Source organism: uncultured Phyllobacterium sp., assembly GCF_902479695.1.
In the GTDB taxonomy this organism is placed as follows: domain Bacteria; phylum Pseudomonadota; class Alphaproteobacteria; order Rhizobiales; family Rhizobiaceae; genus Phyllobacterium; species Phyllobacterium calauticae.
In genome coordinates this window covers 56,697-112,333 of the sequence record NZ_CABSQF010000004.1, presented here as the reverse complement: position 1 = coordinate 112,333, position 55,637 = coordinate 56,697, and the positions used below count along the sequence as shown (strand labels likewise).

58 protein-coding genes (2 of these 58 cut by a window edge) are annotated in these 55,637 nt (G+C 59.1%); 34 read left to right on the top strand and 24 right to left on the bottom strand.

Annotation, left to right across the window (positions count from 1 at the left end; genetic code table 11):
* Positions 1-267 carry the end of a dephospho-CoA kinase gene (gene coaE / locus RDL77_RS04115; RefSeq protein WP_288191896.1) on the top strand. It extends 318 nt beyond the left edge of the window, so 267 of the gene's 585 nt are visible here — the last part of the coding sequence; its start codon lies off the left edge, out of view; the stop codon is at positions 265-267.
* 80 nt (positions 268-347) lie between these two features.
* On the top strand, positions 348-1,055 hold the full coding sequence (dnaQ, locus tag RDL77_RS04110; RefSeq protein ID WP_223613950.1) for a DNA polymerase III subunit epsilon: 708 nt from the start codon (positions 348-350) through the stop codon (positions 1,053-1,055).
* A gap of 63 nt (positions 1,056-1,118) precedes the next feature.
* On the opposite strand, the gene secB is transcribed toward dnaQ, so the two are convergent.
* Positions 1,119-1,625, bottom strand: a complete 507-nt coding sequence (secB, locus tag RDL77_RS04105; protein WP_223613951.1) for a protein-export chaperone SecB — start codon at positions 1,623-1,625, stop codon at positions 1,119-1,121.
* A gap of 116 nt (positions 1,626-1,741) precedes the next feature.
* A complete protein-coding gene (locus RDL77_RS04100; RefSeq protein ID WP_288191895.1) occupies positions 1,742-2,221 on the bottom strand; it encodes an FxsA family protein in 480 nt (159 codons plus the stop codon).
* A 188-nt stretch (positions 2,222-2,409) separates the two neighbouring features.
* Between RDL77_RS04100 and RDL77_RS04095 the strand changes: the two genes are divergently transcribed.
* The 4 genes from RDL77_RS04095 to RDL77_RS04080 are packed head-to-tail and all read left to right on the top strand — an operon-like array spanning position 2,410 to position 5,158.
* Complete coding sequence (locus RDL77_RS04095) at positions 2,410-3,111, top strand: Tim44/TimA family putative adaptor protein (protein ID WP_288191894.1); 702 nt, start codon at positions 2,410-2,412, stop codon at positions 3,109-3,111.
* A gap of 24 nt (positions 3,112-3,135) precedes the next feature.
* Positions 3,136-4,236 (top strand): murein transglycosylase A, encoded by a 1,101-nt coding sequence (locus tag RDL77_RS04090; protein WP_288191893.1) that lies wholly within the window; start codon positions 3,136-3,138, stop codon positions 4,234-4,236.
* Complete coding sequence (locus RDL77_RS04085; protein ID WP_288191892.1) at positions 4,233-4,790, top strand: Smr/MutS family protein; 558 nt, start codon at positions 4,233-4,235, stop codon at positions 4,788-4,790. Before RDL77_RS04090 ends, RDL77_RS04085 begins: the two co-directional genes overlap by 4 nt.
* Positions 4,787-5,158 carry a helix-turn-helix domain-containing protein gene (locus RDL77_RS04080; RefSeq protein WP_288191891.1) on the top strand — a complete coding sequence of 124 codons (372 nt, stop codon included), beginning with the start codon at positions 4,787-4,789 and terminating at the stop codon, positions 5,156-5,158. Before RDL77_RS04085 ends, RDL77_RS04080 begins: the two co-directional genes overlap by 4 nt.
* Before the next feature lie 3 nt (positions 5,159-5,161).
* Here the strand turns inward: RDL77_RS04080 and RDL77_RS04075 are convergent, their stop codons facing one another.
* The 4 genes from RDL77_RS04075 to hslV form a co-directional block, all read right to left on the bottom strand.
* Positions 5,162-6,130, bottom strand: coding sequence for a DUF1402 family protein (locus RDL77_RS04075; RefSeq protein WP_288191890.1), 969 nt, complete (start codon positions 6,128-6,130; stop codon positions 5,162-5,164).
* Between the two features lie 175 nt (positions 6,131-6,305).
* Positions 6,306-7,613 carry an ATP-dependent protease ATPase subunit HslU gene (hslU, locus tag RDL77_RS04070; protein WP_223613957.1) on the bottom strand — a complete coding sequence of 436 codons (1,308 nt, stop codon included), beginning with the start codon at positions 7,611-7,613 and terminating at the stop codon, positions 6,306-6,308.
* On the bottom strand, positions 7,613-8,128 hold the full coding sequence (locus RDL77_RS04065; protein WP_288191889.1) for a GNAT family N-acetyltransferase: 516 nt from the start codon (positions 8,126-8,128) through the stop codon (positions 7,613-7,615). Before RDL77_RS04065 ends, hslU begins: the two co-directional genes overlap by 1 nt.
* The gene (gene hslV, locus RDL77_RS04060) at positions 8,118-8,672 is read right to left on the bottom strand and encodes an ATP-dependent protease subunit HslV (RefSeq protein ID WP_105734132.1); all 555 of its coding nucleotides are present in this window, start codon (positions 8,670-8,672) and stop codon (positions 8,118-8,120) included. The genes RDL77_RS04065 and hslV overlap by 11 nt, the downstream gene beginning before the upstream one ends.
* A 204-nt stretch (positions 8,673-8,876) precedes the next feature.
* Here hslV and hisB point away from each other — a divergent pair, with 204 nt between their 5' ends.
* The 7 genes from hisB to coaA are packed head-to-tail and all read left to right on the top strand — an operon-like array spanning position 8,877 to position 13,522.
* Complete coding sequence (gene hisB, locus RDL77_RS04055) at positions 8,877-9,485, top strand: imidazoleglycerol-phosphate dehydratase HisB (RefSeq protein ID WP_288191888.1); 609 nt, start codon at positions 8,877-8,879, stop codon at positions 9,483-9,485.
* Between the two features lie 16 nt (positions 9,486-9,501).
* The gene (locus RDL77_RS04050; RefSeq protein WP_288191887.1) at positions 9,502-9,996 is read left to right on the top strand and encodes a DUF2628 domain-containing protein; all 495 of its coding nucleotides are present in this window, start codon (positions 9,502-9,504) and stop codon (positions 9,994-9,996) included.
* 2 nt (positions 9,997-9,998) lie between these two features.
* Positions 9,999-10,649, top strand: coding sequence for an imidazole glycerol phosphate synthase subunit HisH (hisH, locus tag RDL77_RS04045; RefSeq protein WP_223613961.1), 651 nt, complete (start codon positions 9,999-10,001; stop codon positions 10,647-10,649).
* Positions 10,646-11,389, top strand: a complete 744-nt coding sequence (hisA, locus tag RDL77_RS04040) for a 1-(5-phosphoribosyl)-5-[(5-phosphoribosylamino)methylideneamino]imidazole-4-carboxamide isomerase (protein ID WP_288191886.1) — start codon at positions 10,646-10,648, stop codon at positions 11,387-11,389. Before hisH ends, hisA begins: the two co-directional genes overlap by 4 nt.
* Positions 11,386-12,189, top strand: a complete 804-nt coding sequence (gene hisF, locus RDL77_RS04035) for an imidazole glycerol phosphate synthase subunit HisF (protein ID WP_288191885.1) — start codon at positions 11,386-11,388, stop codon at positions 12,187-12,189. Before hisA ends, hisF begins: the two co-directional genes overlap by 4 nt.
* The gene (locus RDL77_RS04030; protein ID WP_223613964.1) at positions 12,189-12,512 is read left to right on the top strand and encodes a phosphoribosyl-ATP diphosphatase; all 324 of its coding nucleotides are present in this window, start codon (positions 12,189-12,191) and stop codon (positions 12,510-12,512) included. The genes hisF and RDL77_RS04030 overlap by 1 nt, the downstream gene beginning before the upstream one ends.
* 53 nt (positions 12,513-12,565) lie before the next feature.
* The gene (gene coaA, locus RDL77_RS04025) at positions 12,566-13,522 is read left to right on the top strand and encodes a type I pantothenate kinase (RefSeq protein WP_105734125.1); all 957 of its coding nucleotides are present in this window, start codon (positions 12,566-12,568) and stop codon (positions 13,520-13,522) included.
* On the opposite strand, the gene RDL77_RS04020 is transcribed toward coaA, so the two are convergent.
* The 5 genes from RDL77_RS04020 to RDL77_RS04000 all read right to left on the bottom strand — a co-directional run bounded on the left by RDL77_RS04020 (position 13,509) and on the right by RDL77_RS04000 (position 17,544).
* Complete coding sequence (locus RDL77_RS04020) at positions 13,509-14,123, bottom strand: alpha-ketoglutarate-dependent dioxygenase AlkB (protein ID WP_288191884.1); 615 nt, start codon at positions 14,121-14,123, stop codon at positions 13,509-13,511. The genes coaA and RDL77_RS04020 overlap by 14 nt on opposite strands.
* Positions 14,124-14,197: 74 nt before the next feature.
* Positions 14,198-14,656 carry a peptidoglycan-binding protein LysM gene (gene lysM / locus RDL77_RS04015; protein ID WP_288191883.1) on the bottom strand — a complete coding sequence of 153 codons (459 nt, stop codon included), beginning with the start codon at positions 14,654-14,656 and terminating at the stop codon, positions 14,198-14,200.
* A 109-nt stretch (positions 14,657-14,765) separates the two neighbouring features.
* A complete protein-coding gene (arfB, locus tag RDL77_RS04010) occupies positions 14,766-15,203 on the bottom strand; it encodes an alternative ribosome rescue aminoacyl-tRNA hydrolase ArfB (RefSeq protein ID WP_288191882.1) in 438 nt (145 codons plus the stop codon).
* A 111-nt stretch (positions 15,204-15,314) separates the two neighbouring features.
* Positions 15,315-16,928, bottom strand: a complete 1,614-nt coding sequence (locus RDL77_RS04005; RefSeq protein WP_288191881.1) for a phosphoenolpyruvate carboxykinase — start codon at positions 16,926-16,928, stop codon at positions 15,315-15,317.
* Positions 16,929-17,151: 223 nt separating this feature from the next.
* Entirely contained in the window at positions 17,152-17,544 is a 393-nt protein-coding gene (locus RDL77_RS04000; RefSeq protein WP_288191880.1) for a GFA family protein, read from the bottom strand.
* Between the two features lie 330 nt (positions 17,545-17,874).
* On the opposite strand from RDL77_RS04000, the gene RDL77_RS03995 reads away from it, so the two are divergent.
* The 13 genes from RDL77_RS03995 (at position 17,875) to trxA (ending at position 36,268) form a co-directional block, all read left to right on the top strand.
* Positions 17,875-18,594 (top strand): response regulator transcription factor, encoded by a 720-nt coding sequence (locus RDL77_RS03995; RefSeq protein ID WP_288191879.1) that lies wholly within the window; start codon positions 17,875-17,877, stop codon positions 18,592-18,594.
* Positions 18,595-18,741: 147 nt separating this feature from the next.
* Positions 18,742-20,529 carry a sensor histidine kinase gene (locus RDL77_RS03990; protein ID WP_288191878.1) on the top strand — a complete coding sequence of 596 codons (1,788 nt, stop codon included), beginning with the start codon at positions 18,742-18,744 and terminating at the stop codon, positions 20,527-20,529.
* The gene (locus RDL77_RS03985) at positions 20,529-20,987 is read left to right on the top strand and encodes an HPr kinase/phosphorylase (RefSeq protein ID WP_223613971.1); all 459 of its coding nucleotides are present in this window, start codon (positions 20,529-20,531) and stop codon (positions 20,985-20,987) included. The genes RDL77_RS03990 and RDL77_RS03985 overlap by 1 nt, the downstream gene beginning before the upstream one ends.
* A 184-nt stretch (positions 20,988-21,171) precedes the next feature.
* The gene (locus RDL77_RS03980; protein ID WP_091879322.1) at positions 21,172-21,573 is read left to right on the top strand and encodes a PTS sugar transporter subunit IIA; all 402 of its coding nucleotides are present in this window, start codon (positions 21,172-21,174) and stop codon (positions 21,571-21,573) included.
* 13 nt (positions 21,574-21,586) lie between these two features.
* On the top strand, positions 21,587-21,901 hold the full coding sequence (locus RDL77_RS03975; protein WP_223613972.1) for an HPr family phosphocarrier protein: 315 nt from the start codon (positions 21,587-21,589) through the stop codon (positions 21,899-21,901).
* Positions 21,873-22,700, top strand: coding sequence for a glutamate racemase (locus tag RDL77_RS03970; RefSeq protein ID WP_288191876.1), 828 nt, complete (start codon positions 21,873-21,875; stop codon positions 22,698-22,700). Before RDL77_RS03975 ends, RDL77_RS03970 begins: the two co-directional genes overlap by 29 nt.
* 142 nt (positions 22,701-22,842) lie before the next feature.
* Positions 22,843-24,243 carry an adenosylhomocysteinase gene (gene ahcY, locus RDL77_RS03965; protein WP_223613974.1) on the top strand — a complete coding sequence of 467 codons (1,401 nt, stop codon included), beginning with the start codon at positions 22,843-22,845 and terminating at the stop codon, positions 24,241-24,243.
* A 207-nt stretch (positions 24,244-24,450) separates the two neighbouring features.
* The gene (locus RDL77_RS03960; protein ID WP_288191875.1) at positions 24,451-26,982 is read left to right on the top strand and encodes a PAS domain-containing sensor histidine kinase; all 2,532 of its coding nucleotides are present in this window, start codon (positions 24,451-24,453) and stop codon (positions 26,980-26,982) included.
* A gap of 7 nt (positions 26,983-26,989) precedes the next feature.
* Positions 26,990-28,501: a tRNA (adenosine(37)-N6)-threonylcarbamoyltransferase complex ATPase subunit type 1 TsaE gene (gene tsaE, locus RDL77_RS03955; RefSeq protein WP_288191874.1), complete on the top strand. Its 1,512-nt coding sequence runs from the start codon at positions 26,990-26,992 to the stop codon at positions 28,499-28,501.
* Entirely contained in the window at positions 28,502-29,233 is a 732-nt protein-coding gene (locus RDL77_RS03950; protein WP_288191873.1) for a nucleotidyltransferase family protein, read from the top strand.
* Positions 29,226-32,369: a double-strand break repair protein AddB gene (gene addB, locus RDL77_RS03945; RefSeq protein WP_288191872.1), complete on the top strand. Its 3,144-nt coding sequence runs from the start codon at positions 29,226-29,228 to the stop codon at positions 32,367-32,369. The genes RDL77_RS03950 and addB overlap by 8 nt, the downstream gene beginning before the upstream one ends.
* On the top strand, positions 32,366-35,869 hold the full coding sequence (gene addA, locus RDL77_RS03940; protein ID WP_288191871.1) for a double-strand break repair helicase AddA: 3,504 nt from the start codon (positions 32,366-32,368) through the stop codon (positions 35,867-35,869). The genes addB and addA overlap by 4 nt, the downstream gene beginning before the upstream one ends.
* 75 nt (positions 35,870-35,944) lie before the next feature.
* Complete coding sequence (gene trxA / locus RDL77_RS03935; RefSeq protein WP_105734109.1) at positions 35,945-36,268, top strand: thioredoxin; 324 nt, start codon at positions 35,945-35,947, stop codon at positions 36,266-36,268.
* Between the two features lie 47 nt (positions 36,269-36,315).
* Here trxA and RDL77_RS03930 read toward each other — a convergent pair whose 3' ends face one another.
* From RDL77_RS03930 to RDL77_RS03885, 10 genes are all read right to left on the bottom strand, one after another.
* Complete coding sequence (locus RDL77_RS03930; protein WP_288191949.1) at positions 36,316-37,644, bottom strand: folylpolyglutamate synthase/dihydrofolate synthase family protein; 1,329 nt, start codon at positions 37,642-37,644, stop codon at positions 36,316-36,318.
* Between the two features lie 42 nt (positions 37,645-37,686).
* A complete protein-coding gene (gene accD, locus RDL77_RS03925; protein WP_223613979.1) occupies positions 37,687-38,604 on the bottom strand; it encodes an acetyl-CoA carboxylase, carboxyltransferase subunit beta in 918 nt (305 codons plus the stop codon).
* 41 nt (positions 38,605-38,645) lie between these two features.
* Entirely contained in the window at positions 38,646-39,485 is an 840-nt protein-coding gene (gene trpA / locus RDL77_RS03920; protein ID WP_223613980.1) for a tryptophan synthase subunit alpha, read from the bottom strand.
* Between the two features lie 2 nt (positions 39,486-39,487).
* A complete protein-coding gene (gene trpB, locus RDL77_RS03915; protein ID WP_226904695.1) occupies positions 39,488-40,684 on the bottom strand; it encodes a tryptophan synthase subunit beta in 1,197 nt (398 codons plus the stop codon).
* Positions 40,685-40,755: 71 nt separating this feature from the next.
* On the bottom strand, positions 40,756-41,415 hold the full coding sequence (locus RDL77_RS03910; protein WP_223613982.1) for a phosphoribosylanthranilate isomerase: 660 nt from the start codon (positions 41,413-41,415) through the stop codon (positions 40,756-40,758).
* 64 nt (positions 41,416-41,479) lie between these two features.
* The gene (locus tag RDL77_RS03905) at positions 41,480-42,121 is read right to left on the bottom strand and encodes a YdcF family protein (protein WP_288191870.1); all 642 of its coding nucleotides are present in this window, start codon (positions 42,119-42,121) and stop codon (positions 41,480-41,482) included.
* Positions 42,121-42,879 carry a M48 family metallopeptidase gene (locus RDL77_RS03900; RefSeq protein WP_288191869.1) on the bottom strand — a complete coding sequence of 253 codons (759 nt, stop codon included), beginning with the start codon at positions 42,877-42,879 and terminating at the stop codon, positions 42,121-42,123. The genes RDL77_RS03905 and RDL77_RS03900 overlap by 1 nt, the downstream gene beginning before the upstream one ends.
* Positions 42,880-43,004: 125 nt before the next feature.
* Positions 43,005-43,445: a DUF2852 domain-containing protein gene (locus RDL77_RS03895; protein ID WP_223613985.1), complete on the bottom strand. Its 441-nt coding sequence runs from the start codon at positions 43,443-43,445 to the stop codon at positions 43,005-43,007.
* 216 nt (positions 43,446-43,661) lie between these two features.
* Positions 43,662-44,807 (bottom strand): benzoate/H(+) symporter BenE family transporter, encoded by a 1,146-nt coding sequence (locus tag RDL77_RS03890; protein WP_223613986.1) that lies wholly within the window; start codon positions 44,805-44,807, stop codon positions 43,662-43,664.
* Between the two features lie 23 nt (positions 44,808-44,830).
* Positions 44,831-45,622: a carboxylesterase gene (locus RDL77_RS03885; RefSeq protein WP_288191868.1), complete on the bottom strand. Its 792-nt coding sequence runs from the start codon at positions 45,620-45,622 to the stop codon at positions 44,831-44,833.
* 225 nt (positions 45,623-45,847) lie between these two features.
* Here RDL77_RS03885 and infC point away from each other — a divergent pair, with 225 nt between their 5' ends.
* The 6 genes from infC (at position 45,848) to pheT (ending at position 51,638) form a co-directional block, all read left to right on the top strand.
* Positions 45,848-46,384, top strand: a complete 537-nt coding sequence (infC, locus tag RDL77_RS03880) for a translation initiation factor IF-3 (protein ID WP_105734100.1) — start codon at positions 45,848-45,850, stop codon at positions 46,382-46,384.
* A gap of 75 nt (positions 46,385-46,459) precedes the next feature.
* Positions 46,460-47,083, top strand: a complete 624-nt coding sequence (locus RDL77_RS03875; protein WP_223613988.1) for an isoprenylcysteine carboxylmethyltransferase family protein — start codon at positions 46,460-46,462, stop codon at positions 47,081-47,083.
* 193 nt (positions 47,084-47,276) lie between these two features.
* The gene (gene rpmI, locus RDL77_RS03870; protein ID WP_008127399.1) at positions 47,277-47,477 is read left to right on the top strand and encodes a 50S ribosomal protein L35; all 201 of its coding nucleotides are present in this window, start codon (positions 47,277-47,279) and stop codon (positions 47,475-47,477) included.
* Positions 47,478-47,508: 31 nt separating this feature from the next.
* A complete protein-coding gene (rplT, locus tag RDL77_RS03865) occupies positions 47,509-47,910 on the top strand; it encodes a 50S ribosomal protein L20 (RefSeq protein ID WP_091879294.1) in 402 nt (133 codons plus the stop codon).
* A gap of 135 nt (positions 47,911-48,045) precedes the next feature.
* Positions 48,046-49,128: a phenylalanine--tRNA ligase subunit alpha gene (gene pheS / locus RDL77_RS03860; protein WP_288191865.1), complete on the top strand. Its 1,083-nt coding sequence runs from the start codon at positions 48,046-48,048 to the stop codon at positions 49,126-49,128.
* 95 nt (positions 49,129-49,223) lie between these two features.
* A complete protein-coding gene (pheT, locus tag RDL77_RS03855; RefSeq protein ID WP_288191864.1) occupies positions 49,224-51,638 on the top strand; it encodes a phenylalanine--tRNA ligase subunit beta in 2,415 nt (804 codons plus the stop codon).
* Between the two features lie 93 nt (positions 51,639-51,731).
* Here pheT and RDL77_RS03850 read toward each other — a convergent pair whose 3' ends face one another.
* Positions 51,732-52,544: an aspartyl/asparaginyl beta-hydroxylase domain-containing protein gene (locus tag RDL77_RS03850; protein ID WP_223613991.1), complete on the bottom strand. Its 813-nt coding sequence runs from the start codon at positions 52,542-52,544 to the stop codon at positions 51,732-51,734.
* Between the two features lie 203 nt (positions 52,545-52,747).
* Positions 52,748-53,146, bottom strand: a complete 399-nt coding sequence (locus tag RDL77_RS03845; RefSeq protein ID WP_288191863.1) for a hypothetical protein — start codon at positions 53,144-53,146, stop codon at positions 52,748-52,750.
* A 123-nt stretch (positions 53,147-53,269) separates the two neighbouring features.
* Between RDL77_RS03845 and RDL77_RS03840 the strand changes: the two genes are divergently transcribed.
* Positions 53,270-54,055 carry a helix-turn-helix domain-containing protein gene (locus RDL77_RS03840; protein ID WP_288191862.1) on the top strand — a complete coding sequence of 262 codons (786 nt, stop codon included), beginning with the start codon at positions 53,270-53,272 and terminating at the stop codon, positions 54,053-54,055.
* A gap of 24 nt (positions 54,056-54,079) precedes the next feature.
* Here the strand turns inward: RDL77_RS03840 and RDL77_RS03835 are convergent, their stop codons facing one another.
* Positions 54,080-55,072 (bottom strand): aldo/keto reductase, encoded by a 993-nt coding sequence (locus tag RDL77_RS03835; RefSeq protein ID WP_288191861.1) that lies wholly within the window; start codon positions 55,070-55,072, stop codon positions 54,080-54,082.
* Positions 55,073-55,170: 98 nt separating this feature from the next.
* Here RDL77_RS03835 and RDL77_RS03830 point away from each other — a divergent pair, with 98 nt between their 5' ends.
* On the top strand, positions 55,171-55,637 hold the 5' portion of the coding sequence (locus RDL77_RS03830) for a LysR family transcriptional regulator (protein ID WP_288191860.1). Its footprint extends 418 nt past the window's final position; only the first 467 of its 885 coding nucleotides appear in the window; its start codon is at positions 55,171-55,173; the stop codon falls past the right edge of the window.

Genomic DNA, 55,637 nt, shown 5'->3' with positions numbered 1-55,637 from the left:
GTGATCGATATTCCGCTGCTGTTCGAGACTGGTGGGGATAAGCGGGTGGACAAGATCCTTGTTGTCAGCGCACCGGCAGAGGTGCAGAAAAGGCGGGTATTGGCCAGGCTCGACATGACCCCCAAAAAACTCGAAGCAATTCTCGAGCGCCAGACTCCCGACGCCGAGAAACGTGCCCGTGCCGATTTTGTCGTCAACACGGACCAGACATTTGATGCGACGCGGGCCGAGATCAACGAGATAATCCGGATACTCACGGATTCCTGACAGGCGGAAAGCGGGGAAACCGCTGCTCCGGCCTTGCGCTGGCCGGTCAATTCATGAAATTTGGGTCAAAGGAAGATTCCATGCGCGAGATCATATTCGATACGGAAACAACAGGGCTCGACCGGCTGGATGATCGCATCATCGAAATTGGCGGTGTGGAACTGGTCAATCGTTTCCCGACCGGCAACACATTTCATGTTTTCATCAATCCGGATGGCAAACAGGTCCACCCGGATGCTCTGGCCGTTCATGGCATCAGCAATGACCGCCTGAAGGATGAGCCGGTCTTTGCCGGCGTCGTCGACCGCTTTCTCGAATTCATCGACGGGGCAAAGTTGATCGCCCACAACGCTACATTCGATATGGGCTTCATCAATGCCGAGCTGAACCGCCTGGGGCACCCCCCCATCAGCAATGACCGGGTTATCGATACGCTGGCACTCGCGCGCCGCAAACATCCCATGGGCCCAAATTCCCTGGATGCCCTGTGCCGTCGTTACGGCATCGACAACAGTCACCGCACGATGCACGGCGCGTTGCTCGATTCGCAGTTGCTGGCGGAAGTCTATATCGAACTGATCGGTGGAAAACAGGCGGCCCTCGGCCTGACCGTTGCCGAACAGTCCGACAACAAGCAATCCGCCAATACGGAAACGGTTGTTGTCATTGCGCGCCGCGCGGTACCGCTGCCATCCCGCCTCACCGATTCGGAAAAGCAGGCGCACGACAAGCTGGTCGAGAAGATTGGCGAGAAAGCGATCTGGAACGAACGGATAGCAGCACGGTAAAAATCGCGGCAACAAAAAACCCGGGTCGAACCCGGGTTTTTGCTATCCAGTAGAACCGTTGGCTTAGCTGACCATCGACTTGGCTTGTTCTTCAGCCATGCGCTGCTGGAACATCTGCGCAAAGTCGATCGGGTCTATCATCAGCGGCGGAAAGCCGCCATTGCGGGTTGCTTCCGCAATGATCTGACGTGCGAACGGGAAGAGCAGGCGCGGGCATTCGATGAAAAGCAGCGGCAGGAGATGTTCCTGCGGGAAGCCTTCCAGACGGAAAACGCCGCCATAGACGAGTTCCGCGTTGAACAGGACTTCCTTGCCTTCACCGGCACGGGCTGTGAGGGTCAGAACGACATCGAAATCGTTCTCGGCAATCGGATTGGCGTTGACATTCACGTTGATGCTGATGCCAGGAGCCTTGTCCCGCGGGCGCAGCGACAGAGGCGCGCCTGGGCTTTCGAAGGAAAGATCCTTCACGTACTGAGCAAGAATGTTCAGTGTCTGCTGCTGGACGCTCCCATTGCCATTGGTCGCTTCATTGCCGTTTTCGGCATTTTCATCAGGCTTTTGAGCCATTGTCTGGAAACCTTCTCTCGTTGCGTCCGCTTCGGCGGTTATCGAATGAATGATGGCTGGCTAGCATGAGAGCCCCAGCGAGGCAAGCCGGGAGGAACCATCCTGATGCACGCACGCTATTCTTTCGGGCTCCATGGCGAGTTGGGGTCGGATTTTCTGGAATAATCCTCCGGGTCAAGTTCAATGACGCGATCAGCGGAGCGACCCGGCCGGGAATGGCCCGTTGCTGCAGGATTGACCACGACCACGCGGCTCCGGACAAAACGCCAGCCAATATCGCGAATGGCGGGTATGAACAAAAGCAGGCCGATTATGTCCGTGATGAAGCCAGGAACGATCAACAGGAACGCCGCAAAGAACAGCATGACGCCGTGCACGAGTTCGCGGCTCGGCGTCCGGCCGGCGGCGGTTTCCGAGCGGATTTTCTGCAGGATGCCAAATCCCTGCAGGCGCAACAGAAAAACACCGAGGAACATCGACAGGATGATCAAGCCGAGCGTTGCCAGAACACCGATCTTGCTGCCAACCACAATGAAGCCGGCAATTTCAAGAAATGGCAGTGCAAGCAGGAACAGAGGCACAAGAGAGGATCGCAACTAATTTACCTTTCGAAGGACATATCCGGTTATAATCCATACCCGGCGTCAATTTCATGCCTATATAGGTATGAACATGAGCATTTGTATGATTGCCTTCAGCAATCTATATGTTTTGGTAATTCGACAAAAGCGCAATGGTCGTACAAAGAACGGCCGACTGAATTTAGGGATGAATGGCAGGCGACATGGAATATCTGGACTTCGGAACGATTTTCTTCTTCGTGGCAGCAGTGGTGATCTTTTTGCAGCTGCGCAAGGTCCTTGGTCGCCGCACCGGCAACGAGCGTCCGCCATTCAATCCGTATGCATCCTCGCGTACAGCCGAGGTCGAAGATAAGGCCAAACCCGGCGATAATGTCGTGTCGCTGCCGCGGCGCGGCGAGCCGAAGGAAAACCAGTTTGAAAAGGTGGATGCGCTGGCAAAACCCGGCACGCCGCTGAACGAAGGCCTTCGCACCATCCAGAACGCCGATCCGGCATTCGATCCGGCGAAGTTTCTTGAAGGCTCCAAGATGGCATATGAGATGATCGTCATGTCCTTTGCCGATGGTGATCGCAAGACGCTCAAATCGCTCCTGTCCCGCGAAGTATTTGATGGTTTCGTTTCAGCCATCGCCGATCGTGAATCGCGCGGCGAAAAGGTGCAATCCTCGTTCGTCGGCATCAACAAGGCCGACATTACCGGCGCTGAAATGAAGGGCACGGAAGCGCACGTAACAGTGCGCGTCGTCAGCGAGCTGATTTCGGCAACCCTGGACAAGGACGGCAACGTGATCGACGGCGACAAGGAAGCGGTGGCTGAAGTCAAGGATGTCTGGACCTATGCGCGGGATACCCGCTCGAAGGATCCGAACTGGAAACTCGTCGCGACCGAAGCCGAAGATTGATTCTCCTGTCGCGAGCGCCAGACCATGCTTTCCCCTCTCTTCAAACCGGTGGCATTCACCGATTGCCCCGGTTGGGAGAATGACAACCAGGTTGAAGCGTTTCAAGCTTTTGTGCGTTCTGCCAGCAGGGTTCTGGAAAAGCCCTATAAAAGCGGATCACTGGGCATCTCCTTTGCGGCTTTAGCACCCATTTTCGCTGATTCACGTGAAACATTGGTCGAAAGTAACGAACAGGCACGGCGGTTTTTTGAAAAATGGTTCCGTCCGGCACGCCTGGAAAATCCCGAGACGGGACACGGTTTTGTCACGGGTTTCTATGAACCCGAGGTGGTTGCTTCTCCGGTTCGAACGGAACGCTATACGGTTCCTTTTCTCAGCCGCCCGAATGATCTGGTGGATGTGGATGACAGCAATCGGCCTGTGGGTTTTGATCCCTATTTCGCTTTTGCCCGGCAAACCCCGACAGGGATTGCCGAGTATTTTGACCGCGCTGCCATTGAGAGCGGTGCACTCGACGGGCAAAATCTGGAAATAGCCTTTGTCGAAAGTCCGGTCGATGCCTTCTTCATTCACGTTCAGGGCGCCGCCAGGTTGAAGATGACCGACGGTCGCCTGCGCCGCATCACCTACGCGGCGAAGACCGGCCACCGATTTACCGGCATCGGAAAAATCCTCTTGGATCGCGGTGAAATCCCGCTGGATAAAATGTCGATGCAGGCTATCCGCGCATGGCTTGCTGACAATTCTGATCAGGTTCAAAGCCTGTTGTGGAACAACCAATCCTATATTTTCTTTCGCGAAGCCGCGGTCGACGATGCCGCGCTGGGGCCGATTGCGGCTGCCAAGGTGCCGCTGACGGGCGGACGTTCCCTTGCTGTCGACCGGCTGCTGCATACCTTCGGTACGCCCTTCTATATCTCGGCACCTGCCTTGCAGGCTTTCGGCGGAGAAGGGTTTGCGCGGTTGATGATTGCGCAGGATACCGGGTCCGCCATCGTAGGGCCGGCACGCGGCGACCTTTTTGCCGGCTCCGGCGACGCGGCAGGTGACATCGCCGGCGGCATTCGTCATGACGCCGTTTTTTATGCGCTTGTACCCCGGTCATTGTTGGCGGATCGGGCATGAAGCGGTCCAGGGACGAGTTCACCAACATTGAAGACCGGATTCTCTGGGAGAAAGTCGCAAAATCCACCCGGCCCCTGAAGGGGAAGGACAAGATGGAATTTCTGCTCGACGCGGTGCAGGATCAGCCGGCAGTCACGCCATCGGCACCCGAAAAGATCAAGTCGAAGGCAACGCCGGTGCCGGCTCCGGCAAAACCGGCGATACCTGCGCATCGGCTGCATCCGATCGACCGTCCGACCCACAAGAAGATATCGCGCGGACGGGTGGTCATCGAAGGCCGGATCGATTTGCACGGACTGACGCAAAGCGAGGCCTATGGCCTGCTTCTCGGCTTCCTTCGCCGCGCGCACCAGCGCGAGCTGCGCCACGTGCTTGTCATCACCGGCAAGGGATCGTCCATGGGAAGCGATGGGGTCCTGCGTCAGGCGGTTCCGCTCTGGTTCACCACGCCGCCGTTCCGCGTGCTGGTCAATGGCTATGAAGATGCCGCCCGCAATCATGGCGGGACGGGCGCCATCTATGTCCGCATTCGCCGGCTGCCGGAGGTGCCATGACGCCGTTTGGTGAAAAGCTGCGCCAGCTCAGGGACGAGCGCGGCATCTCCCAGAAAGAAATGGCGAAGGCCATCGGGGTTTCGGCCGCCTATCTCTCGGCGCTGGAGCACGGAAGGCGCGGGCAGCCGACATGGGACAAGCTGCAGCGCATCATCCAGTATTTCAACATCATCTGGGACGAGGCCGAGGAATTGCAGCGGCTGGCCATGATCTCGCATCCGCGCATCACGATTGACACCGCCGGCCTGCCGCCAGCATCGACGGAATTGGCCAACCTGGTTGCGGCGCATATTCGCGACCTCAAGGCGGATGTCGTTCAATCCCTGATTGGCGAGATAAAGCGATCCGCCGGCAAGCGGCGGCGTTGAGCCTTAAAACAGGGCTTTCAACTGATCGAGCTTGTTGTTGACGAGCCAGCCATAGTAGTTTTCTTCGGGAAGTTGCGGCGGCTGTCCGGTCGCGGCACGGCCAGCGTTGGTCTTGGCCAGAGCCCGTGCGCGTGCATCAGCGCCGCCCGTATTGTAGAGCGTCGCGGTGATTCCCGGATTTTTTGAAATATCGAAATCCGCCACCCGCCGGTAGACATCGATGGATTCCCTGATGGTTGCGGCCATGTAGGGAAGGGTGAAGTCCGGGTCCATGATTGTCTTGTAGACATCCGTGGCGTGGTCCGCATCCAGTTTCGGCAAACCCGAATAGCGATTGACCATGTCCGTCATCTGCAGTGCCGTCAGTGGGCTGAGCTGGCCAAGCCCAAAGGTCTGGCCGGCATAGAAGGGCTGGAAGAACACCGCAGCGAACCGGTTGTCGGGAAAGCGCTTGCCGCCGGCTGTCTTGCCGCGGAAGTCCGCTTCCCACACACCTTCGCGGCAGGTCCACAGACGCAGGCTGTCCTTGTACTGCGCGCAGGAGGAAAATTGCGGGCGCTTGATGAAGTCGCCAATGCTTTCACCCTGATAATCAAAGCTAAGCCCTTGCTTCACATAGGATATAGCCTTGACGTAGTAGGTCTGGAGACGGTCGTAAGCATCGACATTATAGGTGTGTTCGCCAACGAGCGCGCCAACGATATGAACCGGATCGATGCCATAGGTCCTGGCAACGCTCGATATCTTCGAACGCAGTTTCGGGTCCGATTTCAGCAGGTTGTAGATTTTCTGATACTTCGCTTCATGCGTTGTGTTCAGTTCGCCCGTCCGCTTGATCGAAGCGACGGGAATATTGGGCTGGGTCGCATTGCGATTGCCTTCCGGCACAACGGTCACGGCCGAGGCTGGGTGAAGGGCGGCGGACAGTGAAAGAAGGCAGGTGGTCGCGAAAAGGATCAGATGTCGTTTCATTGTCAGCCCAGAATTTCGATCAAGTCAGATGAACGGTGGCCCGCCCGGGGAGATGCTTAAGCACAACCTCCCTTAACAGGTTCCAGCCGGAGGTGCGCGAAAATAAAAAATGCCCCCTCGGAAGTCGAGGGGGCATCGGTAAATAAGCCCGGAGCGATGCTTATCTGTCACACGGTTAGAGGATGAACCGCGACAGGTCGCTGTTCTTGGCGAGATCGCCGACCGTTTCACGCACATACTTGGCGTCGATGGTATATTCGGCGCCGGCCTTGTCAGGGGCGTTGAACGAGATGTCGTCGAGCACACGCTCCATGACCGTCTGCAGGCGGCGTGCGCCGATATTCTCGACCGTTGAATTGAGATCAACGGCAATATCGGCCAGAGCATCGATCGCATCGTCGGTGATTTCAAGCTTCACCTCTTCCGTTGCCAGAAGAGCGATGTACTGCTTGAGCAGACTGGCTTCCGGCTCGGTGAGGATCCGGCGCATGTCATCGCGTGTCAGGGCGCTCAGTTCCACGCGGATCGGCAGACGGCCCTGCAATTCCGGCAGAAGGTCGGATGGCTTGGACACGTGGAAGGCACCGGATGCGATGAACAGGATATGATCCGTTTTGATCGGGCCGTATTTTGTTGCAACGGTTGTACCTTCAACAAGCGGCAGCAGATCACGCTGCACGCCTTCACGCGACACGCCGGCACCCATGCCGCCATCGCGGGCGGCAATCTTGTCGATCTCGTCGAGGAAGACGATGCCGTCATTTTCCGCAGAGCGCAGTGCTTCCTGCGTGATCTGGTCCTGATCGAGCAGCTTGTCGGACTCGTCATTGATCAGAACGCCGTAGGATTCCTTGACCGTTGTCTTGATGGTCTTGGTGCGTCCGCCCATGGCCTTGCCCAGCATGTCGCTCAAATTGAGCACGCCGATATTGGCGCCCGGCATGCCCGGCAGTTCGAAATTGGGCATGCCCGAACCGGTGTCAGCCACTTCGACTTCGATTTCCTTGTCATCGATCAGACCATCGCGCAGTTTCTTGCGGAACGAATCCCGGGTTGCCGGGCTGGCGGTCTTGCCGACGAGGGCATCGAGAACGCGTTCTTCCGCATTGAGGTGGGCTTTCGCCTTGACATCTTCGCGCTTCTTTTCGCGAACGAGGCCAATGGCAACCTCAACCAGATCGCGGATGATCTGTTCAACGTCGCGGCCGACATAACCGACCTCGGTGAATTTGGTGGCTTCCACCTTGATGAACGGCGCGCCGGCCAGACGGGCGAGGCGGCGGGAGATTTCCGTCTTGCCGACGCCGGTGGGTCCGATCATCAGAATGTTCTTGGGCATGACTTCTTCGCGCATCTGCCCTTCAAGCTGCTGGCGGCGCCAGCGGTTGCGCAGGGCAATGGCGACGGCACGTTTTGCGTCCTTCTGGCCGATAATGAACCGGTCGAGTTCAGAGACGATTTCGCGGGGAGAAAAGGTTGTCATCATGGTCTCATTTCATCTGGATTGTCCCGTGCCATCATCAGGGCAGGGCCGTAAATGGATGTGCGGGTATCGAAAGGGATAAAACCCGCCTTGGTATAGGCTTTGATCGCGCGCGCATTGGCCGGGTCCGGATCGAGGATCACGCGCGGCACACCTTCTTCGAAGAGCAGGGAAACAAACTCGTCGATCAGGCGCGACCCATGTCCTGCATTGAGCAGATCCGGTTCGCCAATGAACTGATCAAGGCCCAGCGTGCCTGTTGGCTGATCCTGATAGGGATGCTCATCTTCCAAATGCGGATCATAGGTTTGCAGGTAGCCGATGGGCCGTTCATCCAGCATGATGATGAATGGCTCGACGGATATGCTGTCCATATGCGCCGCAATGGCGTTGAACTCTTCCTTGGGATCATTGCCCCACCATTGCGCCACGTGCGGCTCAGCCAGCCAACCTGAAATCAGATCCAGATCGGCCGGCTCCAACGGCCTGAAGCGGTAGGATGGCTCACTCGGCATCGATCGTCTCGAGCGTTACACTCGTATTGGTGAAGATGCAGATATCCGCAGCTATCTCCATGGCCTTGCGGGCAATCTCTTCGGCGGTCTTGTCGGTGTCGACAAGCGCACGCGCGGCTGCCAGGGCATAGTTGCCGCCCGAGCCGATGGCCATGATACCGTGTTCCGGTTCAAGCACGTCGCCATTGCCGGTCAACGCAAGCGTGATGGATTTGTCGGCCACCAGCATCATCGCTTCGAGGCGGCGCAGATAACGATCGGTGCGCCAGTCCTTGGCAAGCTCGACACAGGCGCGCATCAACTGGTCGGGATACTGTTCGAGCTTGCTTTCAAGCCGTTCGAGCAGGGTGAAGGCATCGGCGGTCGCACCGGCAAATCCGGCAATGACATTGCCTTTGCCGATACGGCGCACTTTGCGCGCATTGCCTTTCATGACCGTATTGCCGAGGCTGACCTGGCCGTCGCCTGCGATGACCACTTTGCCGCCCTTGCGGACCGTGACGATCGTGGTGCCATACATGGTGGAAGGGTTGTGTTCTTGCATTCGATTCTCCTTCAAGCAGGTCCGACTATGCCCCAAATGGCAGCAGATCGAACCCCTTCTGTGCAACTTATGTATGATGCCGCTCTGGAATTGCAAATCTGGAGTTGAACCTGCGCCATCAAAGCATTTGGAGATTCGTCAATCCTGATCTAGAAGGCCAGCATTAATGCCGTTTTTGCGAAACCCAGACGACGGGAAACAGGGATGACCAGTGCCAGCATGCGGATTGCGAAAGTAGAGCGGACCACCAAGGAAACCAGTATTGCCGTTTCGGTCGATCTGGATGGAACGGGCTCGTTTGACATTTCCACCGGAGTGGGTTTTTTCGACCATATGCTGGAACAGCTGTCCCGCCATTCGCTGATCGATATGGACATCAAGGCCAAGGGGGATCTGCATATCGATGATCACCACACGGTCGAAGATACCGGCATTGCCATCGGCCAGGCGATTGCCAGGGCGCTTGGCGAGCGGCGCGGTATCAACCGCTATGCTTCGCTCGACCTTGCCATGGACGAAACACTGACGCGCGCGGCATTGGACGTCTCCGGCCGCCCTTTCCTGGTCTGGCAGGTGCAGTTTTCCGCTCCGAAGATCGGCACATTCGATACGGAGCTGGTGCGCGAGTTTTTCCAGGCGCTGGCGCAGAATGCGGGTATCACATTGCATGTGTCCAATCTCTATGGTGCCAACAACCACCATATCGCCGAAACCTGTTTCAAGGCGGTCGCACGCACCCTGCGCACGGCTATCGAGGCGGACCCGCGCCAGAAGGGCGTCATCCCTTCAACCAAGGGTTCGTTGAACGGCTGAGAAGAAGGGCTGGGATATGACCAGTTATATTGTTTTGGTACCGCCGTTGCAGGACAACCAGCGGCAAGATGACAAGACCGTCGTTATCCGCGACGGTTTTGCACTCATCGCGTTTTTCCTGCCGGTCCCCTGGCTGTTGTTCAATCGCCTGTGGTTCGAAGCGGCTCTGGTGTTTGCGGCTGTTGCAGCCATCTCCATTGTCGGTTCCTATACGGGGCACGGCAGCCTGGCGGAAATCGTCGCAGCGCTGCTTGCCCTGCTGGTGGCAAGCGAAGCCAACAATTGGCGGATAAGGGCCCTTGAACGGCGCGGTTTTGATCAGGCTGCGATCATCGATGCGCGCTCTGCTGCCGACGCCGAGACGGCCTATTTCCATGGTGAGGCGTTCGCGGCAGACCCTGAGCCGGTGCTGCCGGCAATCGATCTGGCTGTGCCTTCACCCGTCCCCGCGCGGGGAAAGCCGGTCGCCGGCGGCATGCTTGGGCTTGTCGGTTACCGGGGAGAGCGTTGACCATGCGTGTTGCCATCATAGATTACGGGTCGGGCAATCTCCGCTCTGCCACGAAAGCGTTTGAACGGGCGGCGCGGGAAAGCGGCATCGCCGCCACTATCGATTTGACCGCCGACGCTGAACGGGTCCGTACCGCCGATCGCATTGTTTTACCGGGGGTTGGCGCCTATGCGGATTGCCGCCGCGGGCTGCATGCGGTGCCGGGCATGCCTGAAGCGATCCATGAGGTTGCGGTGGAGAAGGCACGACCGTTTCTCGGCATCTGCGTCGGCATGCAGCTCATGTCGTCGCGCGGGCTGGAAAAGACCGTCTCTGCCGGTTTCGACTGGATCAAGGGCGATGTCCGCGAAATGGTCCCGTCCGATCCCACGCTGAAAATTCCGCAGATCGGCTGGAACACCCTTCGGCTCACCAGGCCGCACCCGCTGTTTGATGGAATCAGGACGGGCCCGGATGGGCTGCATGCCTATTTCGTGCATTCCTATTTTCTCGACGCTGAAATCGAGAATGATGTACTGGCAGTGACCGATTACGGCGGGCCGGTAACGGCCGCCGTTGCCAATGACAATATGGCCGGCACGCAGTTTCATCCGGAAAAGAGCCAGGCTCTTGGGCTTGCTCTGATCGCCAATTTTCTGAGGTGGCAGCCATGATTTTGTTTCCCGCGATTGATCTGAAAGATGGCCAGTGCGTGCGGCTGAAGCTCGGTGATATGGAGCAGGCGACCGTTTACAACGAAGATCCGGCCGCACAGGCAAAATCCTTTGAAGATCAAGGGTTTGAATGGCTGCATGTGGTCGATCTGAATGGCGCTTTCGCCGGCCAGTCCGTCAACGGAGCGGCAGTTGAATCCATTCTCAAGGCAACGAAAAATCCCGTTCAGCTCGGCGGCGGCATCCGCACCCTGGACCACATCGAAAACTGGCTGGCCAAGGGGCTTTCCCGCGTCATTCTCGGGACGGTCGCGGTGCGCGACCCGGCGCTCGTGATCGAAGCGTGCAAGAGGTTCCCCGGAAAGGTGGCCGTTGGTATCGATGCCAAGGGCGGCAAGGTGGCTGTTGAGGGCTGGGCCGAAGCCTCCACCCTGGGTGTTGTCGAGTTGGCACGGAAATTCGAAGGGGCAGGGGTCGCGGCAATCATCTACACCGATATTGACCGCGATGGTGTCCTGGCTGGAATAAACTGGGAATCGACGCTGCAGCTGGCCGAAGCGGTGTCGATACCGGTGATTGCGTCAGGCGGTCTTGCTTCCATTGCCGATATCGTCCGGATGACCATGCCGGATGCCCGCAAGCTGGAGGGGGCCATTTCCGGGCGGGCGCTTTATGATGGGCGCATCGATCCGCATGAGGCCCTGTCGGTGTTGCGGGAAGCCAGGGAGCGCGCTGCATGACCCTCAAAGCCCGTATTATTCCCTGTCTCGACGTGAAGGACGGACGTGTCGTCAAAGGCGTGAACTTTGTCGATCTCATCGATGCCGGCGATCCCGTCGAAGCGGCCAGAGCCTATGACGCCGCCGGTGCCGACGAACTTTGCTTCCTCGACATCACGGCCTCGTCCGACAACCGCGAAACCATCTTTGACGTTGTCGCGCGCACGGCCGAACAGTGCTTCATGCCGCTGACCGTCGGCGGCGGTGTGCGCACCGTTGCCGACATCCGCAAGCTGCTGCTTGCCGGCGCGGACAAGGTCTCGATCAATACCGCAGCGGTGAAGAATCCTGAATTCATCGCCGAGGCTGCGGACAAGTTCGGCAACCAGTGCATTGTCGTGGCAATTGACGCCAAAAAAGTATCGAAGCCCGGTGAGACCGATCGCTGGGAGATTTTCACCCATGGCGGCCGGCAGGCAACCGGCATCGACGCGATTGAGTTTGCCCGCAAGGTGGTCGATCTCGGTGCCGGCGAAATCCTTCTGACATCGATGGATCGCGATGGTTCCAAGATCGGCTATGACATTCCGGTGACCCGGGCCGTCGCCGATGCGGTGCGTGTGCCCGTGATCGCGTCTGGGGGTGTCGGCAATCTCGACCACATGGTCCAAGGCATTCTCGAAGGTCATGCCACCGCCGTGCTCGCCGCATCCATCTTCCATTTTGGCACCTATACGATTGGCGAGGCGAAAGCCCATATGGCCGCGGCCGGCATTCCGATGCGGCTTGACCCCATTCGCCCATTCACTGGAGTTGCGTGATGACAAGCTTCACTCTTGCGGATCTGGAACGGATCGTCGCGCAACGCGCGGCGTCATCGGATACCAAATCCTATACCGCCAGCCTCTATGCCAAGGGCATCGGGAAGGCGAGTCAGAAGCTGGGCGAAGAGGCGGTTGAAACCGTTATCGCCGCCGTATCCGGCGACACGCAAGGTGTTGTTTCGGAAAGCGCCGATTTGCTCTATCATCTTCTTGTTGTTCTTGGACTTTCCGGCGTCAGGCTTGATGACGTCCTGGCGGAGCTCGAACGGCGTACGGCACAGACCGGACTTGAAGAAAAAGCCGCCCGTGGACATGGTTGAGCGCATCCATGTTTAAATCACAGGCGTTTGAACGGCAAAGGGATGGGGACGTCATGGATCAGTTGGCACCCAGCGAATTTTCACCCTACCGGTTTTTCAGCGCGGAGCGCTGGGCGGAGTTTCGTGCCGATACGCCGATGACGCTGACCTATGACGAGGTCAAGCGCCTGCGGTCGCTCGGCGACCCCATCGATCTTGATGAGGTGAACCGGATTTACCTCTCGCTGTCGCGGCTTTTGTCGGCCCATGTGGAGGCAAGCCAGCTGCTGTTCTATCAGCGGCGGCAGTTCCTCAACACCGGCGACGCTTTCAAGACGCCGTTCATCATCGGCATTGCCGGCTCCGTGGCCGTGGGAAAATCGACGACGGCCCGCATTCTGAAGGAACTGCTTGCCCGCTGGCCTTCGAGCCCCAAGGTCGATCTGGTGACAACGGACGGGTTTCTCTACCCGAACGAGGTTTTGCGCTCAAAGGGCCTGATGGAGCGCAAGGGTTTTCCCGAGAGCTATGATGTCGGCATGCTTTTGCGCTTCCTGTCGCAGATCAAGGCCGGGCAGCGCAATGTCAATGCGCCGCTCTACTCGCATCTGACCTATGATGTGCTGCAAGGCAAGTACCAGACCGTTGATGCACCCGACATCCTGATTTTCGAGGGTATCAATGTGCTGCAGGTCCGCGACCTGCCGGAAGACGGCAAGATGGTGCCGTTCGTTTCGGATTTCTTCGACTTCTCGATCTATATCGACGCGGACGAAAACCAGATCCACAAATGGTACATCAACCGTTTCATGCGGTTGCGCGAAACCGCGTTCAAGGATCCCAGCTCCTTCTTCCATCGCTATTCCACGATCTCTGATGATTCGGCCCTGGCGATTGCCGAAAACCTTTGGACCAGCATCAATCTGAAGAACCTGAAGGAAAACATCCTGCCGACCCGGCCGCGCGCTGACCTGATCTTGCGCAAGGGCGGCAATCACCTCATCGAGGAAGTGGCGCTCAGGAAGCTGTGACCCGCCTCAACGTCAGGTTGATCCGGCCCGGGGCTTTCAGCAGCGTCGACGTGCCGGGATAGATCCGGTCAACACCGTGGAAGGCCAGCCGGCCTTCGTCTCCCAGCACGATGACATCGCCGCTTTTCAAGCGGATGGATTGGGTCTTCTCGCTGCGTTGCACGCCGCCGAAGCGGAAGAGGCAGCTGTCTCCAAGGGATATGGAGACAACGGGGGCGGAGAAATTCTGCTCATCGCGGTCCTGATGCAATCCCATCTTCGCCGTTTCGGCGTAAAAATTCACGAGGCAGGCTTCCGGAGCCAGCGGGTAGTTTCCGACCCTCTCCCAGAGGGTCAGCAGGCGTGACGGAATGGCGGGCCAGGGTTTTTGCGTGACAGGGTGAACGGCCTGATAGCGGTAACCCCGTTCCTTGTCCGTTACCCAGCCGAGCGCGCCGCAATTGGTCATCCGCACGCTCATTTCCTTGCCGGTTCTCGGCATGGCGGGAATATAAAGCGGGGCCTCGGCAACGATGGACCTGATTTCGTCCACAAGGGCCGCCTGTTCGGTCAGGTCAAGATAGTCCGGGAAGTAGCGAATGCCGGGCGCAAGCTGGAGCATGACATAACCTGACGGGAGGGAGGCAAAGACCCGGACTTATGGACAAGCCGGGTCTTTGCATGAAACCGGCGCTATCAGTCGATGGACGGAATACGCAGAACCTGGCCGGGATAAATCTTGTCCGGGCTGGTCAGCATGGGTTTGTTGGCTTCGAAGATCGTAGTGTTCTTCACGCCCTTGCCTTTGCCATAGACCGCTTCCGCGATCTTCCACAAATTGTCGCCGCTCTTGACCGTGTAGAAGACGGGATCCTTGGCCACAGAACCGGTGGTTGTGTTGTCAACCGTCAATGCACCCGTGTCGACTTTGGAAATGCCCAGCGAATTGCCAACGGCAATGATGGCCTTCTCCAGAATTTCCTGGTTGGTAACGCTGCCCTTGAGGATAGCCTTGTCACCTTCGATGACGACGTCAACTTTGTCCGTTCCGAGATTGTGCGAATCGAGCTCTTTCTTCAAATCGCCCGCCTGTGGCTCGTCATTGCCGATGCCGACTTTCTTGCCGACTGATTTAACAAAATCGAATAGTCCCATGTCTGGCTCTCCTTGTTGATTGTTCAAACCGACGAATAGCGTTGTTACATTCCCCATCGATCTTGAAAAGCAAAGAATAACGACAGTCGCTCACGTTCTGTTCCTGACCCTAATCTCCTTTGACCCGTCCACGCATCTTTTTCACATCGGATCGTCCTGCTTTTACTTTGAGACGGCGCTCGACGGATCCCTTTGTCGGCCTGGTTTTCTTGCGCGGCGGCGGTGGCGGTTCTGCCGCTTTGGCGATCAATGCAACCATGCGCTCGCGCGCATCTTCCCGGTTGCGCTCCTGCGTGCGAAAGCGGCTGGCCTCGATAAGCACATCGCCGTCCTTGGTGCCTCTCTGCCCGGCCAGTTTCAGGAGCCGCGCCAGTACATCCTCGGGCAAACCAGCCCGTGCCGCAAAAAAACGCAGCTGCACGGCGGTTGAGACCTTGTTGACGTTCTGGCCGCCGGGACCTGCCGAACGAATAAAACTCTCCTCCAGATCATCCTCATAAATGAAGATCCGGTTGGTGATTTTGATTTGGTTGCGGTTCTCGTCCATAGGGGATTGGTACCCTAATCTTTTCCGGGCGGAAAGGTTCTTTCCAGGCATGGAAAAGCAAAAGGCCCCGCTGGTAAACAGCGGGGCCTCGATTGCGCAATGGGCATTGGATTATTCGGCAGCAACCGGCGTGTGCGGCGCGGCAGCGCGGATATCGCTATCGACGTGGCTTTCAAATTTGCCGAAATTGACGACGAACATGTCAACCAGTTTCTTGGCCTGCAAGTCATAGGCCTGCTTGTCTGCCCAGGTCGAGCGCGGATCGAGAATGGCTTCGTCCACGCCTGGAACAGCCACAGGCACGGCAAAACCGAAGTTCGGATCGGTGCGGAACTCGGCGCCTTTGAGCGAACCGTCGAGCGCTGCGGTCAGAAGCGCGCGGGTTGCCTTGATGGGCATGCGCTTGCCTGTTCCATAGGCGCCGCCGGTCCATCCGGTGTTTACCAGCCAGCAGTCAACGCCGTGTTCGGCGATGAGCTGACGCAGCAGATTGCCATATTCGGAGGGGTGGCGCGGCATGAACGGTGCGCCGAAGCAGGTCGAGAAGGTGGCTTCCGGTTCCGTTACACCGCGTTCAGTACCGGCGACCTTTGCGGTGTAGCCGGACAGGAAGTGGTACATGGCCTGCGCCGGTGTCAGCTTGGCAATGGGCGGCATTACGCCGAAAGCATCCGCCGTCAGCATGATGATGTTCTTCGGATGGCTTGCCTTGCCGGTCTTGGATGCATTCGGAATGAAATCCAGAGGATAGGCGCAGCGGGTGTTTTCAGTCAGGGAGCCATCGTTGAAATCCGGAACGCGGTTTTCATCAAGCACGACATTTTCGAGCACCGTACCGAAACGCTGCGTCGTTGCGTAGATTTCCGGTTCGGCTTCGGCCGAGAGACGGATTGTCTTGGCATAGCAGCCGCCCTCGAAGTTGAAAACGCCGTGCTCGCCCCAGCCGTGTTCGTCATCGCCGATCAATGTCCGCGACGGATCAGCCGAAAGTGTCGTTTTGCCGGTGCCGGAAAGGCCGAAAAAGACGGCTGTATCGCCAGCCGGACCTTCATTGGCCGAGCAGTGCATGGGCATGACGCCCTTTGCAGGCAGGAGATAGTTCAGCGCGGTGAAAACCGATTTCTTCATTTCGCCGGCATAGGCCGAACCGCCGATGAGAACGATCATCCGCGTCAAGTCGACGGCAATGACCGTTTCCGTGCGTGTTCCATGCCGCTTGGGGTCGGCGCGGAACGACGGCAGGTCGATAATCGTCATCTTGGGCACGAAACTTGCCAGCGCATCGCGATCCGGCCGGATCAGAAGATTGCGGATGAACAGCGAATGCCAGGCGAATTCGGTGATAACGCGCGTGTTCAGGCTGTAATCAGTGTCCGCACCGCCGATGAGGTCCTGGACGAACACTTCCTTGCCTTTGGCATGCTCGGCAAAATCCGCATAAAGCAGGGCGAAAGCTTCCGGGGTCATCGGGGCATTGTTGTCCCACCAGACGTGATTTTCCGTCGATGCATCGCGCACGACAAACTTGTCTTTCGGCGAGCGACCAGTGTGCTGGCCTGTTCTTGCGACCAGCGCTCCCTGTGCTGTCAGTTGCGCTTCGCCGCGCCGCAATGTCTCCTCATAGAGCTCAGCGGCCCCGAAATTATAATAGACCGCTGAAAGCTCCTTCAAGCCTGAGGTGCCGAGCGCGATGGCCGCGTTATGGATACCGGTCTCTCTAGTCATGTGTCCGCCGTTGTTTAAGAAGGTTCAGGGGTCGAATTCAGATGTGCCGCCTCATGCATCTTCCAGCATGAATGCGGTTACATCTGGTCAAAAGCAGAAAAAATGAGCAGTATCAAATGTTTAATCGATTTAAAGAATTTAAATTTCTTTTAAATCGTTTTAAATCGGCAAAATCCACAGGGCAGCGCTGCCACTGGTTTCATCCGCGCACAGGACGTGCGACCTATTCTTCGAAACGGCTCACTGTGTCACGATCGCGGTCGTATCGTTTCGCGAGCGGAAATGGCGGCAACCAGGACTCGCGACGGACGGTCCAGAGTTCATAGGTGGGCTTCAGTTGGTCGGGGGCATCCAGCGAGCCGAGGTTCACTTCGATTTCGTCTGCGGTGCACGCAAAAATGGACGAGCCGCAGCGGGGACAGAAAAACCGCCCGGCGTAGTCGCGCGTTTCACCGTCGATCGTCACCGCATCCCGTGGGAATATCGCCGACGCATGGAAAAGGGCTCCATGATGCTTGCGGCAGTCGAGACAGTGACAAAGGCCGACCCGGTATGGAAGCCCTGACGCTACAAACCGAACGTTGCCGCACAGGCAACCACCGGTGAATCGGTCCATGCTGCACCTCCTCTGAAGTCGAGCGGGTGGAATGTTTACGACGAACAGCGCTGTCATGGCAATTGACCGCCAAGGGCCAGAAACCAAATACATCCAAAGCGCGTATCCCTGAATAGGTTTATACAATCGGCTTGTTACCCGGCAATGCCGTGCGCTTTTGTCGTCATACACCGGGAAGAAATCACTGCAGATGTCGCGGGCAATTGCCTGCGGCCGTCATGCGGAAATCACAAAGGGTGACACGAGTTTTGATCTGTGCCACATTTTGTACCCAATTTGTCCGGCACAAGCACGGTCGGATTTAACCTTTTAAACAAGGAAAAGCAGGGCATGAGGGAAGTACCCGCAATGCAGACCATTGCGCTCGTTGATGACGATCGCAACATTCTGACGTCCGTATCGATTGCGCTTGAATCGGAAGGTTACCGCGTCGAGACCTACACCGATGGCGCGTCTGCACTCGATGGGTTGATGGCACGTCCGCCCAATCTGGCCATTTTCGATATCAAGATGCCGCGGATGGACGGTATGGAACTCCTGCGTCGCCTGCGCCAGAAATCCGATTTGCCGGTGATCTTCCTGACGTCCAAGGATGACGAGATCGATGAGCTCTTCGGCCTCAAGATGGGCGCCGATGACTTCATTACAAAGCCGTTCTCGCAGCGGCTTCTGGTCGAGCGCGTCAAGGCGGTGCTGCGCCGGGTCGCTGCGCGCGAAGGTGTGGCAAAGCCTGGCAGCCCTCAGGCCAAGTCGCTGGAGCGCGGTCAGCTTGTCATGGACCAGGAACGGCATACCTGCACCTGGATGGGTGAGCCGGTGACCCTGACGGTCACCGAGTTCCTTATCCTGCATTCCCTGGCGCAGCGTCCGGGCGTCGTCAAAAGCCGTGATGCGCTGATGGATGCAGCCTATGACGAACAGGTCTATGTGGATGACCGGACCATTGACAGCCACATCAAGCGCCTGCGCAAGAAGTTCAAGGTTGTCGACGACGACTTCGATATGATCGAAACACTCTATGGTGTCGGGTATCGCTTCCGCGAAACTTGATTCTGATTGTTCCTGTTGTTTGCGTATAAATGGGCGGGCGATCACGCGTAGGAATGTCAACCATGCGTGATCCGCAGTACAATAAGATTGTCTCAGCGCATTTTGAGTGCGATGAGGCAGCCCAATTTACGATACTCTGAGGCAGAAATGGTAGCCGGACTCCAAGGCAGCAATGTTACGCGCAAGAGCGCCGTCATGCGCCGGAAGCGTTCGCTCGCCTTGAGGCGGTTGCTGCAGCCGCTCAATCGGCTCTTCGGCAACTCCCTGTTTTCCAGCCTCACCCGCCGCATTCTCTTTCTCAACCTCGCCGGTCTTGCGGTGCTTTTGTCCGGCATCATGTATCTCAATCAGTTCCGTGACGGGCTGATCGATGCCCGCGTTGAAAGCCTGATGACGCAGGGCGAGATCATCGCGGCCGCCATCGCGTCGGAAGCGACGGTCGATACGAATTCCATCACCGTCGACCCTGAAAAATTGCTGGAATTGCAGGCTGGACAGAGCATAACGCCGTCGCCCGATGTGCTGGATAATCTCGATTTTCCCATCAATCCGGAGCGCGTGGCCCCTGTCCTGCGCCAACTGATCCAGCCGACCCGCACCCGTGCACGCATTTATGACCGCGATTCGAATCTTTTGCTGGATTCTCGCCATCTCTACTCCCGCGGGCAGGTGTTACGGTACGAATTGCCGCCGATCGATGGCGATGAGCCCAGTTTTCTCGAGCGGTTGACCAACCGGATGACCCGGTTGCTGCGCCGGAGCGATTTGCCGATCTATCAGGAACAACCCGGCGGCAATGGCGCTTCCTTTCCTGAAATTGTGAAAGCCTTGACGGGACAGCCCGCCACCTTCGTGCGCATGACGGAAAAGGGCGAGCAGATTGTTTCGGTTGCGGTCCCGATCCAGCGCTTCCGCGCTGTTCTTGGGGTGCTTCTGCTTTCCACGGAAGGCGGCGATATCGACAAGATCGTGCAGGGCGAACGTTATGCCATTATCCGGGTGTTTACCGTCGCGGCGCTGGTTATGGCCATTCTCTCATTGTTTCTGGCATCGACCATTGCCAATCCGCTGCGCCGTCTTGCGGCGGCGGCGGACCGCGTGCGTCACGGCGTGAAGAACCGTGAGGAAATTCCGGATTTTTCCGAGCGCCAGGACGAAATCGGCCATCTCTCCACCTCCATCCGCGACATGACCAATGCGCTCTATGCCCGCATCGAATCGATCGAGAGCTTTGCCGCCGATGTCAGCCACGAATTGAAAAACCCGCTGACATCATTGCGAAGCGCCGTGGAGACGCTGCCGCTGGCCAGGAATGATGATTCGCGCAAGCGCCTGATGGATGTAATCCAGCACGATGTGCGGCGGCTGGATCGCTTGATCACGGATATTTCCGATGCGTCACGTCTCGATGCGGAGCTGGCACGCGAAGATTCCGAACATGTCGATCTCAAGTTCCTGCTGGGCAATCTCGTGACCGCTGCGCGCGAAGTGCGGCGCAACAAGAAGGATACGCAGATCGAATTTGTCGTCGGCAAGCTGCCGACCAACAAGAAGGGCTTCTTCGTGGTTGGCCATGATCTGCGTCTCGGCCAGGTCGTTTCCAATCTCATCGAGAATGCACGTTCGTTCGTGCCGGAAGAGCATGGCATTATCACGGTCTCGCTGCAGCATATGGGCGACCGGGTGCGCATTCTGGTTGAAGACAATGGTCCGGGCATTCGCGTCGAACAGATCGACCGCATTTTCGAGCGTTTCTACACGGATCGCCCGTCAGGCGAAGCTTTCGGTCAGAACTCCGGCCTTGGACTCTCCATCAGCCGCCAGATCATCGAGGCGCATGGCGGCACGTTGAATGCGGAGAACATTATCGATCCCAATGATCCCGACAACTATCTCGGTGCCCGCTTCACCGCGATTCTCCCGGTCGAGATCTGATGCGGGACGACGAAGGCGAATTGATCCATGGCAGTGCCGTGCTTGTGGGCGAACACGGCGTCCTCATCCGTGGCGCCTCCGGTTCGGGGAAATCCTCCGTCGTGCGGGCGCTGATGGACCGCGCGTCTTATGGAGGTATGTTTGCCGCCCTGGTCAGCGATGATCAATGCGCCGTGCGGGAAACGTCGGGGCGTCTGCTCTGCACGGCTCCCGGCATTTTGCGGGGTGGATTGGAAGTGCGCGGCTCCGGATTGCATCTGGCGGATTTCGAGGAAAGTGCCATTCTCCATCTCCTGGTTGATCTTGTCGAACCGAACCAATCGGTTCGGTTCGGCGAAGATGCAGCAACGCATCTGCAAGGCGTCGCAATCGGGCATCTAATTCTGCCAAAATGCGAGATAGATGCCGCCTGCCGGGCTATCGAAGCCAGGCTGTTTCGGCAGGTATGGAAAAAATAATTGTTGTAACTCAATAAGTTGCACCGACGACCTGCGATAAAATGACTGACAGTCACGCACAAGTCATTTTTCCGCTTGCCTTCGCGATTCGTCCTGCCAAAATGCGACACCTGCCAAGTGGGGCATTCAATGCGCAGAAAAAAGCCTAAACCCAATGGGCTGGCGCAACAGGAGCAGTTTCAGAATGATCGGACTCGTGCTTGTGACGCACGGAAGACTGGCCGAGGAATTTCATCATGCTGTTGAGCATGTGGTCGGTCAGCAGGAATATTTGGAAACCGTCTCAATCGGTGCCGATGATGATATGGAGCAACGCAGGCGCGACATTGTCGATGCGGTGGCGCGTGCCGATAGCGGCAATGGCGTCATCATTTTGACAGATATGTTTGGCGGTACTCCTTCCAATCTGGCCATTTCAGTGATGGAATCAGGACGGATCGAGGTTATCGCCGGCGTCAATCTGCCCATGCTGATCAAGCTGTCGAGTGTACGCGTCACCAATGACATGGCGGCGTCGCTGCGCGAGGGGCAGGATGCCGGACGCAAATACATCAATGTGGCCAGTCAGGTGCTGACAGCCAAATAGAGGTTGAACACGCATGCGCCTGACAGGAGAAACGACCGGCACGTTTGATCCGGACAACGCGCTGGTTGCATCTTTCGAGATCATCAACCGGCGCGGGCTGCATGCGCGCGCTTCCGCCAAATTCGTCCAGCTCGTCGATGGTTACGACGCCCATGTGCGCGTCGAGAAAGACGGCATGACCGTGGGTGGAACCTCCATCATGGGGTTGATGATGCTTGCCGCCTCGCCGGGCTGCTGCATCAAGGTCAGCGCTTCAGGCCGGCAGGCCACCGATGTGATGATGGCCCTCGGGGCACTCATTGCCGATAAGTTCGGCGAAGAAGCCTGATGTGACGCTCGTCAGCCCGATTGCTGTCTTTGATGCGGGGATCGGCAGCTATGCCATTGTCGATCTGCTCCGGCGGCGGCTTCCCAGGCAGGATATCCTCTATTTCGCCGATCGCGCCAGCTTTCCCTATGGGAGAAAACCGCGCAGCGAGTTGCTGTCCGTCATGGACCGGACGATGCGGTTCTTGATGGCGCATGACCCCTCGGCCATCATCGTCGCTTCGAACGTGCCGTCGATAACCGTGATGGATGACCTGAAATCCATGGTGAACGTGCCGCTTTTTGGGGTTGTGCCGCCGCTGGCGGAAGCCCTGGCGACGACGCAAACCGGCAAGGTCGGCATCATGGGCGTGCAGTCGATGACCGGAAGCCCGCAGTTGCGGCAGTTTGTCGGCAGGCATACCGGTGATCCCGATGTCGTCGCCCTGATCGATGCCTCGTCCATGGTCGACCTTGTCGAGAATGGCGACTTTCTGTTCAATGCCGCCGCGACCCGGCAAAACGTCGATGATTTCCTCGGCGCGGTTTTTCGCAGCCATCCGGATATCGACGTACTTACCCTGTCGAGCACGCACCTGCCGTGGCTCCGTTCCTATTTTGAAGCCAGCCGTCCGTCCTGCCGGTTCCTGGATCCGGCCGAGGCGATCGTGCAGACCATCGGCGCGGGGACGCAGGGCAGCGGCACCACCATCGCCATTGCCACCGAAAGCGCCGAATATACGCTGGATGCATTCCGGGCGATGCTGGCAAAACTGGGGATCGCCCTGCCTGTCAGTCCTGTTTCGCTGCCATTGCAATAAAATAACCGTCCTCCGGATATGCACGCATAAGGATTTCTTTATATCCCATTGTGCGCCCCGCCCTAATCTGATAGTCAACAGCAACCTCCGGTCGCCTCGGAATGGCGGCTGGACCGAAAAACAAAGACGGAGCTGACAACAGATGGCCGATAAGCAGGATTTTATAGTCAAGGACCTTGAGCTGGCCGCATGGGGCCGCAAGGAAATTGAAATCGCCGAAACCGAAATGCCGGGCCTGATGGCCAGCCGCGAAGAGTTTGGCACGTCCAAGCCGCTCAAGGGCGCGCGCATCACCGGTTCGCTTCACATGACGATCCAGACCGCGGTCCTGATCGAAACGCTGCAGGCCCTGGGTGCAACCGTGCGCTGGGCATCGTGCAATATCTTCTCGACTCAGGATCATGCGGCAGCGGCAATCGCAGCCACCGGAACGCCGGTTTTCGCCGTCAAGGGCGAAACACTGGAAGAATACTGGACCTATACCGACAAGATTTTCCAGTGGCCGGATGGCCAGCCTTCCAACATGATCCTCGATGATGGCGGCGATGCCACCATGTACATTCTGATCGGCGCGCGCGCTGAAGCCGGTGAGGACGTTCTGTCCAATCCGGGCAGCGAAGAGGAAGAGATCCTCTTTGCGCAGATCAAGAAGCGCATGAAGGAAACGCCGGGCTTCTTCACCAAGCAGCGCGATGCGATCAAGGGCGTCACGGAAGAAACGACAACCGGTGTGAACCGTCTGTACCAGTTGCAGAAGAAGGGCCTCCTGCCTTTCCCGGCAATCAACGTCAACGACAGCGTTACCAAGTCGAAGTTCGACAACAAGTATGGCTGCAAGGAATCGCTGGTGGACGGCATCCGCCGCGCCACCGACGTCATGATGGCCGGCAAGGTTGCCGTGGTTTGCGGTTACGGTGACGTGGGCAAGGGTTCGGCCCAGTCGCTCCTCGGTGCCGGGGCACGCGTCAAGGTCACGGAAGTTGATCCGATCTGCGCGCTGCAGGCTGCGATGGACGGTTTCGAAGTGGTCACGCTTGAAGATGCCGCACCGACCGCCGACATCATCATCACCACGACCGGCAACAAGGATGTCATCAAGCTCGATGACATGCGCAAGATGAAGGACATGGTGATCGTCGGTAACATCGGTCACTTCGACAACGAGATCCAGGTCTCGGCACTGCGCAACCTCAAGTGGAACAACATCAAGCCGCAGGTCGACATGATCTCGTTCCCGGACGGCAAGCGCATGCTGCTTCTCTCCGAAGGCCGTCTGCTCAATCTGGGCAACGCAACGGGACATCCGAGCTTCGTCATGTCCGCATCGTTCACCAACCAGGTTCTGGCTCAGATCGAGCTCTACAGCCGCGGTGAGCAGTACAAGAATGAGGTCTACGTCCTGCCGAAGCATCTCGATGAAAAGGTCGCGCGCCTGCATCTCGATAAGCTTGGTGCGAAATTGACGACCCTTTCGGACGAACAGGCTGCCTATATCGGTGTCACACCGAATGGTCCTTTCAAGTCGGACCACTACAGATATTAATCTGTTAACCAGTACACACAATATATGGAAGCCGAAGGATTGACAAATTCTTCGGCTTTCTTTTTTGCGCGGAGTTCTTCCCGTCGATTCGTCAAGGGTTTATTGTAGTGATTCGGGATAGCTTTCTTCCAGATGGGCCAAATGGTTGGATCAATCAGATGGGTTGGAACATGAGATATCTGTCAGGATGGGGCGACGACGGTTGATATGAAGATTGGTGATGGGGATGTTCGCGGGAAAGAGGCAACACGCGGAAAGCGGGTGCTGAAGAAACTGCGGACTGTGCTGGCGGGAGCCGGCTCGACTGTTTCTATCCTTGGCGCCATATCTTCTGTCGCCCATGCCGATGATCCGCTTGGCAAGATCAACACCCCATTCGGGGTCGCATTCGGCACGTTCGAAGTCATCCAGTTTGCCATGTTCCTCGGCGCGATGGGCGCGGCCCTGTTGTCGGCGGGCTGGCTGATCCGCGAGCGCAGCCGCATTGCCAGCGAGAATCGCCAGTTGCGCGACAAGGTCGCCGATCTCAATGTCGCGGTTCAGCGCGGCGAAGCGCTGCTCAATCTGAAGGATCAACGGGTGGTTGTGTGGGAAGGCAACTCCACGGCGCCCAATCTCGTCGGCAGCCTGCCGCAGGAAATCGGTGTTCCCGAAGACCGCTCGCTGTTTCTGGCTTTTGGCCGCTGGTTGCGCATTGATTCCGCAACGTTGCTGGATCGCTCTGTCGAGGCCCTGCGCGGCAAGGCGCGTGCCTTCGATATCGTCGTCGAGACGTCGAAGGGAACGCCACTGGAGGTCCAGGGCCGCACGTCTGGCGGCTATGCCATTGTTCGTTTCATCAGCCTCGGCGAGGCGCGCGCCACCCAGGCGCTGCTCAAGACGGAAAACTATCAGCTCAACGAAGCCCTGACCACATTGCGGGGACTGTTGGAACAACTGGAAATGCCGGCCTGGAGCCGCGACAGGAGCGGCAAGCTCAATTGGGTCAACATGGCCTATGCCAAGGCGGTTGATGTCAGTGACGTGCATGTTGCCGTGGCGGAGACACGCGAATTGTTCGGGGTGCAGGCACGCGAGCGTATCGAGCGCGAGAAGGCGGCAAGCCGGCCTTTCCACGATGAACTGTCGACTGTGGTCGGCGGCGATCGTCACGTGTTCCGGGTCACGGATGTCGCGAGCAGCGCCGGTTCCGCCGGTCTGGCCAATGATGTCAGCGACATTGAACTGGTGCGCGAAGAATTCAAGCGCACCGTCCTCAATCACTCGGACACGCTGGACCAGTTGAATTCGGCAGTCGCCATGTTCGATGCGAACAGGAAGCTGCAATTCTTCAATCAGGCATTTGCCAAGCTGTGGGGGCTGGAAACCTCGCTGCTGGAAAGCCGACCCGACAATGCCATGCTGCTCGACCGCTTCCGCAGCGACGGCACATTGCCGGAACAGCCGGATTGGCGCCGCTGGAAGGATTCCATGCTTTCGGCCTATCATTCGGTCGAATCGCAGGAGCATTTGTGGCATCTGACCGACGGTCGCACCTTGCGCGTCATCGTCAATCCGCAGCCCAAGGGCGGCGTCACCTGGGTTTTCGAGAACCTGACGGAAAAGCTGCAGCTTGAAAGCCGCTACAACACGCTGATCAAGGTACAGGGGCAGACGCTGGACCATCTGGCAGAAGGTGTGGCTGTGTTCGGTTCCGATGGCAAGATTCGCCTGTCCAATCCCGCCTTTGCATCGCTCTGGTCACTGAAAGCCGAACAGGTCGCCGAAGGCATGCATATCTCGGCGATCCGCCGCCTGTGCGAGCCGGTTTCCGATGCAACCCAGTGGGAAAGCTTTGTGACGACCGTCACAGGCTTTGACGACAAACGGGAGTCGCTGTCAGGTCATGTCGAGCTGACGACCGGGAAAATCCTCTATTTTGCCTCAGCACCGCTGCCGAGCGGCCAGACCATGCTGACCTTCGTCGACGTGACGGATTCCGTGCGGGTTGAACGGGCGCTGAAGGAAAAGAACGAGGCGCTGGAGCGCACGGATGAACTGAAGAACGATTTCGTCCAGCATGTCTCCTATGAGCTGCGTTCGCCGCTGACCAACATCATGGGCTTTACAGAACTGCTGCAGACGCCGATGACCGGCCCGCTCAACGAGCGTCAGCGCGATTATCTCGACCATATCGGCACGTCGTCTTCGGTGCTGCTGACCATCGTCAACGATATTCTCGATCTCGCCACGGTCGATGCCGGTATTATGGAGCTGGATATCAGTGACGTCTCGGTTGCCGATGCCGTCGCCACTGCCTCTGAAAAAGTAGCCGAACGCCTCAAGGAGCATAACATCCTGCTCGACACCCGCATTGCATCCGGCGCGGGTTCTTTCCGTGCCGATGCCAGCCGCGTCAAGCAGGTGCTTGCCAATCTGCTCAGCAATGCCGCCAATTATGCACCCGAAGGCAGCACGATCACACTGACCTGCGGGCGGGAACAGAATGAGATGGTTTTCAGCGTTCAGGACAACGGACCCGGCATGCCGGACTATGTGCTCGACAGTATTTTCAAGCGGTTCCAGCCCTATCCGAACGGCGGCCGCAAGCGCGGTGCCGGTCTTGGCCTTTCCATCGTCAAAGGCTTTGTGGAGCTACATGGCGGCAAGGTCGATATCAGCAGTGCCGCGGGCAGGGGCACGCTGGTGACCTGCCGGTTCCCGCTGGAAGCACGTACCTTCAGCATCGCTGCTGAATAAGGCGCCCATGACGTCCCTGACACTCCAGCTTGCAACGGCAGAAGACACGGAACGGCTTGGTCAGGACATCGGGCTGGCGCTGGTCAAGGGCGATCTTGTCACGCTGTCCGGCGATCTGGGGGCCGGAAAATCGACGCTGGCCCGCGGGCTGATCCGCACCATAGCCAACGACAGTGCCTATGAGGTTCCAAGCCCCACCTTCACGATCGTGCAATCCTATCCGGAACTGCGTTTGCCGATCAGTCACGTGGATTTATACCGGCTGTCTTCCAGCGAAGAAATCGACGAGCTTGGGCTGGACGAAGCACTGGAGGATGGTGCAGTTCTGGTGGAGTGGCCGGAGCGGGCCGATGAGGTGCTGGCCAAACCGGCAATCCGCATCAATCTGCTCCATGATGGCAACGGCCGCACGGTCGAGATTGATGGGGAAGACGCCGCCCTTGCAAGGCTGCAGCGCTCGCTCGCCATACGCACATTCCTCGGCCGGGCAGGATATGCCGATGCAGACCGCCGCTATCTGCTTGGCGATGCCTCCGCACGCGGCTACGAGACGATCGATACCGGCTGTGAACGCCCGCTGATCCTCATGAACTCGCCCTATAATCCCGGCGGACCGATCCTGCGCGATGGCAAGACCTATATGCAGATCGCCCATCTTTCCCAGTCGGTGACGGCGTTCGTGGCGGTCAACCATCTCTTGCGGTCCAATGGCTTCTATGTTCCGCAGATCATGTCCGACGATCTCGACAACGGCTTCCTGTTGCTCGAGAATCTTGGAAATGAAGGCATACTCGATGCGGATGGCGCCCCCATCGTCGAACGGTACGAGGCGTCCGTGCGGCTGCTGGCGCGCATGCATGAGTGCACCTGGGCGCGCGACGTCGAGATCGCCAAGGGCTACACCCATCATATCCATGATTTCGACCGCGACGCCATGATGATCGAAGTGGAACTTCTGTCGGATTGGTATGTTCCGCGGATGGCGGGTTTCCGGCTGGCGCCGGAACAGAAGGCGGCCTACGTTGCCGCTTGGGATCGTGTGTTTAGTCGGCTTCATTCTTCGGAGAAAAGCCTGGTTCAGCGCGATTTCCATTCCCCCAACATTCTCTGGCGCGGCGAGGCCAGCGGCATCGACCGCGTCGGGCTTCTCGATTTTCAGGATGCGATGATTGGCCCATCCGCCTATGACGTGGCATCTCTGGTGCTCGATGCGCGCGTAACGGTCGAGCCTGAACTTCAACAACACCTGCTGGCCGCTTATATCGAGGAACGGCAGTCCCGCGACAGTTCTTTCAACGAAAGCGCCTTCCTGGAGGCATTTTCCATCATGGCGGCGCAGCGCAATGCCAAGATTCTGGGAATCTTCGTGCGGCTGGATGAACGCGACGGCAAACCCTATTATCTCAAGCACCTTCCGCGCATCCAGGCTTATCTGGCCGGCGCTCTCGACCATCCGTCGCTGACGCCGGTCCGTGAATGGTGCGAAAAGATGGACCTTCTTTCCCTGGAGCAGCAGTGAATGACGATACCCGATACGGCGATGCTTCTGGCTGCGGGCCTCGGAAAGCGCTTGCGTCCCATTACCGATACGATGCCAAAACCACTGGTAAAGGTAGCCGGCAAATCATTGATCGATTGGGGGCTTGATGCTCTCAATGCGGCAGGGATTGCCCGCGCGGTGGTCAATGTTCACTATCTCGCCGACCAGATGGAACAGCATCTCGGATCGCGGCGCTCGCCGGCAATCGCCATATCGGACGAGCGGACTGAACTGCTCGATTCGGCTGGCGGCATCGTCAAGGCCCTGCCCCTGATCGGTAAGGGCGCCTTTTACATTCTCAACGCCGATACATTCTGGATCGACGGGCCCCGTCCCAATCTTGTCCGTCTCGCTGAAGCATGGGATGCTTCGACGATGGACGTTCTTGTGATGGTGGCACGCATGGATCAGGCGACCGGCTATGAAGGCCGCGGCGATTTCACCGTGGATGCCGAGGGAAGGCTGCAGCGCTTCCGCGAAGGTGACGCATCGCCCTATATCTATGCCGGGGCTGCGATCACGCATCCGCGTCTCTTTGAAGGAAAGCCGGTGGCGCGTGCGTCGCTCAATCGCTATTTTGATGAAGCCATCAGTGCCGGGCGTCTCTTCGGGATGCCGATGCAGGGCCATTGGCTGACCGTCGGCACGCCCGAGGCGATCGGAGAGGCGGAAGCCGTGATTGCCGGTCTCGGGCAGGAGACCCATGGTTGAGCGCCACAGCCCACGCATTTTCTCGATAGCTCCCGGCGACCCCTTTCTTCCCGCTCTGGTCGACGCGATTCTGTCCGGCAATCTCATTCCCGGTTTTCCTGCCAATCCTGCCGATCCGCTGGCGCTTGCCGGGGCGACGATTTATGTGCCGACCCGCCGCGCGGCGCGGACCCTGCGCTCGCTGCTTGTTGAAAAGAGTCCGGTGAAATCCGCGATCCTTCCCGTCATCCGGCCGCTCGGTGATGTGGATGAAGATGCAGCGATGTTCGATATGGGGTCGGACGCGTTTTTCGATCTACTGCCGCCGGTCAGTTCGACGGAACGGCTGCTTCTGCTTGCACGGCTGGTGCGGCCGTGGCGGGAGCGCCTGCCGGAGCATGTCCTTGCCCTGTTCGGCAATGAGGACATTGCCATTCCAGCAACCACGGCGGATGCCATCTGGCTGGCGCGTGATCTGGCCGGGCTCATGGATCAGGTAGAGACTGAGGCAAGCGGCTGGAGTACGCTGTCGAACATCGTTTCGGAGGAACTGCCGGAGTGGTGGCAGGTGACATTGGATTTCCTCAACATCGTCACCAGTCTCTGGCCGGATATTCTCAATGAGCGGCACCGGTCCAATCCCGCCGCCCACCGCAATCAGCTGATTGAACTGGAAGCAGAGCGGCTTCTGCGCAACCCTCCCGATGGCCCTGTTATCGCCGCGGGTTCCACCGGCTCGATCCCGGCCACGGCACATCTTCTCAGTGCAATCGCCGCCCTGCCGCAAGGTGCGGTGGTCCTGCCGGGGCTTGATCGCGACATGGATGAGTCGAGCTGGCAGGTGCTGGCCAACACGCAGGACAATCCGTCCATCTTTGGTCATCCGCAATTCGGCTTGAGGAAGCTTCTGGCCGAGCTTGGCGTCTTGCGCCAGGACGTTGTTCGTCTTGGCGCGGTCAGCCCGCAGAAGCGCGCGCGCGAGCATCTGCTGGCGGAAGCCATGCGCCCTGCCGAAACAAGCGAGGCGTGGAGTGCGATCAACCGGGAAAGCAACGCGTTTTCCGCGGCGGTCGCGCCCGTCGCCCTGATCGAGGCGGCCAACGAACGCGAGGAAGCACTGGCAGTGGCGATCGCCCTGCGCGATGCCATTGAGACACCCGATAAGACGGCGGCGCTCATTACGGCGGATCGTGATCTCGCCCGGCGTGTGGCCAGTGAGCTCGCGCGTTTCAACATTGCCGCCGATGATTCCGGCGGTCATGCCCTGCGCGAGACGCAACCGGCAACGCTGTTGCGCCTCACACTGGAAACGGTGTTCAATCCCGGTGACCCTGTCGTGCTGCTGGCCCTGCTCAAGCATCCGCTGACGCGGCTCGGCATGGACCGCAACGCCGTGCGGCAGGCGGCGGAAACCATTGAACTCATTGCCCTGCGCGGCGGCACCGGACGCGCGACCCTGGCAGGACTGGCTGAATTCTTTGAGCGGCGTCTCGCCGAAGGCAGTGCGTCACCCTTCGAGCCTGCCTGGCTGCGCCAGATTTCCGCACAGCGGATTGAGGCCGCGCGGATCGTCTGCGCGGCGCTCGGGCAATGCATGCTTGAGCTCAATGCCTTCACGCAGGTCGGCGAATCCGTGGAAATATCGGATATCGTCCGGGCAACGATTGCCAGCCTCGAAAATCTGGTCCGCGATGACAGGGGCGATATATCGGGGCTTTATACCGGCGCTGCCGGAGAACAGTTCGCCGCCTTTCTGCGCAATCTCGTGTCCGCCGATTCCGGTCTCGATTTCATGCCGGTTGAATGGCCGGCAATGATCGAAGCCCTGATGGCAGGTGAGGTTGTGAAACCCAAGGCCGGTGCCCATCCGCGCCTGTTCATCTGGGGTGCGCTGGAAGCGCGCCTGCAGACCGTCGATACCGTCATCATCGGCGGCCTGAATGAGGGGTCCTGGCCGGGCAAGACCCGCAACGACCCCTTCATGTCCCGGCCGATGAAAGCCGTCATCAACCTGGAACCGCCGGAACGGCGCACCGGCCTTGCGGCGCATGATTTCCAGATGGCGCTCGGCATGGAGCGGGTCATTCTCAGCCGGGCGCAGCGCTCGGCCAATGCGCCAACCGTTGCATCGCGCTGGTTGCAGCGGCTGGAAACGGTGCTTGGCAAGAAGGCCGGTGATGAATTGCGCGCACGCGGTGCACAATATCTGCATTGGGCCCGGGATATCGACGATGCGCCGGATGAGGACTTTGTCAAACGGCCGGAGCCAAAGCCGCCGCTTGAGGCGCGGCCAAAGCATTTTTCCGTCACGGAAATCGAAACCCTGCGGCGCGATCCCTACGCGATCTTCGCCCGGCGCATCCTGCGCCTGCGTCCCATCGAGCCGCTGATCCGCGATCCCGATGCGGCGGAGCGCGGCTCGCTGTTTCACGACATTCTGGCGCATTTTACCGAACAGGGTATCGATCCGGTTCGTGCCGATGCGGCTGCCCGGCTTTCGGAGATTGGCCGGCGCTATTTCGATGACATCGCCTTGCCGGAGGAAATCGACGCGGTGTGGTGGCCACGTTTCCTGAACCTCGTGCCCGAGTTCCTGCAATGGGAGCGCGAACGGGCGCCGCTGCTGGCCGAGCGCCATCCGGAAATAGCTTCGAAGAAAATCCCGGTCGAAGCATCGGGCGTCACGCTGTCCGGCCGCGCCGACCGTGTTGATCTGATGCGGGACGGCACGGTTGAAATCATCGATTACAAGACGGGTTCCACCCCCTCGCGCAAGCAGGCCCATGTGCTGCTCTCGCCGCAGCTGGCACTGGAAGCGGCGCTTCTCGCCCGCGGTGCCTTTCACGAAGTCGGCGCGCGTCAGGCCTCGGATCTGCTCTATGTGCGCTTGCGGCCAAACGGCCGGGTTGATCCTGAATCGATCCTCAAGGTGGGAACAGCGGCCAGCAAGAGCGAAAAGACTGCGCCTGAGCTCGGTGTGCTTGCGTGGCTCCGCTTGAATGAACTGCTTGTTGCCTATCATGATCCGCAAAAAGGGTATCTGTCGCGCGCCCTGCCGTTCAAGGAAAGCGATCTGACGGGGGATTATGATCATCTCGCGCGGGTGCTGGAATGGTCGGCGGGCGGCGCTGACGATGGCGGGGAGGGCGGGGAATGAAAAAGCCGCTCAACATCCCCAGGGAAACCATTACCGACCAGAACAGTGCCGCCAATCCGGTGGATTCCGTCTGGGTGTCCGCCAACGCAGGGTCAGGCAAGACACATGTTCTGACCGAGCGTGTCATCCGCCTTCTGCTCGACGGCACCGATCCGTCGAAAATACTGTGTCTGACCTATACCAAGGCCGCAGCAGCCGTCATGCAGAACCGCGTCTTTGCCCGGCTTTCCGATTGGGCAACCATGGATGAGGAGGCACTGGCGCAAACGATTGAGAAAATCGACGACAAGCGCCCCGGACCCGCGCGGCTGGCGCAGGCGCGCCGCCTGTTTGCCCGGGCATTGGAAACGCCGGGGGGGCTGAAGATCCAGACGATCCACGCCTTCTGCGAGGCCATTCTGCATCAGTTTCCATTGGAAGCGAACATCGCCGGTCATTTTGAACTGATGGATGACATGATGCAGGTGGCGCTGGTGGGGGAAGCACGCCGCCAGCTGCTCCAGACAGCGCGGCTTGACGGCAATGTCGAGCTTGCGGCTGCCTTCAACGATGTCCTGGACGCGGCCGGAGAATTCGGGTTGCAGGAACTGCTCGATGAAGCTGTCAACAAGCGCCATGACCTGACCCAGTTCATTCGCGACGTGGGTCATGATGCGCTGCGGCGCCCCCTCTTCTTTGCCCAGTTTGGCTTTACCGGCGAGGAGACGGAAGACGATATCCTGTCCACCCTCTGGCCGGTTCCGGAATTCCCGCAGGGCGTGCTGGACGATATCATGGCGGTGCCGAAGGGCGCCTCGCGGGCCCAGGAATTTGCGCTCCTGCTGCGGTTTGCCAAGGTGAATGATCAAATCGATCAGCGCGAAGAGGTGCTGCGTACCGCCTTTCTCAAAGCGACAGGCGATCCCAAGAGCGGCAGCTATGTCGCCTCGAAGGGCGTGACCGACCGCATTCCCGATTTCATCGAACGCTATGACCGGGCAGCGGACAGGGTTTTCAACGGCCTGGACCGCCTGAAGCAGCTGCGGCAGATCCGGCTGACCCTGTCGGCACTGGTGCTGATCGACGATCTGATCGGCCGTTACCAGCAGATGAAAAGGGCGCGGGGCCTTCTCGACTTCGATGATCTGATCGTGCGCACGGTGGCACTGCTGGCGCGGCAGGACGCCGGGCCGTGGGTGCAGTACAAGCTCGACAAGGGCATTGATCACATTCTGGTCGATGAGGCGCAGGATACCAGCCCCAACCAGTGGCGGGTCATCCGCCTGCTCAGCGAGGAGTTTTTTTCCGGCAGTACCGCGCGCACCGTCCGGCGTACCCTGTTCGCCGTGGGTGACGAAAAGCAGTCCATCTATTCGTTTCAGGGCGCCATCCCGGAAGATTTCGCCTGCCATGGCAAGGCAACCCAGAAAAACGCCGAAAATGCTGAGCTGAGTTTCTCCAGGGTCAATCTGAACTTCTCCTTCCGCTCCGTACCCGACGTGCTGTCCGCAGTGGATGCCGTGTTCAAGCGGCCTGAAGCCAATCGCGGCTTTGGTGCCGATCACGGGGCGACTGTCCACACGGCGATCCGGTCCGGCGATCCCGGCGAAGTGCAGATCTGGGATATGCTGACGCCCGAAACCACGGAACAGGAGGAGGATTGGCGCACACCAGTCGACAGCCTTCCTGCGCCGCCGGTTCGCCTTGCCGAACAGATCGCCAGGACCATCGATCTCTGGTTGAAAAACGGCGAAATCATCGAAGGCAAGAACCGGCGTCTGCAGGCGCGCGATATCATGGTCCTGGTGCGCAAGCGCGATCAGTTCATGCCCGCCCTGTCGCGCGAGTTGAAGAAGCGCCATGTGCCGGTGGCCGGTGCTGACCGGCTCAAACTGACGGACCATATCGCCGTCAAGGATTTGATGGCGCTTGGCCGTTTCATGCTCTTGCCCTCCGATGATTTGTCGCTGGCGGCACTGCTCAAGAGCCCGATCTTCAAATGGGACGATGACCAGCTTTTCCATCTGGCGCACGGGCGGGCGGAAAATGAAACCCTGCATCAGCGCCTGACGATCCAGGCCAAGAGCGATCCGGCGCTGGCGACCGTCGCCAAGCGACTGCAGGAGTGGCGCAACCGTGCCGATACGGTGCCGGTGTTCGAGTTCTACGCGGATATTCTTGGCAGTGGCGGTGCGCGGCGCGAGCTTCTGGCGCGGCTTGGGCACGAGGCTGGCGACGTGATCGACGAATTCCAGAACTATGCCATCGCCACGGAGAAGACCGGTCTTCCCGGACTGCAGGCCTTTCTGGAAACGCTCGAGGCCGCTACGCCCGAGATCAAGCGCGAACTCGACCAGAGCCGGGATGAAGTGCGCATCATGACCGTGCATGCGGCCAAGGGGCTTGAAGCTGCGGTGGTATTCCTGGTTGATTCCGGCAGTTCCGCTTCGTCGGGCGGGCGCACGCCCAATCTTCTGTCGTTTCCGATGAAGGAAGAAGAGGGATGGCAGGGCAAGGGCTTCCTTTTCGTGCCGTCCAAATCCTATGCAACCGCCTTTACCGGCTCCATCGTCGACAGCCTGAAAGTACGGTCGGAAGAGGAGTATCGCCGTCTGCTCTATGTCGGCATGACCCGCGCGGAAGACCGTTTGATCGTTTGCGGCTATCGCGGCGCCCGCCAGTCGCCGGATACCTGGCACGGTCTTGTCGATTCGGCGCTCGCGGATGTGAGCGAACCGTTCGATCATCCGGTTGAGGGCATCGTGGCGAAACGTTACCGCGAGACTGCGCGGACCGGTGGTCCGGTGCAGGAGCCGGAATTGGTGCCGGCGGCATCGGTTATGCCTTTCCCGTCCCGATATCGTGCGCCCATGGCAAGGGAGGCCGGGCTGCCGCGCCCGCTGGCGCCGTCCGGCGTGTCTCTTCTGATCGAGCCCGAAGAGGAAGAGCCGCTGGTCACCGGCTCGCCGGTTCTCGGCGCGGAGAGCACCGATCCCGCCTTTGCGATCCGGCGCGGTACGGTCATCCATGCACTGTTGCAGACATTGCCCAACCTGCCTGCCGCTCAGCGTCGCGCTGCCGCCGAGCGGTATCTCTCCCGCGCTGCCTTCGACTGGAAGCCGGACGAAATCGAAAGCGCCCTGCAATCGGCATTCGCCGTCATGGACGATCAGCGTTTCGCGCCGGTCTTCGCGCCCGGTTCCCTCGCGGAAATCGCAGTCATGGGCACGTTGCATCTGCGCGGCAAGGATCATGCCGTATCCGGTGTCATTGACCGGCTTGCGGTGAGCGAAAGCCGCGTGCTGATCGTCGATTACAAGACCAACCGCCCGGCGCCGCGCAGCCTGAAAGAGGTGCCCGACGCCTATGTGGCGCAGCTGGCACTCTACCGGCAATTGCTGGAGCCGCTTTATCCTGGAAAGAGCGTGGAGGCTGCCCTGCTGTTCACCGAAGGCCCGCATCTCATCGATATTCCGGTGAATGAGATGCAGGCCGCCCTTGCCCGTCTCACCGCATCGTGAGATGACCGAGCTTGACGCGGGTGGGTAGACTCACCACATGATGGGCAACATTCAATAACCGATAAGGAAAAGCCGATGGCTACCGTCAAGATCGACACCAGCAATTTCCAGTCCGATGTACTTCAGGCAGGTCAGCCTGTTGTTGTTGATTTCTGGGCCGAGTGGTGCGGCCCCTGCAAGATGATCGCCCCTGCCCTTGAAGAAATCGCTTCGGAAATGGCTGGTAAGGTCACGATTGCCAAAGTCAACATCGACGAGAATCCGGAACTTGCAGCCCAGTTCGGCGTGCGTTCCATTCCGACATTGCTGATGTTCAAGGATGGCGAACTGGCTGCCAATCTGGTTGGCGCTGCTCCCAAGAGCAAGCTCAGCGACTGGATCCGTAATTCAGCCGCATAAGCCGAAGTCATAGACATTCATCAAACCCGGCATTCGTGCCGGGTTTTTTATTGCGGCGGGGTGCCGTTTTCGGCCAGAACGTCGCCGGCGAGATACAGCGAGCCGCCGATGAGTATGCGGGGTGCGGGCTCGGACTTGTCCCAGCTGTCCCGCAATATTTTCAGCGCATTCTCGACGGAATGCACCGGCTCTGCGGAAAGGCCGGCATCGCCGGCGGCAATCGCCAGCTGTTCATGCGGAATACCGGAATCGCTGGAGCGGATCGGCACCGTATAGACATGCCGCGCCATGCCGGTGAAGGCTTCGAAATAGCCGATGGGGTCTTTCGTGTTGATCATTCCGGTGATCAGGAAAAGCGGCCGCGGGCTGCGGTCTTCCAGCGATGCGATCGCCTCGGCGATCACCAGGCCTGCACCGGGGTTGTGGCCGCCATCGAGCCATATTTCCGAACCGGGTACTGCCAGTTCGACCAGCTTGCCCTTGATCAGGCGCTGCATGCGGGCGGGCCATTCGACGGTTGTCATGGCCGTTTCGATGGCATAATCCGGCAGCGTGAAACCCGCCGTCTTCACCGCCTGGATGGCGGCTGCGGCATTGGACAATTGATGCCGGCCGAGCAAGGCCGGCAAGGGCAGGTCGAGGAGGCCCGTATTGTCCTGGTAGATCATCCGGCCGCGTTCTTCGAAGGCAAGAAAATCCTGGCCGTAGACGGCAAAGGGGCAATCCCGCCGCTCGGCCGTTTCGATCAGCACCATGCGTGCCGCTTCTTCTTCCTGCGCACCGATGACAACCGGACAGCCCGGCTTGATGATGCCGGCTTTCTCCGCCGCGATCAGCTCGACCCGGTCGCCGAGATAGGGCTGGTGATCGAGTGAGATCGGCATGATGACGCTGACCGCAGGCTCCGGAATGACGTTCGTGGCGTCGAAACGGCCGCCAAGCCCGACTTCAAGGATCACGGCATCGGCCGGATGTTCGGAAAACAGGACGAAGGTGACGGCGGTCAGTATCTCGAAAACGGTGATGGCCTGACCGGCATTGGCTTCCTCGACCCGGGTGAGGGCGTCGGCAAAGGTTTCATCGTCGACCAGCTTGCCGCCACCCGGTGCACCCAGTCTGTAGCGTTCATACCAGTGAACGAGATGCGGCGAGGTGTGCACGTGCACCGTATAACCGGCAGCTTCCAAAAGTGCCCTGGAGAAAGCAACGCACGACCCCTTGCCATTGGTGCCCGCCACATGGATGACGGGAGGCATTTTCAGGTGCGGATTGCCCAAGGCATCGAGAAGACGCGTGACACGCCCCAGCGACAGGTCAAAACCCTTCGGGTGAAGCCCGAGCAAGCGCTCGATAATCGCCTCAGCCTTCGACGACACAGACAAAGCCAACGGCAAAGGCCTCCAGAACCATCACGTGAATCAAGCTTCGGCTTCAATCGTTGCCGGCAGCGCCGCGCCATTCGGTTTGGCAACGGGAACCTCGGTTGCCTTTTCACCCATGAGCATCTTCAAAAGACGCGCAATGGTGGCTTTGAGTTCGGTGCGCGGCACGACCATGTCGACCATGCCATGGGCTTTCAGGTATTCGGCGGTCTGGAAGCCTTCCGGCAGCTTTTCCCGGATGGTCTGCTCGATGACGCGTTGTCCGGCAAAGCCGATCAGCGCGCCCGGCTCGGCAATATGGATGTCGCCCAGCATGGCGTAGGAGGCGGTGACGCCGCCCGTGGTCGGGTTGGTGAGGACCACGATATAGGGCAGGCCTGCTTCCTTCAGCATTTCCACCGCAACGGTGGTGCGCGGCAGCTGCATCAGCGAAAGAATGCCTTCCTGCATGCGGGCGCCGCCGGAGGCAGCGAACAGAACGAGCGGCCGCTTCTGGGCGATTGCCGTTTCAAACGCCTTGATGATGGCTTCGCCTGCCGCCATGCCCAGCGATCCGCCGATGAAGCTGAAATCCTGAACCGTTGCCACAATCGGCAGGCCTTCGATGGTACCCAGCGCGTTGATGATCGTGTCTTCGACGCCGGACTTGGCGCGATGTTCCTTCAGGCGGTCGATATAGCGCTTTTCGTCACGGAACTTCAGCGGATCTGTGACCACTTTCGGCTGTTCCAGCAATTCGTAGGCGCCATCATCGAAAAAGTAGCGCAGGCGGTCCTTGGCACGAATGCGCATGTGGTGGCCGGAAGACGGCACGACCCACTGGTTCTTTTCCAGATCCGTATGGAAGACCATCTCGCCCGAAACCGGATCCTTGATCCAAAGGTTTTCGGGCATTTCGCGGCGACCAAGCATCGAATTGATCTTCGGCCGGACGTAATTTGTGATCCAGTTCATGATCGGTCCTGTTCTCTCGTCGGTATTGTGATTTAGGGCTTCTATTCCGCCGCTGCAAGGCGCACGGCGCGCACGCCGCTGGAAAGTCCCTGCACCATCGTGGCGACGGCTTCGGCCGGATCGGCCACGAGCGAGCCATCCGGACGGATTGTATTGGCAACGGCATTGACGATTGCGGTGCCAACGACAACGCCATCCGCCGCGGTGCCGATCACCTTGGCCTGCTCGGCGGTCTTGACGCCGAAACCGACCACAACCGGCAGGTCCGTATGCTGCTTGATGCGCTTGACCGCATCCGCCACCCTGCTCGTATCGGGCAGGGCAGAACCGGTGATGCCGTTCATCGAGACGTAGTAGACAAAGCCGGATGTGTTCTGCAGCACCTTGGGAAGACGCTTCTCATCCGTCGTCGGTGTGGCCAGCCGGATGAAGTTGATGCCGGCCTTGATGGCGGGAATGCACAGTTCCGCATCCATTTCCGGCGGCAGGTCGACGATGATCAGGCCATCGATACCGGAGGCCACGGCATCCCTGAGGAAGCGGTCGACACCATAGATATAGATCGGATTGTAGTACCCCATCAGCACGATCGGCGTGGTGTTGTCGCTCTCGCGGAAGCTCGCGGCAAGTGCGAGCGTCTTTGTCAGCGACATGCCCTTTTTCAGGGCACGCAGGCCAGCTGCCTGAATTGCCGGGCCGTCGGCCATCGGATCGGAAAAGGGAACGCCGAGCTCGATGATATCCGAACCGGAACCGGGCAGTGCCTTCATGATCTTCAGCGAGGTCTCATAATCCGGATCGCCGCCCATGAAATAGGTCACGAGTGCCGGACGCCCCTCCGCCTTCAACGCGGCAAATTTTCTGTCGATACGGGTCGCCATGCTTAAATCTCCATACCCATGAGTTTGCCCACCGTATGCACATCCTTGTCGCCGCGACCCGACAGGTTGACGATCATGATCTTGTCCTGCGCCATTTCAGGCGCGATTTTCACCGCCTGGGCAATGGCGTGGGCCGATTCAAGCGCGGGAATGATGCCTTCGACGCGTGTTGTCAGCTGGAATGCATCGAGAGCCTCGTCATCGAGGATCGGCACATAGGAAACCCGGCCGGTATCGCGCAGCCAGGAATGTTCCGGCCCGACGCCCGGATAATCGAGACCGGCGGAAACCGAATGACCGTCGAGAATCTGGCCGTCCTTGTTCTGCAGCAGATAGGTGCGGTTGCCGTGCAGCACGCCCGGGCTGCCGGCACTCATGGAGGCGCAATGCTCCTCGCCGTCGAGGCCGCGGCCGCCGGCTTCAACGCCGATGATTTCGACGCTCTTGTCGTCAAGGAAGGGATGGAACAGGCCGATGGCGTTGGAACCGCCGCCGACGGCCGCAATGATCGTATCGGGCAGGCGGCCTTCACGCTCGAGGATCTGCGCGCGTGCTTCCTCGCCGATCACCGACTGGAAATCGCGCACCAGTTCCGGATAGGGATGCGGGCCTGCAGCGGTGCCGATGAGGTAGTAGGTGTCATCGACATTCGAGACCCAGTCGCGCAGCGCCTCGTTCATCGCATCCTTCAACGTGCCGTGGCCGGAGGCGACGGGCTTCACTTCAGCCCCCAGCAGCTTCATGCGGAAAACATTGGGTGCCTGCCGTTCGACGTCGGTGGCGCCCATATAGACGACGCAGGGAAAACCAAACCGGGCCGAGACCGTCGCTGAGGCAACGCCGTGCTGGCCGGCACCGGTTTCTGCGATGATGCGGGTCTTGCCCATGCGCTTGGCAAGCAGGATCTGGCCAAGGCAATTGTTGATCTTGTGACTGCCGGTATGGTTGAGGTCTTCGCGCTTGAAGTAGATTTTCGCGCCGCCATCAAGACCCTTGTCCTTGGCCAGCTGGCGGACATGCCTGGTCAAACCTTCGGCATAGTAGAGTTTTGACGGGCGCCCGGCGTAGTTGGTGGACAATTCACGCAGCTCGGCCTTGAAGGCCGGATCATTCTTGGCGTCGTCATAGGCCTGCTGCAATTCAAGGATCAGCGGCATCAGGGTTTCAGCAACGAAACGCCCGCCGAAAATACCGAACATGCCCTCTTCGTCAGGACCTGTCTTGAATGAATTGGGTTCAACCGCCTTGTCCACCGTTCCGCTCCGTTTGTTCAGGCCACGTCAGCGCTTTTGGCGGCGCGCGCAACCCGGAAAAATTCTCTGATCAGGCTAACATCTTTTACACCCGGCGCGGACTCGACGCCGGACGAAATATCGATACCGCGCGCATTCGTCGCTTCCAGCGCCTCGGCAATATTACCGGCGTTGAGGCCCCCGGAAAGCATGTAATTGACCGAGGCGTCAAGGCCGCCGAGGATTTGCCAGTCGAAAGACACGCCATTTCCTCCCGGAAGGTCCGATCCCTTGGGTGGTTTGGCATCGAAGAGAAAGCCGTCGGCAATGCCGATATAGGGGGCAATCGCGTCAAGATCGCGGCGTTCGCGCAGCGCCAGGGCTTTGATGACAGGCAATCCGTAGCGCTGCTTCACGGCGCTGACACGGGCCGGACTTTCGTCGCCATGCAGCTGCAGCGTGTCGGGCTGCATCTCGGCAACAATCGCATCAAGCGTTGCGTCGTCTGCATTTACAGTGACAGCAACGGCCTTCGCCCGACCGACTGCGGCGCGGCGCAGGCGGCCGGCGGTCTGCGCATCGACATTGCGCGGGCTTTTGGGGAAAAAGATAAAACCGATATGCGACGCGCCTTCATCCAGCGCTGCCGCAACGGCTTCGTCGGTCTTTAATCCGCATATTTTGATATCAAGGCTCATAACCGGTGCCAGTGCCACGAAAACGCGCAAGAGTCGAGGATTTTGCGCGGTTTATCCTTCGATACTAAAGGTGGTGGTCATAGCCCGCTTTGACAAGGAAATCGAACGCATCTGCGACAGCCGGAGGGACCGATTGCGCAATCTGAAAGCCTTTGGCCGGATAGTCGACGATGCGCTTGACGTCGCCAACCATCTCATGGATCAGCCGGTCGAGCGGATAGGTCGTGAGCGGTTGATCCTGAAAGCTGTGCAATGGTGCCGTCACCGCGGCGTTTATCTCCGGCCATTGCGCGCGCACCGTCGCGAAGGCCCGGCGCTGCGTCTGCGGTTTGGTGACGATGATGGCGCGCTTGACCGTATCACCAGCCATTTCCCGCGCAAACCGGATATTCTCGCCGATATTGGTCGCGTTCGGTTCAATCAGAATCGCGTCGGCCGGGACGCCAGCGCCAATGGCGCGCGCGGCAAATGCTTCCGCCTCGCTTGTTGTGTAGAGGTGGTTGGTCCAGTTGCCGGCCTTGCCGGTAAACAGGATTTTGGCGGCCAGCCCCTGATGCCACAGGTCGGCGCAACGGTCGGCCACGCGCAGGTCGTAGCTGCCGAGGCCGATGATCAGATCGGCCGGGCTCAGCGGGTCATAGACGAGATGGAAATTCCAGAGGATTCGGGCTGCCGCTTCTATGGCAGGCGTGACTGGTTCCGGCATCAGCTGAAATCAATCGCCTGAAGGGCGCTGCCGTTGCGTTTCAACCAGGCTTTGCAGCGTTCCGTGTCGGGGCAGAGCTCGCCGCAAAGTTTCCAGAATTTTGGTCCGTGGTTCATCTCTTTCAGATGGGCAACTTCATGCGCCACGAGATAGTCGATGATCGGTGGCGGCGCCATCATGATGCGCCAGGAAAAGGCGAGGGTGCCGTCCGAGGTGCAGGAGCCCCAGCGGCTTTTGGTATCCTTGAGGCGGATAATCTTGGCCCGCCGTCCGACCGTTGCGGTGTGCCGCGCCACCAGCATGTCCAGATCATGCCGTGCTTCCCGCTTGAGGAAGTCACCGACCCGGCGCGCCAGATGCGGCCGGTCGCCATGGACGATCAGTCGCGGGCCCTCCGCGCCGTTTTCCTGCCGCACGGTTCCGCGCTTGTCGGGTTCATGCACGATGAGATGCGGGACGCCGCGGATCGGAATCTTGACCCCGGGCCGCACTTTGGGCTGGTCCGGCATCTTGGCAATGCGGGTCTCGATCCAGCCCTCGTGACGCGCCAGGAATTTGTCGACTTCGCGCGCTGGCATCCCCGGCGGCACGGTGATCCGCAAACCCTTGCCGCCCGCATCGATACGCAGGGTGAGACGCGTCGCACGCGGGTTTTCCATCACGCGCAACGGCAGGACACGGCCCGCAACCTCGTAGCTCCGCTCGGCTTTCAGCGTCGCGGATTTTTTCGGCGGGCTTCGGAACAGCGAAAGGATCATGGGCGGGACTTTAATTGATTCGGGTGAAAGCCGTGAGACAAAACAGAGGCGGCGCCGGATCGCTCCGACGCCGCTTCGCTGGGGAAATGCGGACAGGACTGGAGGGAACCGTCCGCAGGATGGTGTTATTCCTCTTCGGCGTCGTTGACGCCCGAAGACGGCTTTTTTGCCGCGGCATTGCGTTCAGCCATGAAGCGGTCAAACTCTTCCCGGTCCTTGGCACGGCGCAGTTCATGCGCGTAGTCCTCGAACGCGGCGCGCATCTCTTCGAGCTTGCGGCGTTCCTCGGCCAGGCGCTCCAGTTCCTTTTCGCGCCATTCGTCGAAGGCGACATTGCCTGTGCCGAACGAACCGCGTCCGAAGGACGGACCTTTGCCGCGACGGAATGCGCCGCAGAAGCCATCGGTAGCGCGGCTGACGTCGCGCTTGAAACCATCCAGCCGGTTACCCCAAAGGATGTAAGCGAGCATGGCGAAACCAAGCGGCCAGAACAGCATGAAACCAATAACCATCAGGGCGATGGTTGCTGGGGTCCAGCCCGGCCGGATCAAAGCAGCATTGTTCATAAAAGCTCTTCCTTCTCACGAAAGCCCGACCCGCACATGACCCCAAAAACCGGAATGGTTTTTGGACAAGGATCATCTGCCAATCCAAAAGTTATACTGCGTCCTTTATGCGCCCTGAAGGGCGCACGGCGCAGTATTGGTCGATTGATTACGACATGGGAGACGGATTGCGGCTTTTCAAGAAATGCCGGGCTCGAATGCGGTAAGGGTTTGGAATCAGATATGTTTCTTTGCGTGATCGAAGGCAACGACAAGCAGGCCCGCCACCAGCGCCCAGAAGGCAGCGCCGATTCCGGCAATGGAAATGCCCGATGCGGTCACGGCAAAGGTGACGACGGCGGCAAGCCGCTCGGTCTCATTCTTCAACGCAATCGTCAACGCATTGGCAAAGGCGCCGATCAGGGCGAGACCGGCGACCAGTGCGATCAGGGGTGCCGGCAGAACGGCAAACAGCGCCACCAGCGAGGCCCCGAAGATGGCCAGTATCAGGTAGGACAGCGCGTAGAACGGCCCGGTCAGCCAGCGCTGCGCCGGATCCGGATGGGCATCCGGCCCGGTGCAGATCGCCGCTGAGATGGCGGCCATGTTGCTCGTATGTGCGCCGAAGGGGGCCGTCAGCAGCGAAAGGAGCCCTGTTACCTGCAATGCCGCCGCCGTCGGCGGCTCGTAACCGGCGGCACGAAGCACGGCAAAACCGGGCAGATTCTGCGACGCCATGGTGACGAGGTAAAGCGGCAGCGCAATACCGATGATCGCCCGTGTGTCGAAGACCGGCATGATGAGGGTGAGTGTGGAGAGGCTGATATCCGGTACACTGGCAACACGGCCGCTGAGGAAGGCGAAGAGAATGCCGCCGAACAGCACGGCGAGGACTGCCATGGCCGGATTGAACAGGCGGATGACGAAGAAGAGAAGCACCAATGGCAGGACGAAGAGCGGATCGACGGGGATTGTTCGCGCCGCGCCGATGAGGAAGGCGAACAGGACGCCCGCCAGCATGCCGGAGGCAATCGATGCCGGGATTTTGGAAACCAGGCCGGAAACCGGCTTGACCAGTCCTGTGATGATGATGGCGATGGCCGTGACGATGAAGGCGCCGACACCCTGCTGCATGGTAAAGCCCGTGCTGGCCCCGATCAGGGCCAGTCCCGGCGTCGACCATGCCGTGATGATTGGCATTTTGTAACGCCAGCTGAGAAAACCCGTGGCAATGAACATGGCAAGGCAAAGCGCCGTCACCCAGCTTGCCGTCTGCGCCTGTGTCGCGCCAAGCGCCTGTGCCGCCGCGATGATCAGCGCGAGCGTGCCGCCAAACCCGACAATGGCGGCAACGACGGCAGAAGCAATCACGGAGGAGCGCATGGGACGAAACCTGTTGGGAGGATTTACAGAATGGGCAGGCGGATTTTCGAGCGGTCAACCATCGAAGCCACGGTGCGGGTGAGAAGCTCCAGATCCTGCGGGCGTGACAGGCGGTGATCGCCATCGCGCACCAGCGTAATCGTCACGTCGTCAACCGGCAAGTGATCAACCAGCCGCAGGGCATGGGTGTAGGGAACATCCCTGTCCTCCATCCCCTGCAGGATGTGCACGGGGCAGCCGGTCCGGATCACCCCCTTGAGCACCTGATTGGCTCTGCCATCGTCCAGCAGCGCCTTGGTGTAGATATAGGGTTCGGGAGCGTATTCGGATGGTTCTTCCATATAACCCCGCTCGGCAAGCTGGCGGCGCTGGTCCGGCGTCAATTGGGGTTCGACCAGCTCGGACGTGAAGTCCGGTGCGGGCGCAATCAGGACCAGCCCGGCAACGCGGCTGTGTTCACCGGCCTTTTGCAGTTCTTCGATCATGCGCAGGGCGATCCACCCGCCCATGGATGAACCGACGAGGATTTGCGGCCCCGACGAAAACTTTTTGAAGACCGCAAGGCTCTGTTCGAGCCAGAGCGAAATCGTGCCGTCTCGAAACGCACCGCCCGACTCGCCGTGGGCGGAGTAATCGTGGCGCAGGAATGCATGGCCGTTGGCTTCAGCCCATCGATCCAGCCATTCCGCCTTGCTGCCGAGCATGTCCGAACGGTAACCGCCGAGCCAGACGATGCCGGGCTCAGCGCCCTCGCGGTAGCGCACGGCGATCTCGATGTCGTTGAGGGTGAGGAATACCGGCGGGTGAGCCGTCATGTGTCAGTCTCCAGGATGTGCCGCTTGCTTTTGCCATGCAAAATTCGATGATGAAACCCATTCAACTGGAAACCACATTGTATAGAATGCGAATATTCCTATATCTGAACCAGATGATTTATCCGTGAAAAGATGTTATTGAGCTAACCGCTGCAGACAAAGCATTGCAGGCGGGCCCTGACGGTGCTATTTGCGGGACCGAAATAATTCAAGGAGACTACTGCCATTCGCCGACCCTTTAGAGCACAGGTGGTCCAGAAAGATGGACCGCGTTCCAACCGCGATATCCGGGTACCCCAGGTACAGCTCATCGATGCCGAAGGTGAAAACCACGGTATCGTCACGATTCAGGCCGCGCTGGCCATGGCCGATGAGGCCGGACTCGATCTCGTCGAGATCGTGCCGAATGCCGAGCCGCCGGTGTGCAAGATTGTTGACCTCGGGAAACTGAAGTACCAGGGACAGAAGAAGGCTGCCGAGGCGCGCAAGAAGCAGAAAACAGTCGAAATCAAAGAAATCAAGATGCGACCGAACATCGACACGCATGATTATGATGTGAAGATGAAGGCTATCAAGCGATTCTTCGACGAAGGTGACAAGGTCAAGGTGACATTGCGTTTCCGTGGTCGCGAAATGGCGCACCAGGAACTCGGAATGCGGCTGCTTGACCGGGTCAAGGAAGATACGGTCGATATTTCCAAAGTTGAGGCCGAGCCAAGATTGGAAGGCCGCCAGATGATGATGGTGCTGGCGCCACGCTAAAGCTGAACGACAGTTTGAGACCAAGGCCGCCTTCGGGCGGCTTTTGTCTTGAACGATCCGGATTTAAGGGCTGACATGGCGCTCACATCTCCAAAGGACATGGCCCGGTTTCAGCGGCGCCGCCGAATTGTGCTGGCAGTCGTCATTTTTCTGATTCTCGGCGCTTTGTTGACTGTTCGCTCCGCCTGGGCCGATAACTGGACCCACGAATATATCGAGGATTTCGGCATCGGTGTGATTGTTCTGGCAATCCTTGGCCGCATGTGGTGCACGCTCTACATCGGCGGGCGCAAGAGTTCCGAAATCGTCCATCTGGGGCCTTATTCGATGAGCCGCAACCCGCTTTACGTGTTCAGCACCGTGGGGGCTTTCGGTATTGGCATGATGACGGGCAGCCTGACCGTCGCCCTGATACTGGCGGTGCTTTGCTATATCGCCTTCCATTTTGTCATTATCGCCGAGGAAGGTTATCTGGAGACCGTTTTCGGCGAGACATACCTTGCCTATAAACGCGAAGTACCGCGGTTCTTCCCCAATCTCAGGCTGTACCGGGAATCGGATGTTCTGAGCGTCAAGTCTTCGATGCTGTACAAGACGCTGGCGGACGGGCTGGTCTTTTTCATTTCCTACCCCCTGCTTGAGTTTGCCGAATATCTGCAATCGGTCAATATTCTGCCCGTCTTCTTTCGGTTTTACTGATTTTTTGCGGAATCGAAGACGATTCAGCAGTTGCGCTTTTTCCGGCTTCTGGGTATAAGGCCGCGTTCAAACCGCCCGGCAGGGCATGCCGTGGCGGTTTTGCATGCTTTCAGACTTTGGTCGGTCTGAAGTGAAATCAGAAGGGTTCAGGCTCCATCGGAGTGACGGGAACCCTAGAAATAGGAGTAGCAAAATGCCCAAAATGAAGACCAAATCGGCCGCCAAGAAACGGTTCAAAATCACTGGGACTGGCAAGATTAAAGCCGCCGCCGCTGGCAAACGCCATGGCATGATCAAACGTTCGAACAAATTCATTCGTGACGCACGTGGCACAATGGTTCTCGCCGATGCCGATGCGAAAATCGTGAAGAAGTTCTTGCCCAACGGCCTTTAAGCCGACAGCGACGTTTTAAGGAGATCATATCATGGCACGTGTCAAACGGGGCGTTACGTCCCACGCCAAGCATAAAAAAGTTCTGAAGCAGGCTGAGGGTTTCCGCGGCCGCCGCAAGAATACCATCAAGACTGCAAAGGCTGCCGTCGATCGTTCGAAGCAGTACGCCTACCGCGACCGCAAGAACAAGAAGCGCACGTTCCGCGCGCTCTGGACTCAGCGTATCAATGCTGCCGTGCGTGAGCATGGCCTGACATACAGCCGTTTCATCGACGGTCTGAGCAAGTCCGGTATCGAGGTTGACCGCAAGGTTCTGTCGGATCTCGCGATCCACGAGCCAGCAGCATTCGGTGCACTCGTGGCTTCCGCCAAGAAGGCACTGGAATACCTGAAGAACACCACACCGAATGCTTTTGAAGGCGCTGTCCACTAAGCCAGCCGCCGCTCCCAAAGCACATTCGGAATTATAGACTTGGGAAACCCGCGCTGGCTCGGCTGGCGCGGGTTTTTCAATTTTCTGCATTGAATTGATCGCATAATCGCTCAAGACGCGAAACAGGTGAGAAGCATGGACGATCTGGTACAACTGGAAAGCGCGCTGGTCGCGCAGATTGAGGCAGCGAATGACGAAGCGGCCATCGAGGCTGTCCGTGTTGCTGCGCTTGGCAAAAAGGGCTCGATTTCGGAAAAGCTGAAATCGCTGGGGTCCATGTTGCCGGAAGAGCGCCAGACGCAGGGACCGGCCATCAACGGTCTGAAGAACCGCGTCACCGATGCGCTGGCCAGCCGCAAAAGCACGCTGAAGGATGCGGCGATTGCCGAGCGCCTCGAAAAGGAAAAGCTGGATGTCACTTTGCCCGTGCGCACCGCGCCGGCCGAGCGCGGGCGCATCCATCCGATCAGTCAGGTCGTTGATGAAATCACGGCGATTTTCGCCGATATGGGTTTTTCAATTGCCGAAGGCCCGGACGTCGAGACCGATTATTACAATTTCACGGCGCTGAATTTTCCCGAAGGCCACCCGGCGCGGGAGATGCACGACACGTTTTTCTTCAATCCGGATGAGAATGGCGAGCGCAAGCTCCTGCGCACCCATACGAGCCCGGTGCAGATCCGCACCATGGAAAAGCAGAAGCCGCCGATCCGCATCGTCATCCCCGGCAAGACCTACCGCATGGATTCCGATGCCACCCACTCGCCGATGTTCCATCAGGTCGAGGGGCTGGTCATCGACAAGACGGCCAATGTCGCCAACATGAAGTGGGTGCTGGAAGAATTCTGCAAAGCGTTCTTCGAGGTACCGTCCCTGCAGATGCGCTTCCGCCCGTCCTTCTTCCCGTTCACCGAGCCGTCGCTGGAAGTCGATATCCAGTGCGACCGGTCGGGCAACGAGGTCAAGTTCGGCCAGGGCACGGACTGGATGGAAATCCTCGGCTGCGGCATGGTTCACCCGAATGTCCTGCGCCATGGCGGGCTTGATCCCGACGAGTATCAGGGCTTTGCCTGGGGCATGGGCATCGATCGCATCGCCATGCTCAAATATGGCATGCCGGACCTGCGCGACTTCTTCGATGCCGATGTGCGCTGGTTGCAGCATTACGGCTTCCGCCCGCTCGACATGCCGACCCTGTTTGGCGGCCTGAGCGCATGATCGGGTACGGCTTTTCGCCTGACATGGAACTTTTATGCGAGCGGTTTCGCCTTGTCGAAACCCTCAAACGCTGAAATCGAGAAACGAGTGAAATCATGAAATTCACCCTCTCCTGGCTCAAAGATCATCTCAAGACCGAGGCTTCGCTCGGCGAGATCGTCGATACCTTGACCATGATCGGTCTTGAAGTGGAATCGCTGGATGACAAGGCGGCACTGAAGCCCTTTGTCATCGCCAGGGTGCTGACTGCTTCGCGCCATCCGGATGCGGACAAGCTGCAGGTGCTCACCGTCGATACCGGCGACGGCAAGCCGTTGCAGGTCGTCTGCGGTGCCCCCAATGCCCGTGCCGGTCTGATCGGCGCGTTCGCAGCGCCGGGTGCCTACGTCCCCGGTATTGATGTTACCCTTTCGGTCGGCAAGATTCGCGGCGTCGAAAGCCACGGCATGATGTGCTCCGAGCGCGAGCTGCAGATGTCGGACGAGCACAACGGCATTATCGATCTGCCGGCTGACGCCCCTGTCGGCACCAGTTTTGCGGCCTATGCCGGGCTGGATGACCCGGTCATCGAGATCAACCTGACACCGAACCGTCCCGACTGCACCAGCATTTACGGCGTTGCCCGGGATCTGGCCGCCGCCGGGCTCGGCGCGCTGAAAAGCAATGCCGTCGAGCCGGTGAAAGGCGCGGGTAGCCCGTCCGTCAGCGTGTCGCTGGATTTCGGCGACCGCGCGCCGATGTGTGAAGGTTTCGCCCTGCGCACGGTCAAGGGCGTGAAGAACGGACCAAGTCCGAAATGGCTGCAGCAGCGCCTGATGGCCATCGGCCTGCGTCCGATCAATGCGCTGGTCGATATCACCAACTACATGACGTTCGATCGCGGCCGTCCGCTGCATGTGTTCGACGCCGACAAGGTCAAGGGCAACCTCACCGTGCGCTGGGCGCGGGAAGGCGAGACGATCCTTGGTCTCAATGGCAAGGAATACACGCTGAACCCTGAAATCGGCGTGATTGCCGACGCGGACGGTGTCGAGTCGCTTGCCGGTGTCCTTGGCGGTGAACATTCCGGCTGCGATGAGAACACGACGAATGTCGTTGTTGAGTCCGCCCTTTGGGATGCCATGACCATTGCGCGCACCGGCCGCAATCTCGGTATTATCACCGATGCGCGTTACCGGTTCGAGCGCGGTGTCGATCCGGAATTCATGGTGCCGGGCCTCGAGCTTGCCACCCATATGATCCTTGACCTGTGCGGGGGTGCGCCTTCCGAAACCCAGGTCGTCGGCTATAAGGGCCACACGCCGAAGTCGGTGACATTCCCGGCAGCGGAGGTCAAACGCCTCACCGGTATCGATGTGCCGGTCAAGACAAGCCTCGACATTCTCAGCCGTCTCGGCTTCCAGCCGCAAGGCACGGGCGACGTGGTGGATGTGCTGGTTCCGTCCTGGCGTCCGGATGTCGACGGCAAGGCCGATCTGGTGGAAGAAGTCATGCGTATCCATGGCGTCAACCGTATCGATCCGCAGCCGCTGCAAAGCCATGCGGCGGTCAACGGCAAGATCCTGACCACCCTGCAGATCCGCACCCGCAACGCCAAGCGGGCGCTGGCCTCGCGCGGGATGATGGAAGCCGTCACCTGGTCGTTCATTTCGGAAGAACAGGCAAAACTGTTCGGCGGCGGCCAGCCGTCGCTCAAGCTCGCCAATCCGATTGCCGCCGATATGTCGGATATGCGCCCTTCGCTCTTGCCAAGCCTGCTGGCTGCGGCGCAGCGCAATGCGGATCGTGGCTTCAATGATCTTGCCCTGTTCGAGGTGTCTGGCACCTATGAAGGCAATACGCCGGAAACCCAGCGCCGCGTTGCTGCCGGCGTGCGCCGCGGTACGGCCAAGCTGGACGGTTCCGGCCGCCACTGGGCCGGAAATGCCGCGCCGGTCGGCGTGTTCGATGCCAAGGCTGATGCCCTTGCCGTGCTTGAAGCCTGCGGTGCGCCCGTCGACAAGCTGCAGATCGAGAGTGGCGGTCCGGCCTGGTATCATCCCGGTCGTTCCGGCACGATCAAGCTCGGCCCGAAGGTCATTCTGGGCACATTCGGCGAGTTCCACCCGAAGACGCTGGAAACGCTCGATGTATCGGGGGCGCTGTGCGGGTTCGAAATCTACATCGATGCGATCCCCGAGCCGAAGCAGAAGGCGACACGCACCAAGCCGCCGCTGACACTGTCGGATTTCCAGACCGTACGGCGTGATTTTGCATTCGTCGTCGACAAGGCGGTGGATGCGGCTTCGATCGTTCGTGCGGCGCTGGCCGGCGACAAGAAGCTGATCACGGGCGTTCAGGTGTTCGATCTGTTCGAAGGCCCTTCGCTGGGTGCCGACAAGAAATCCGTTGCCATCGAAGTTGCGATCCAGCCGCAGGAGCGCACGCTCAATGACGAGGATCTCGATGCGCTGACCAGGCGGATTGTTGAGAGTGTTGGCAAGCAGACCGGCGCTGTGTTGCGCGGGTAAAGACCGAACCACGCACAATGGTCATGCAACCAAAAACCCACCAACAAAAAAGGGGCGCTCAGCGCCCCTTTTTATTTGATATAAATCGCAATCCTATTTCTGGATGACTTTCCAGTTCTTGTAGAAGATCGAATTGCTGCCCTTGAGGATCAGGCCCATGAACGAGACGATGGCGGCATAAAGGCCGGGCAGATGGGACGGGCGGAGAATGTCGACGAACAGGCAATAACGCGTCTGGTCGGTCTGGTTGACGGACTGGTGCATCAGCGTGTCATCGAAAATGAACAGCTTGTCGTCCTTCCAGTAGCTCGTCGTGTCGCCGCACCAGATATAGGCCGTGCGGTCGTTCATGTCGTTGATGTTGTAGAGGACACGGATGGTGGCGCGGATCGGGCCAAAATGTTTTGACGTCGAGTTCTTCTTGTTGAACACCGACACGCCGATAGTCTTCACGAAATTATATTTTTCGTAGAAGGACGGCACGCTGACGAAGCTGGGCTGGTCTTTGCCATACCATTTGAAGAAGAACATGCTGCGGGCCTGCTGTTCCGCGCGGGACTGCAGCTTGCCGACCAGGTCTTCCTTCTGCGTCGCGGTGATCAGGCGCTTGACCTCCGCCTGATAGTCGGATGGCAGGTCTTCCAGCTTGTAGACACCCTTGTTGATATAGGGCAGCGACAGGATGTCGAGAACGATGTTCAGCGGTGACAGGATCCAGGTGAACAGGCCGTTGCCCCAGAAATACTGTTCGACCATCTGCAGGTCGATATTCTTGTTGCGCGACAGGTCATAGATGCCGCAGATCAGGTAGAAGATCACGAGATAGGGAACGAAATAGGCAAGAATTGCCAGGAGAACCAAACCGACAGCCCAGCGTCTGATCGACTTTTTTGTTGCTTTTTCCATTGTATTCCAGCTTCAGAAGGCCTGACCATCGATGAGCGAACAGGGGTGGTTTGGCGTGTTAGAACAAATAAATTGCATGCACATTGCAGCGTTGCCCCGGCGGTCTTCGGCCCCGGCAACGGCGTGAAATAGGCCTCACACCGTACCGTCTGTCAAGCGCGAGGCTCTATAATCTGAATTCTGGTGTCAACAAAAGCCGGGCGCTAGATCGCTTTTGCCGCTCCCATCGTTTTGAGCCCCCGCCATTCGATCAGGGCAAAGCAGGCAACCACGGCCGTGACGGCCAGACTGGCGGCGATGCCGAGGGTGGTAAAGGCGGATGGCATCCCCACAAGAATCGCCGGAACGCCTATGACCCACGCGAGGTCGGCGATGAAAACGAAACCGACCAATGGTTTTGATTGGGCTTTCCATCGGGCGATCAGGGCGACATCGGCGGCAAACAGCACGAGCGCGATACCCAGTGCTGCGATCAGCCAGACCGGCGCGCCGGGGATGAGATATTCTGCCGCCAGTTCGGCAAACAGTGCAAGGCCGAGCCCGGTGATGCCGGTGAGGACTGCGTTGATCGTCAACCCGTCTTTCAAGGTGATTTTGGTCATGTCATTCTCCTTCGTTGTGTTGATGAACGGAGAATGCCGGCATAAGGTAATCGAAACAATTACCTCTGGAGTAATGGATATTGCAAAGTATCCGCGCCAGTCTGGCGGGAATCAGGAGCGGTGATGGAATTCGGCGATCATCTGAAACAATGGCGTTCGCACCGGCACATGAGCCAGATGGATCTGGCGCTGGAAGCCGGCATCTCGTCGCGACATCTGTCGTTTCTCGAAACCGGACGGGCAAGGCCGTCGGAGGGCATGATCATCCGCATCTGCGAAGCGCTCGAGCTGCCGTTCAAGATCCAGAATGAGCTGTTCGGTGCGGCCGGTTTTGCGCCGCGCTACCTCTCGGCGGAACGCGAAGGCATGGCCGGCCTGCCGCCACTGATCCGCGACACGCTCCACATGATCCTCGAGCGGCATGCGCCGTGGCCGGCGGTGGCCTTCAATGCGGATCACGACATTCTCGTTGCGAATGTTGGCTTCATGGGCTTGGCCGAAGCGCTGGGCATTCCGATTGGGCCGGGTGTCAATATTCTGGCGCTGGTGCTCGAGCCGGGTCCCGTGCGCCGGTCCATCGCCAATTGGCCGGATGTCGCCCTGCTGTTCCTGAAGCGAGCCCGCAACGAAGCCAGGCTTTACGGTCCACGCAGCGCGCTGGCGCGGCGCGTCGCACAATATGAAACCGATCCGGAAATATCAGCGCTGTTGCGCAATGATCAGAGCGAGCGCAACCCGCCGCCGGTTATAACCGTGCAGCTGCATCTTGGCGATGCCGTTACCAGCTGGATCACCACGCTGACGGCATTCGGCTCGGCGCAGGAGGTGCTGACCGAGGGCATATTCATCGAGCAGTATTTTCCGGCGGATGACGCAACGCGGGCCATTGCCGAAAGTGCGGGGCGCTGATGGCGCAGCGCCCCGTTGCCGGTATCAGCCGTTGACGAGAGCCAGCGCTGCATCCGAATAGCGGTTGCCCGCAACCCGCGTGGGTGAGAGCGCATCGCCGATCTTTTTCAGGTCCGCCGGCGAGAGTGAGACGTCGGCCGCCGCCGCATTTTCCTCCAGGTGCTTGATCTTGCGGGCACCCGGAATCGGCACGATGAAATCACCCTGGTGCAGCACCCAGGCGAGCGCCAGCTGTGCCGGTGTGATGCCTTTGTCCGCGGCCAGGCCCTTCAACGTGGCGATCAGAGCTGCATTGGCGTCCATATTGTCAGCCTGGAACCGTGGCAGGGTCTTGCGCCAGTCATCGGCACCCAATTCATCCGGCTTGCTGATCGTGCCGGTCAGGAGACCACGGCCGAGCGGGCTGTAGGGGACAAAGCCGATGCCAAGCTCGCGGCAGACGGCAAAGACCTCGTCTTCCGGCTCGCGGCTCCACAGCGAGTACTCACTCTGCACGGCGGCAATCGGGTGCACCTTGTGGGCGCGGCGGATTGTGGCGGCACTGGCCTCGGACAGGCCGAGCGCCTTTACCTTGCCCTGCCGGACCAGCTCGGCCATGGCGCCAACCGTGTCCTCGATGGGAACAGTCGGGTCAACCCGGTGCTGGTAGAACAGGTCGATCTGCTCGATGCCGAGCCGTCCGAGAGACGCTTCCGCAACGGCTTTCACATGTTCCGGGTGGCTGTTAACGCCGACCATGCGCGATAGGCCTACCCCTTCATCGGAAATTTTGAAGCCGAATTTCGTGGCAATCACGACCTTGTCGCGGCAGTCTTTAAATGCCTTGCCGACAAGGATTTCATTGTCGAACGGGCCATAGACTTCGGCTGTGTCGAAAAAGGTCACGCCGACATCCACAGCGCGATGCAGGGTGCGGATGGCATCGGCCTCATCCTGTCCGCCATAGGCAAAGCTCATGCCCATGCAGCCGAGACCCACGGCCGATACATCGAGTTCCCCGAGTTTGCGCTTTTCCATCACCGATCTCCTTTTGCTGTGATGACGGAAACCTAGATTGCGGATCAGTGTTCTATAATTCCCTTATTATTTCACAGGTTGTTCTATATAATAGATCAATGGATCGATCGTACCTGCCTCAACTGTCCGTATTTGCCACTGTTGCAGCCTGTGGCGGCTTCCGGGATGCCGCCAGGGAACTGGGCATAGCGCCATCAGCCGTCAGCCACGCCATTTCAACCCTGGAACAGAACCTTGGCGTCCGTCTTCTCGCCCGCACCACGCGCAGCGTTGCGGTGACGGAAGAAGGTGCGCTGCTGCTCAAGCGGCTGCGTCCGGCCCTGGCGGAAATCGACCTGGCGCTCGATGCGGCCAAGGAAGCCAACAACCGCATCGCGGGAACCCTGCGGCTGAGTGTTCCGCCCTTTGCCGCCCACAGGCTGCTGGCCCCGCGCATCGCTGCATTCGCCGCGGCCTATCCCGGTGTCACGCTTGAGCTGCGCGTCGAAGAGCCGTTCAATGATATCGTTGCGGCTGGCGTTGATGCGGGCATGCGGCTGGGTGAGAGTCTGGAACCGGACATGAT

Excerpts from the sequence above, each read along its gene's own strand:
- hisA (WP_288191886.1), top strand. The coding sequence starts at position 10,646 with ATGATTTTGTTTCCCGCGATTGATCTGAAAGATGGCCAGTGCGTGCGG.
- RDL77_RS04050 (WP_288191887.1), top strand. The coding sequence starts at position 9,502 with ATGACCAGTTATATTGTTTTGGTACCGCCGTTGCAGGACAACCAGCGG.
- RDL77_RS03885 (WP_288191868.1), bottom strand. The coding sequence starts at position 45,622 with ATGACGGCTCACCCGCCGGTATTCCTCACCCTCAACGACATCGAGATC.
- RDL77_RS04000 (WP_288191880.1), bottom strand. The coding sequence starts at position 17,544 with ATGGACCGATTCACCGGTGGTTGCCTGTGCGGCAACGTTCGGTTTGTA.
- RDL77_RS03840 (WP_288191862.1), top strand. The coding sequence starts at position 53,270 with ATGGAATTCGGCGATCATCTGAAACAATGGCGTTCGCACCGGCACATG.
- ahcY (WP_223613974.1), top strand. The coding sequence starts at position 22,843 with ATGGCCGATAAGCAGGATTTTATAGTCAAGGACCTTGAGCTGGCCGCA.
- hisB (WP_288191888.1), top strand. The coding sequence starts at position 8,877 with ATGACCAGTGCCAGCATGCGGATTGCGAAAGTAGAGCGGACCACCAAG.
- RDL77_RS04090 (WP_288191893.1), top strand. The coding sequence starts at position 3,136 with ATGCTTTCCCCTCTCTTCAAACCGGTGGCATTCACCGATTGCCCCGGT.
- secB (WP_223613951.1), bottom strand. The coding sequence starts at position 1,625 with ATGGCTCAAAAGCCTGATGAAAATGCCGAAAACGGCAATGAAGCGACC.
- RDL77_RS04085 (WP_288191892.1), top strand. The coding sequence starts at position 4,233 with ATGAAGCGGTCCAGGGACGAGTTCACCAACATTGAAGACCGGATTCTC.
- addB (WP_288191872.1), top strand. The coding sequence starts at position 29,226 with ATGGTTGAGCGCCACAGCCCACGCATTTTCTCGATAGCTCCCGGCGAC.
- RDL77_RS03975 (WP_223613972.1), top strand. The coding sequence starts at position 21,587 with ATGCGCCTGACAGGAGAAACGACCGGCACGTTTGATCCGGACAACGCG.
- trxA (WP_105734109.1), top strand. The coding sequence starts at position 35,945 with ATGGCTACCGTCAAGATCGACACCAGCAATTTCCAGTCCGATGTACTT.
- RDL77_RS03900 (WP_288191869.1), bottom strand. The coding sequence starts at position 42,879 with ATGATCCTTTCGCTGTTCCGAAGCCCGCCGAAAAAATCCGCGACGCTG.
- RDL77_RS04075 (WP_288191890.1), bottom strand. The coding sequence starts at position 6,130 with ATGAAACGACATCTGATCCTTTTCGCGACCACCTGCCTTCTTTCACTG.
- tsaE (WP_288191874.1), top strand. The coding sequence starts at position 26,990 with ATGACGTCCCTGACACTCCAGCTTGCAACGGCAGAAGACACGGAACGG.
- RDL77_RS04080 (WP_288191891.1), top strand. The coding sequence starts at position 4,787 with ATGACGCCGTTTGGTGAAAAGCTGCGCCAGCTCAGGGACGAGCGCGGC.
- pheS (WP_288191865.1), top strand. The coding sequence starts at position 48,046 with ATGGACGATCTGGTACAACTGGAAAGCGCGCTGGTCGCGCAGATTGAG.
- RDL77_RS03910 (WP_223613982.1), bottom strand. The coding sequence starts at position 41,415 with ATGAGCCTTGATATCAAAATATGCGGATTAAAGACCGACGAAGCCGTT.
- RDL77_RS03950 (WP_288191873.1), top strand. The coding sequence starts at position 28,502 with ATGACGATACCCGATACGGCGATGCTTCTGGCTGCGGGCCTCGGAAAG.
- RDL77_RS03995 (WP_288191879.1), top strand. The coding sequence starts at position 17,875 with ATGAGGGAAGTACCCGCAATGCAGACCATTGCGCTCGTTGATGACGAT.
- rpmI (WP_008127399.1), top strand. The coding sequence starts at position 47,277 with ATGCCCAAAATGAAGACCAAATCGGCCGCCAAGAAACGGTTCAAAATC.
- hisF (WP_288191885.1), top strand. The coding sequence starts at position 11,386 with ATGACCCTCAAAGCCCGTATTATTCCCTGTCTCGACGTGAAGGACGGA.
- RDL77_RS04005 (WP_288191881.1), bottom strand. The coding sequence starts at position 16,928 with ATGACTAGAGAGACCGGTATCCATAACGCGGCCATCGCGCTCGGCACC.
- coaA (WP_105734125.1), top strand. The coding sequence starts at position 12,566 with ATGGATCAGTTGGCACCCAGCGAATTTTCACCCTACCGGTTTTTCAGC.
- dnaQ (WP_223613950.1), top strand. The coding sequence starts at position 348 with ATGCGCGAGATCATATTCGATACGGAAACAACAGGGCTCGACCGGCTG.
- trpB (WP_226904695.1), bottom strand. The coding sequence starts at position 40,684 with ATGTTCGGTATTTTCGGCGGGCGTTTCGTTGCTGAAACCCTGATGCCG.
- accD (WP_223613979.1), bottom strand. The coding sequence starts at position 38,604 with ATGAACTGGATCACAAATTACGTCCGGCCGAAGATCAATTCGATGCTT.
- RDL77_RS03985 (WP_223613971.1), top strand. The coding sequence starts at position 20,529 with ATGCGGGACGACGAAGGCGAATTGATCCATGGCAGTGCCGTGCTTGTG.
- hisH (WP_223613961.1), top strand. The coding sequence starts at position 9,999 with ATGCGTGTTGCCATCATAGATTACGGGTCGGGCAATCTCCGCTCTGCC.
- RDL77_RS03905 (WP_288191870.1), bottom strand. The coding sequence starts at position 42,121 with ATGCCGGAACCAGTCACGCCTGCCATAGAAGCGGCAGCCCGAATCCTC.
- RDL77_RS03850 (WP_223613991.1), bottom strand. The coding sequence starts at position 52,544 with ATGGAAAAAGCAACAAAAAAGTCGATCAGACGCTGGGCTGTCGGTTTG.
- RDL77_RS03990 (WP_288191878.1), top strand. The coding sequence starts at position 18,742 with ATGGTAGCCGGACTCCAAGGCAGCAATGTTACGCGCAAGAGCGCCGTC.
- pheT (WP_288191864.1), top strand. The coding sequence starts at position 49,224 with ATGAAATTCACCCTCTCCTGGCTCAAAGATCATCTCAAGACCGAGGCT.
- RDL77_RS04095 (WP_288191894.1), top strand. The coding sequence starts at position 2,410 with ATGGAATATCTGGACTTCGGAACGATTTTCTTCTTCGTGGCAGCAGTG.
- hslV (WP_105734132.1), bottom strand. The coding sequence starts at position 8,672 with ATGCAAGAACACAACCCTTCCACCATGTATGGCACCACGATCGTCACG.
- RDL77_RS03835 (WP_288191861.1), bottom strand. The coding sequence starts at position 55,072 with ATGGAAAAGCGCAAACTCGGGGAACTCGATGTATCGGCCGTGGGTCTC.
- addA (WP_288191871.1), top strand. The coding sequence starts at position 32,366 with ATGAAAAAGCCGCTCAACATCCCCAGGGAAACCATTACCGACCAGAAC.
- rplT (WP_091879294.1), top strand. The coding sequence starts at position 47,509 with ATGGCACGTGTCAAACGGGGCGTTACGTCCCACGCCAAGCATAAAAAA.
- lysM (WP_288191883.1), bottom strand. The coding sequence starts at position 14,656 with ATGGGACTATTCGATTTTGTTAAATCAGTCGGCAAGAAAGTCGGCATC.
- RDL77_RS03845 (WP_288191863.1), bottom strand. The coding sequence starts at position 53,146 with ATGACCAAAATCACCTTGAAAGACGGGTTGACGATCAACGCAGTCCTC.
- RDL77_RS04020 (WP_288191884.1), bottom strand. The coding sequence starts at position 14,123 with ATGCTCCAGCTTGCGCCCGGCATTCGCTACTTCCCGGACTATCTTGAC.
- RDL77_RS03960 (WP_288191875.1), top strand. The coding sequence starts at position 24,451 with ATGAAGATTGGTGATGGGGATGTTCGCGGGAAAGAGGCAACACGCGGA.
- RDL77_RS04065 (WP_288191889.1), bottom strand. The coding sequence starts at position 8,128 with ATGCCGAGTGAGCCATCCTACCGCTTCAGGCCGTTGGAGCCGGCCGAT.
- RDL77_RS03895 (WP_223613985.1), bottom strand. The coding sequence starts at position 43,445 with ATGAACAATGCTGCTTTGATCCGGCCGGGCTGGACCCCAGCAACCATC.
- RDL77_RS03890 (WP_223613986.1), bottom strand. The coding sequence starts at position 44,807 with ATGCGCTCCTCCGTGATTGCTTCTGCCGTCGTTGCCGCCATTGTCGGG.
- RDL77_RS03875 (WP_223613988.1), top strand. The coding sequence starts at position 46,460 with ATGGCGCTCACATCTCCAAAGGACATGGCCCGGTTTCAGCGGCGCCGC.
- hslU (WP_223613957.1), bottom strand. The coding sequence starts at position 7,613 with ATGACAACCTTTTCTCCCCGCGAAATCGTCTCTGAACTCGACCGGTTC.
- RDL77_RS03980 (WP_091879322.1), top strand. The coding sequence starts at position 21,172 with ATGATCGGACTCGTGCTTGTGACGCACGGAAGACTGGCCGAGGAATTT.
- trpA (WP_223613980.1), bottom strand. The coding sequence starts at position 39,485 with ATGGCGACCCGTATCGACAGAAAATTTGCCGCGTTGAAGGCGGAGGGG.
- arfB (WP_288191882.1), bottom strand. The coding sequence starts at position 15,203 with ATGGACGAGAACCGCAACCAAATCAAAATCACCAACCGGATCTTCATT.
- RDL77_RS04030 (WP_223613964.1), top strand. The coding sequence starts at position 12,189 with ATGACAAGCTTCACTCTTGCGGATCTGGAACGGATCGTCGCGCAACGC.